At 64.9% G+C, this 57,671-nt stretch carries 40 protein-coding genes and 11 pseudogenes (1 of these 51 cut by a window edge); 32 read left to right on the top strand and 19 right to left on the bottom strand.

Features of this window, described 5'->3' with window-relative positions; all coding sequences use genetic code 11:
* Positions 1-320 precede the first annotated feature (320 nt).
* Both CKW46_RS03780 and CKW46_RS03775 read left to right on the top strand, forming a co-directional pair.
* Complete coding sequence (locus CKW46_RS03780) at positions 321-554, top strand: hypothetical protein (protein ID WP_252872514.1); 234 nt, start codon at positions 321-323, stop codon at positions 552-554.
* Between the two features lie 468 nt (positions 555-1,022).
* Positions 1,023-5,885, top strand: a complete 4,863-nt coding sequence (locus tag CKW46_RS03775; RefSeq protein ID WP_482052839.1) for a cation-translocating P-type ATPase — start codon at positions 1,023-1,025, stop codon at positions 5,883-5,885.
* On the opposite strand, the gene CKW46_RS03770 is transcribed toward CKW46_RS03775, so the two are convergent.
* From CKW46_RS03770 to mrf, 4 genes are all read right to left on the bottom strand, one after another.
* Complete coding sequence (locus CKW46_RS03770; protein ID WP_012392283.1) at positions 5,858-7,444, bottom strand: AMP-binding protein; 1,587 nt, start codon at positions 7,442-7,444, stop codon at positions 5,858-5,860. The two genes, CKW46_RS03775 and CKW46_RS03770, sit on opposite strands and share 28 nt — an antisense overlap.
* Before the next feature lie 2 nt (positions 7,445-7,446).
* Positions 7,447-8,346, bottom strand: coding sequence for an SDR family NAD(P)-dependent oxidoreductase (locus CKW46_RS03765; protein WP_011742326.1), 900 nt, complete (start codon positions 8,344-8,346; stop codon positions 7,447-7,449).
* 169 nt (positions 8,347-8,515) lie between these two features.
* Positions 8,516-8,788: a type B 50S ribosomal protein L31 gene (locus CKW46_RS03760; RefSeq protein ID WP_015354090.1), complete on the bottom strand. Its 273-nt coding sequence runs from the start codon at positions 8,786-8,788 to the stop codon at positions 8,516-8,518.
* Positions 8,789-8,830: 42 nt separating this feature from the next.
* Entirely contained in the window at positions 8,831-9,973 is a 1,143-nt protein-coding gene (gene mrf / locus CKW46_RS03755) for a ribosome hibernation factor-recruiting GTPase MRF (RefSeq protein WP_166436203.1), read from the bottom strand.
* Between the two features lie 129 nt (positions 9,974-10,102).
* Here mrf and rpmB point away from each other — a divergent pair, with 129 nt between their 5' ends.
* The 4 genes and pseudogenes from rpmB (at position 10,103) to rpsR (ending at position 11,078) form a co-directional block, all read left to right on the top strand.
* Entirely contained in the window at positions 10,103-10,339 is a 237-nt protein-coding gene (rpmB, locus tag CKW46_RS03750; RefSeq protein WP_011742329.1) for a 50S ribosomal protein L28, read from the top strand.
* On the top strand, positions 10,339-10,503 hold the full coding sequence (gene rpmG / locus CKW46_RS03745; RefSeq protein WP_011742330.1) for a 50S ribosomal protein L33: 165 nt from the start codon (positions 10,339-10,341) through the stop codon (positions 10,501-10,503). The genes rpmB and rpmG overlap by 1 nt, the downstream gene beginning before the upstream one ends.
* On the top strand, positions 10,504-10,809 hold the full coding sequence (gene rpsN, locus CKW46_RS03740) for a 30S ribosomal protein S14 (protein ID WP_011742331.1): 306 nt from the start codon (positions 10,504-10,506) through the stop codon (positions 10,807-10,809).
* A 38-nt stretch (positions 10,810-10,847) separates the two neighbouring features.
* Positions 10,848-11,078, top strand: a pseudogene (gene rpsR / locus CKW46_RS03735) (30S ribosomal protein S18).
* 20 nt (positions 11,079-11,098) lie between these two features.
* On the opposite strand, the gene CKW46_RS03730 reads toward rpsR, so the two are convergent.
* A complete protein-coding gene (locus CKW46_RS03730) occupies positions 11,099-12,049 on the bottom strand; it encodes an oxygenase MpaB family protein (RefSeq protein WP_015354087.1) in 951 nt (316 codons plus the stop codon).
* A gap of 187 nt (positions 12,050-12,236) precedes the next feature.
* Here CKW46_RS03730 and CKW46_RS03725 point away from each other — a divergent pair, with 187 nt between their 5' ends.
* Both CKW46_RS03725 and lipJ read left to right on the top strand, forming a co-directional pair.
* On the top strand, positions 12,237-12,842 hold the full coding sequence (locus CKW46_RS03725) for a TetR/AcrR family transcriptional regulator (RefSeq protein ID WP_482052838.1): 606 nt from the start codon (positions 12,237-12,239) through the stop codon (positions 12,840-12,842).
* A gap of 2 nt (positions 12,843-12,844) precedes the next feature.
* On the top strand, positions 12,845-14,221 hold the full coding sequence (gene lipJ, locus CKW46_RS03720) for a bifunctional lipase/adenylate cyclase LipJ (RefSeq protein WP_482052837.1): 1,377 nt from the start codon (positions 12,845-12,847) through the stop codon (positions 14,219-14,221).
* A 69-nt stretch (positions 14,222-14,290) separates the two neighbouring features.
* Here lipJ and CKW46_RS03715 read toward each other — a convergent pair whose 3' ends face one another.
* The 9 genes and pseudogenes from CKW46_RS03715 to CKW46_RS03675 form a co-directional block, all read right to left on the bottom strand.
* Positions 14,291-15,808, bottom strand: a complete 1,518-nt coding sequence (locus tag CKW46_RS03715) for a cyclic nucleotide-binding domain-containing protein (RefSeq protein ID WP_041298639.1) — start codon at positions 15,806-15,808, stop codon at positions 14,291-14,293.
* 153 nt (positions 15,809-15,961) lie between these two features.
* A pseudogene (locus tag CKW46_RS03710) lies at positions 15,962-16,405 on the bottom strand (alkaline phosphatase family protein); the annotation flags it as partial.
* A 3-nt stretch (positions 16,406-16,408) separates the two neighbouring features.
* A pseudogene (locus tag CKW46_RS03705) lies at positions 16,409-17,612 on the bottom strand (ISAs1-like element IS2404/ISMul1 family transposase).
* Between the two features lie 184 nt (positions 17,613-17,796).
* Positions 17,797-19,000 (bottom strand): annotated as a pseudogene (locus CKW46_RS03700) (ISAs1-like element IS2404/ISMul1 family transposase).
* Between the two features lie 178 nt (positions 19,001-19,178).
* Positions 19,179-19,871, bottom strand: coding sequence for an alkaline phosphatase family protein (locus CKW46_RS03695; RefSeq protein WP_252872456.1), 693 nt, complete (start codon positions 19,869-19,871; stop codon positions 19,179-19,181).
* A 127-nt stretch (positions 19,872-19,998) separates the two neighbouring features.
* Positions 19,999-20,067, bottom strand: a pseudogene (locus CKW46_RS03690) (alkaline phosphatase family protein); the annotation flags it as partial.
* Positions 20,068-20,475: 408 nt separating this feature from the next.
* Entirely contained in the window at positions 20,476-20,742 is a 267-nt protein-coding gene (locus CKW46_RS03685; RefSeq protein WP_252872455.1) for a cytochrome P450, read from the bottom strand.
* A gap of 64 nt (positions 20,743-20,806) precedes the next feature.
* Positions 20,807-22,009 (bottom strand): annotated as a pseudogene (locus CKW46_RS03680) (ISAs1-like element IS2404/ISMul1 family transposase).
* 61 nt (positions 22,010-22,070) lie between these two features.
* A pseudogene (locus CKW46_RS03675) lies at positions 22,071-23,206 on the bottom strand (cytochrome P450).
* Positions 23,207-24,069: 863 nt separating this feature from the next.
* Between CKW46_RS03675 and idsB the strand changes: the two are divergent.
* The 12 genes and pseudogenes from idsB (at position 24,070) to CKW46_RS03615 (ending at position 37,301) form a co-directional block, all read left to right on the top strand.
* Positions 24,070-25,104 (top strand): geranylgeranyl diphosphate synthase IdsB, encoded by a 1,035-nt coding sequence (idsB, locus tag CKW46_RS03670; protein ID WP_482052834.1) that lies wholly within the window; start codon positions 24,070-24,072, stop codon positions 25,102-25,104.
* Positions 25,105-25,116: 12 nt separating this feature from the next.
* Entirely contained in the window at positions 25,117-26,505 is a 1,389-nt protein-coding gene (locus CKW46_RS03665) for a cytochrome P450 (RefSeq protein ID WP_015354081.1), read from the top strand.
* Between the two features lie 13 nt (positions 26,506-26,518).
* Positions 26,519-27,508 (top strand): terpene synthase family protein, encoded by a 990-nt coding sequence (locus tag CKW46_RS03660; protein ID WP_117435963.1) that lies wholly within the window; start codon positions 26,519-26,521, stop codon positions 27,506-27,508.
* Between the two features lie 57 nt (positions 27,509-27,565).
* On the top strand, positions 27,566-28,309 hold the full coding sequence (locus CKW46_RS03655) for a hypothetical protein (protein ID WP_015354079.1): 744 nt from the start codon (positions 27,566-27,568) through the stop codon (positions 28,307-28,309).
* Between the two features lie 61 nt (positions 28,310-28,370).
* Positions 28,371-28,997: a hypothetical protein gene (locus CKW46_RS03650; RefSeq protein WP_041299880.1), complete on the top strand. Its 627-nt coding sequence runs from the start codon at positions 28,371-28,373 to the stop codon at positions 28,995-28,997.
* Between the two features lie 119 nt (positions 28,998-29,116).
* Positions 29,117-30,311: pseudogene (locus tag CKW46_RS03645) on the top strand (ISAs1 family transposase).
* A gap of 39 nt (positions 30,312-30,350) precedes the next feature.
* Positions 30,351-30,755 carry a hypothetical protein gene (locus tag CKW46_RS03640; protein ID WP_238559487.1) on the top strand — a complete coding sequence of 135 codons (405 nt, stop codon included), beginning with the start codon at positions 30,351-30,353 and terminating at the stop codon, positions 30,753-30,755.
* Complete coding sequence (gene ispH, locus CKW46_RS03635) at positions 30,752-31,753, top strand: 4-hydroxy-3-methylbut-2-enyl diphosphate reductase (protein ID WP_252872696.1); 1,002 nt, start codon at positions 30,752-30,754, stop codon at positions 31,751-31,753. Before CKW46_RS03640 ends, ispH begins: the two co-directional genes overlap by 4 nt.
* Before the next feature lie 29 nt (positions 31,754-31,782).
* On the top strand, positions 31,783-33,603 hold the full coding sequence (locus tag CKW46_RS03630) for a 1-deoxy-D-xylulose-5-phosphate synthase (protein WP_482053356.1): 1,821 nt from the start codon (positions 31,783-31,785) through the stop codon (positions 33,601-33,603).
* Entirely contained in the window at positions 33,600-34,763 is a 1,164-nt protein-coding gene (gene ispG / locus CKW46_RS03625) for a flavodoxin-dependent (E)-4-hydroxy-3-methylbut-2-enyl-diphosphate synthase (protein ID WP_117437885.1), read from the top strand. Before CKW46_RS03630 ends, ispG begins: the two co-directional genes overlap by 4 nt.
* 554 nt (positions 34,764-35,317) lie before the next feature.
* Positions 35,318-35,803 (top strand): annotated as a pseudogene (locus CKW46_RS03620) (cytochrome P450); the annotation flags it as partial.
* A 243-nt stretch (positions 35,804-36,046) separates the two neighbouring features.
* A pseudogene (locus tag CKW46_RS03615) lies at positions 36,047-37,301 on the top strand (amidohydrolase family protein).
* Between the two features lie 71 nt (positions 37,302-37,372).
* Here the strand turns inward: CKW46_RS03615 and CKW46_RS03610 are convergent.
* Positions 37,373-37,660 (bottom strand): hypothetical protein, encoded by a 288-nt coding sequence (locus CKW46_RS03610; RefSeq protein WP_142925528.1) that lies wholly within the window; start codon positions 37,658-37,660, stop codon positions 37,373-37,375.
* 183 nt (positions 37,661-37,843) lie between these two features.
* Here CKW46_RS03610 and CKW46_RS03605 point away from each other — a divergent pair, with 183 nt between their 5' ends.
* The 4 genes from CKW46_RS03605 to CKW46_RS03590 all read left to right on the top strand — a co-directional run bounded on the left by CKW46_RS03605 (position 37,844) and on the right by CKW46_RS03590 (position 42,632).
* The gene (locus CKW46_RS03605; protein ID WP_482052831.1) at positions 37,844-39,004 is read left to right on the top strand and encodes a cytochrome P450; all 1,161 of its coding nucleotides are present in this window, start codon (positions 37,844-37,846) and stop codon (positions 39,002-39,004) included.
* Positions 39,005-39,096: 92 nt separating this feature from the next.
* Complete coding sequence (locus CKW46_RS03600; protein ID WP_482052830.1) at positions 39,097-39,903, top strand: SDR family NAD(P)-dependent oxidoreductase; 807 nt, start codon at positions 39,097-39,099, stop codon at positions 39,901-39,903.
* A 244-nt stretch (positions 39,904-40,147) separates the two neighbouring features.
* Entirely contained in the window at positions 40,148-42,421 is a 2,274-nt protein-coding gene (locus CKW46_RS03595) for a heavy metal translocating P-type ATPase (protein ID WP_482052829.1), read from the top strand.
* A complete protein-coding gene (locus CKW46_RS03590; protein WP_012392261.1) occupies positions 42,414-42,632 on the top strand; it encodes a heavy-metal-associated domain-containing protein in 219 nt (72 codons plus the stop codon). Before CKW46_RS03595 ends, CKW46_RS03590 begins: the two co-directional genes overlap by 8 nt.
* A 16-nt stretch (positions 42,633-42,648) precedes the next feature.
* Here the strand turns inward: CKW46_RS03590 and CKW46_RS03585 are convergent, their stop codons facing one another.
* Positions 42,649-44,625, bottom strand: coding sequence for a cytochrome c oxidase assembly protein (locus CKW46_RS03585; RefSeq protein ID WP_117437891.1), 1,977 nt, complete (start codon positions 44,623-44,625; stop codon positions 42,649-42,651).
* A gap of 434 nt (positions 44,626-45,059) precedes the next feature.
* On the opposite strand from CKW46_RS03585, the gene CKW46_RS03580 reads away from it, so the two are divergent.
* Positions 45,060-45,542, top strand: coding sequence for a DUF5134 domain-containing protein (locus CKW46_RS03580; protein WP_231991674.1), 483 nt, complete (start codon positions 45,060-45,062; stop codon positions 45,540-45,542).
* Between the two features lie 35 nt (positions 45,543-45,577).
* Here CKW46_RS03580 and sigC read toward each other — a convergent pair whose 3' ends face one another.
* Entirely contained in the window at positions 45,578-46,132 is a 555-nt protein-coding gene (sigC, locus tag CKW46_RS03575; protein WP_482052827.1) for an RNA polymerase sigma factor SigC, read from the bottom strand.
* A gap of 124 nt (positions 46,133-46,256) precedes the next feature.
* On the opposite strand from sigC, the gene CKW46_RS03570 reads away from it, so the two are divergent.
* Positions 46,257-48,548 (top strand): heavy metal translocating P-type ATPase, encoded by a 2,292-nt coding sequence (locus CKW46_RS03570; protein WP_482052826.1) that lies wholly within the window; start codon positions 46,257-46,259, stop codon positions 48,546-48,548.
* A 20-nt stretch (positions 48,549-48,568) separates the two neighbouring features.
* Here the strand turns inward: CKW46_RS03570 and CKW46_RS03565 are convergent, their stop codons facing one another.
* Complete coding sequence (locus tag CKW46_RS03565) at positions 48,569-49,282, bottom strand: zf-HC2 domain-containing protein (protein WP_036426171.1); 714 nt, start codon at positions 49,280-49,282, stop codon at positions 48,569-48,571.
* An 81-nt stretch (positions 49,283-49,363) separates the two neighbouring features.
* Complete coding sequence (locus tag CKW46_RS03560) at positions 49,364-50,173, bottom strand: class I SAM-dependent methyltransferase (protein WP_015354066.1); 810 nt, start codon at positions 50,171-50,173, stop codon at positions 49,364-49,366.
* A 327-nt stretch (positions 50,174-50,500) separates the two neighbouring features.
* Here CKW46_RS03560 and CKW46_RS03555 point away from each other — a divergent pair, with 327 nt between their 5' ends.
* From CKW46_RS03555 to CKW46_RS03530, 6 genes and pseudogenes are all read left to right on the top strand, one after another.
* Positions 50,501-51,919 carry a PPE family protein gene (locus tag CKW46_RS03555; protein ID WP_020785663.1) on the top strand — a complete coding sequence of 473 codons (1,419 nt, stop codon included), beginning with the start codon at positions 50,501-50,503 and terminating at the stop codon, positions 51,917-51,919.
* A gap of 193 nt (positions 51,920-52,112) precedes the next feature.
* Positions 52,113-52,982: a (3R)-3-[(carboxymethyl)amino]fatty acid oxygenase/decarboxylase gene (gene scoE, locus CKW46_RS03550; protein WP_012392254.1), complete on the top strand. Its 870-nt coding sequence runs from the start codon at positions 52,113-52,115 to the stop codon at positions 52,980-52,982.
* Positions 52,979-53,533 (top strand): FcoT family thioesterase, encoded by a 555-nt coding sequence (locus tag CKW46_RS03545; RefSeq protein WP_015354063.1) that lies wholly within the window; start codon positions 52,979-52,981, stop codon positions 53,531-53,533. Before scoE ends, CKW46_RS03545 begins: the two co-directional genes overlap by 4 nt.
* A gap of 28 nt (positions 53,534-53,561) precedes the next feature.
* Positions 53,562-55,157 (top strand): fatty acid--CoA ligase FadD10, encoded by a 1,596-nt coding sequence (fadD10, locus tag CKW46_RS03540; protein WP_482052825.1) that lies wholly within the window; start codon positions 53,562-53,564, stop codon positions 55,155-55,157.
* Between the two features lie 4 nt (positions 55,158-55,161).
* Complete coding sequence (gene mmaB / locus CKW46_RS03535; protein ID WP_041299872.1) at positions 55,162-55,401, top strand: acyl carrier protein MmaB; 240 nt, start codon at positions 55,162-55,164, stop codon at positions 55,399-55,401.
* Positions 55,398-57,671 (top strand): annotated as a pseudogene (locus tag CKW46_RS03530) (AMP-binding protein); it runs 1,976 nt beyond the window's last position. Before mmaB ends, CKW46_RS03530 begins: the two are co-directional and overlap by 4 nt.

Below are 57,671 nucleotides of genomic sequence, written 5' to 3'. Positions count from 1 at the left end.
TCCCACACAACATTGGCGGTGCTCCGGTAATAAGCGTAAGACCGTTTCCGGGGTATCACTGACAGCAATTTTGACGGTGCCGATAGTGAGCATTCGATTTGTGCGCTATCGCTTGCGTGGCAGGCATTCCCGAGTCGTCGCCCCTGGGGCCGGAGGCCGGCGAAGCGCCTCCTATCGGCGCACCGCCGCCGCACCGGCGCCGGCTCGACCGGCGAATGTGTCGCCAATTGTCGCCAGGACTCGCCGCGCCTCGCTGATCGGCAAGTTTGTTCCCGCGCGGGGTGTTCCCTGGTCGGCAGGATTGCCCTACTGTATTTCGCGTGGAGTCACACGGAACCCCTGAATTGGTGGCCGTCGAGAATTTGCACTCTGGTGACCCGATCACCGATGTCAACGGTGGCGGTCAAAGGTACATCGTTTTGGAGTCGAAGGCCGTTGGCGACGGCTGCGTCGTCCTCGAACTCGAGTCCAGAGTGGACCATCAGCTGCAGGTCATCGAAAAGTCCTTCCCGACCGGTTACCACGTCGGCAGGGCCAACCGCCGAATTCTGTAAGCCCGGTTTTCCACCCGAAAATCGCGGTGCGGCACCCTTGCGCGGCGATGCGCGTATCGCATTTTTGGGGTACCCAACCACCACCCGGTGATTGACGATGTGCGTGCCCGGCGGCGCAGATTCCGTGGACGTGACGAACTCGCCCGCAACAGCCCCGAACCGTGGATGCGGACCACTGAGCCGCCTTGGGCCCCAGCCTGCGGTTTCCGGCAAATCTGGGTAAACGGCTGTTGATTTGCGGCCCGCGGTCGCACCGGCGCGGCACTATTGATCCGGAGTGCCAGGCGGGCCGAAGCGAACACCGGGTCGGTTCCATCGGCTCCCGCCGCCCCCAAGGTGGTGGCACCGGACCCACGGGGATCGATGCGCGGGCGCCTCACCAGAGGCCCACACACCCGGGGGTCCGTGTGGACAGGTTGGTAAGACGCCAGGAGGATTGGCGCGGTACACGTTATTGAAGGGTGGCGCATGAAGATTCCGGGTGTGGTCAACCCAGTGGCCAATCTGGTCGCTGGGGTGACCGGCGGAGCGGCACAGGTGGTGCGGGCCGGCGTGCAGACTGCCGCCGATGCTGCCGGTGTTTTGCAGACGCTAGCCAGCCCAGTGGTGGAGCTGGCAGGTCCGGTAGTGCAATCGGTGGCCCAGACGACCAACCGGGCGATCGGGCGAAACGGTGCTGCCGACGGGGCCCCGGACGGCGTCACTCCGCCGCTGCGCTGGCACAGCGGTCGCCGGGTGCATTTCGACCTGGATCCGTTGCTGCCATTCCCGCGCTGGCATGAGCAAGCGGCGGTGGTCGAGGAGCCGGTCCGCCGCATCCCGGGTGTGGCCAAGGCGCACGTCGAGGGGGCGTTGGGTCGGCTGGTGGTCGAGCTCGAGGACGGCGCCGACAGCGACACCGTGCTCGACGAAGTGTGCGACACCGCCGCCACCGTGGCCGCCGACATCTTCCTGTCCGGATCGCTATCTTCGCCCAACTCGGCGCCCTTCGCCGACCCGGGCAACCCGTTGGCGGTGCTGGTCCCACTCACCGCCGCGGCGCTGGATCTGGCCGCCCTGGGTGCCGCGGTGACCGGCTGGGTGATCCGGCTGCCCGCCGCACCGCAGACCACCCGCGCCGCCGCCGCCCTGGTCAATCACCAGCCACGCATGGTGTCGCTGCTGGAATCCCGGCTGGGCCGGGTGGGTACCGACATTGCGCTGGCCGCCACGACCGCCGCCGCCAACGGGCTGACCCAGGCGGTCGGCACCCCGCTGCTGGATCTGGTGCAGCGTGGCCTGCAGATCTCGGAGGCGACGGCACACCGGCGGGTATGGCGAGACCGCGAACCCGCGCTGGCCTCCCCCGGGCGGCCGCAAGCACCGGTGGTTCCGGTCATCTCGTCGGCCGGCGTGCAAGCGCAGGAACCCCGGCACAGCTGGGCGGCGGCCGCTGCCGGCGAGGCATCACACGTCATGGTCGGCGGGTCCATCGATGCCGCCATCGACACGGCGAAGGGGTCGATGGCCGGCCCGGTGGAGAGCTACGTCAATTCCGCGGCCAACGGCGCGTTGATCGCCGCGGCGAGTGCGCTGGTGGCCGGCGGCGGCACCGAGGACGCGGCCGGCGCCATCTTGGCCGGCGTGCCACGGGCGGCGCACATGGGCCGGCAAGCGTTCGCGGCGGTCCTGGGCCGCGGGCTCGCCAGCGAAGGTCAATTGGTGCTTGACCCCGGCGCGCTGCGCCGGCTGGATCGGGTGCAGGTGGTCGTCATCGACGGCGCCGCGCTGCGCGGTGACCACCGCGCCGTCCTCCGCGCCCAGGGCGACGAACCCGGCTGGGATGACGACCGGGTCTACGAGGTCGCCGACGCGCTGCTGCACGGTGAAGAGGCTCCCGAACCCGACCCCGACGAGCTGCCGGCGACCGGCGCGCGGCTGCGCTGGGTTCCGCTGCGCGGTCCCTCGGCCACACCCGCCCAGGGGCTCGAACACGCCGATCTGGTGGTCGATGGCCAGACGGTAGGCAACGTCGACGTGGGGTGGGAGGTCGACCCCTATGCGATCCCGCTGCTGCAGACGGCGCATCGGACCGGCGCCCGGGTCGTGCTACGCCATGTCGCCGGCACCGAAGACCTGTCCGCTAGTGTCGGATCCACCCATCCGCCCGGCACGCCGCTGCTGAACCTGGTGCGTGAGCTGCGCACCGATCGCGGACCCGTCTTGCTGATCACCGCGCTGCACCGCGATTTCGCCTCGACCGATACGTTGGCCGCGCTGGCGATCGCCGACATCGGGGTCGCCCTGGACGATCCGCGCGCGGCGACCCCGTGGACTGCCGACATCATTACCGGTACCGACCTCGCCGCGGCGGTCCGGATTCTGTCCGCGATTCCGGTGGCCCGCGCCTCCAGCGTGTCGTCGGTGCACCTCGCCCAGGGCGGCACCACATTGGCGGGGCTGCTGCTGGTCACCGGCGAGCAGGCCAGAACCACCAACCCCGCCAGCTTCCGGCGCTGGCTCAACCCGGTCAACACCGCCGCCGCCACTGCCCTGCTATCGGGAAGCTGGTCGGCCGCCACCGTGCTGCGGCTCCCCGATCCCACGCCCCAACCGCTGACCGCCTGGCACGCCCTGGACCCCGAGATCGTCTATGCGCGACTGGCCGGTGGTGCACGCCCCATGGCCGTGGACCCTGGAACGCCGACCTGGCGTCGTCTCCTGGACGACCTCTCCTATGAACCGCTGGTCTCCCCGCTGCGTGGCCCGGCACACACGCTGGCCCAGCTGGCGGCGGCGACGCGGCATGAGCTCGCCGACCCGCTGACTCCGATCCTGGCGGTGGGCGCCGCGGCCTCGGCGATCGTCGGCAGCAACGTGGACGCGCTGCTGGTGGCCAGCGTGATGACGGTCAACGCGATCACCGGTGGGGTGCAGCGGCTGCGCGCCGAGGCGGCCGCGGCGGAGCTGTTCGCCGAACAAGACCAAATGGTGCGCCGGGTCGTCGTGCCGGCGGTCGCGACCACGCGGCGCCGGCTGGAGGCCGCCCGGCATACCACCCGCACCGCCACCGTATCGGCCAAGTCGCTGCGCGTTGGTGATGTCATCGACCTGGCCGCCCCGGAGGTGGTACCCGCCGACGCTCGGCTCCTGGTGGCCGAGGACCTCGAAGTCGACGAGTCGCTACTGACCGGTGAGTCGCTGCCGGTGGACAAGCAGGTCGACCCCGTCGCCGTCAACGATGCCGACCGGGCCAGCATGCTGTTCGAGGGCAGCACCATCGTGGCCGGGGGGGCGCGGGCCATCGTGGTGGCCACCGGCGCCGGCACCGCGGCGCATCGGGCGATCTCGGCGGTCGCCGACGTCGAGACCTCGGCCGGGGTGCAGGCCCGGCTGCGCGAGCTGACCAGCAAGGTGCTCCCCCTCACCTTGGCCGGTGGCGCCTCGGTCAGCGTCTTGGCCCTGATGCGGCGTGCCACGCTGCGTCAAGCGGTGGCCGACGGCGTTGCCATCGCGGTCGCCGCCGTGCCGGAGGGGCTGCCGCTGGTGGCCACCCTCTCGCAGCTGGCCGCCGCACAGCGCTTGACCGCGCACGGAGCGCTGGTGCGCGCGCCGCGCACCATCGAGGCGCTGGGCCGCGTCGACACCGTGTGTTTCGACAAGACCGGCACGCTCACCGAGAACCGGCTGCGTGTCGTGTGCGCCATTCCCAGCTCGACCAGTCCGCTGGATCCGTTCATCGACAGCGCCGACCCCCGCTCCACCGAGGTGCTGCGGGCCGCCGCCCGGGCCACCACCCAGCCCCACGATGGACAGGGGCACGCCCACGCGACCGATGAGGCAATCATCGTCGCGGCGAATTCTCTGGAAGGCCTGGATGATTCGGCCTGGACCGTGATCGCCGAAGTCCCATTCGAATCCAGCCGCGGCTACGCCGCCTCGATAGGCACGACCGGGACCAGCAACGGCCATCCGACACTCATGCTCAAGGGCGCCCCCGAGACGATCCTGCCCCGCTGCCGGTTCGCGGACCCCGACGCCGACCTCGAACATGCGGAAGCCTTGGTGCACAGCCTCGCCGAACGCGGGTTGCGGGTACTGGCGGTCGCCAAGCGCCCCTGGGAACATGACACGGCCGACGATGACGACACCGACGCCGACGCAGTCGATGCGGCGGCCCACGACCTGGAATTGCTCGGCTATGTCGGCCTGGCCGACACCGCGCGCCCGTCGGCGCGACCATTGATCGAGGCGCTGGTGGATGCGCAGCGCAACGTGGTGCTGATCACCGGCGACCATCCCATCACCGCGCGGGCAATCGCCCGCCAGCTCGGCTTGCCCGAGGATGTCCGGGTGGTCACCGGAGCCGAACTGATCGGTCTCGATGAGGACGCGTGCGCCAAACTCGCCGCCGACGTGCAGGTGTTCGCCCGGGTGAGCCCGGAGCAGAAGGTTCAGATCGTGGCCGCGCTGCAGCGTTGTGGACGGGTGACCGCGATGGTCGGCGACGGCGCCAATGATGCCGCCGCCATCCGGATGGCCGACGTCGGCATCGGAGTGAGCGGTCGCGGTTCGTCGGCCGCCAGGGGCGCCGCCGACATCGTCTTGACCGACGACGATCTGGGTGTGTTGCTCGACGCGCTGGTCGAAGGCCGCAGCATGTGGGCCGGCGTGCGCGATGCGGTGACGATCCTCGTCGGCGGCAATGTGGGTGAGGTGCTGTTCACCATCATCGGCACGGCTTTCGGTGCCGGGCGCGCCCCGGTGGGAACCCGACAACTGCTGCTGGTCAACCTGCTTACCGACATGTTCCCAGCGCTTGCGGTCGCCATCACGTCGCAATACGACGATCCCGAGGACGACAGCGATCTCAGCGATGAAGAGATCGAGGAGGCACGGCGCAGGCGCCAGCGGGCGGTACTGACCGCTCCGACCCCCTCCCTGGACGCGCCGCTGATGCGCCAGATCGCCAACCGGGGCGTCGTCACCGCCGCGGGCGCGACCGCCGCCTGGGCCATCGGCCGCTGGACCCCGGGTACCGAACGCCGCACGGCGACAATGGGATTGACCGCGCTTGTGACCACTCAGCTGGCACAAACCCTGCTGACCCGAAGCCACAGCCCACTCGTTTTGGCTACCGCGTTCGGTAGCGCCGGCGTCCTGATCGGCATCATCCAGACCCCGGTGGTCAGCCACTTTTTCGGATGCACACCGCTGGGACCGGTTGCCTGGACCGGGGTGTTCAGTGCCACCGCCGGGGCAACCGCGGTCTCGGTGCTCGCGCCCAAGTGGCTGGCCAAGACCGTTGACGTGGCCCTAGAACATCAGGACTGGGCTTCGGGTTCGGCGTAGCTCGCCAGCTGTTTGCGCAGCACCTTGCCGGCCGGATTGCGCGGAATGCTGCTGACCAGGTGGATGTCTCTGGGCTGTTCGAACCGCGACACCCGGCCCTTGAGGTAATCGCGGATCGCGTCCGCGTCGATGTCGCAGCCTGGGCGGGCGACGACGAATGCGGCCAGCCGTTGGCCGAACTGCTCGTCGGCAACGCCGATGACCGCGTTCTCGGCAACGTCGGGGTGGCTGGCCAGCGCGTTCTCCAGTGACCGCGGATAGACGTTCTCGCCGCCGGAGACGATCATGTCGTCTTCACGTCCGACGATGTAGAGCCGGCCCGATTCGTCGAGATAGCCCATGTCTCCGGTGCTGGCCATGCCGTCGATGACGGCTTTGCCGCCACCGCCGGAATAGCCGTCGGAATTCAGTTCGCCGCCAACGAAGATCCGCCCGGTTACCCGCGGCCCGACGGGCCGTCCGTTCCGGTCGAAAATCCGCACCGGGCACCCGGCGACGGGTCTGCCCACCGTCTCGGGCCAGTCGCGCAGCTCGGCCGGTGTGGCCAGTGCGCCGATGCCCACTTCGGTGGAGCCGTACAGGTTGTACAGAACGTCGCCGTAGGCCTCCATGAAGCGGCGCGCCAGGCTGGGATCGAGTCGATCGCCGCTGGATATCACCACCCGCAAGCACGGCAGCGGATTTCGCGCCCGCACCTGATCGGGCAGATCGAGGATGCGCGCCAACATGATCGGAACCACGCTCAAACCGTCGGCGCGATGCAGCGATGTCTGGGCCAGCGTTGCTTCGGCATCAAAGTGCCGACGGGTCAGCACCGTTCCGCCCAGGCTGATGGTCAGCACCAGCATGCCAAATCCCAGACCGTGAAACATGGGCGTGGCCAGCGTCATTCGCGAACCGACACGCAGCCTGGTTCGCTCCAGCAGCGTCACGCTAACCCCGATCCCAGAACTCACCTTGGGCTTGCGCGGCACCCCCTTCGGGACCCCGGTGGTGCCCGAAGTCAACAACACGATTCGTCCGGAGGGGGCGACCTTGGGCCGCGCGCAGTCCCGGGCGGTGACGGTGCTCGGATCGATGACCAACACCGATTCGCCAGTTCCGGCCACCTGGTCGACAAACTCGTCGTCGCACAACATCACCCGCATCTGGTGTGCTTCCAGCGCGGCGGCGAGCGCGGTGGCGCGGAACTCCGTGTTCACCAGCACGACGTCGGCACCGACCAACCCGGCGGCAAACGCCGCCGCGACAAAGTTGCGGCCATTGCGGCACATGACGCCCACGGCTTGCCCGGGCCCGATGCCGGCAAGGGTGAGCTCCCCGGCGACCGATTCGGTCATCGTTTGAATCTCGCGGTAGCTCAGCGCACCGTCGTCGTCGACGATTGCGGTCCGCTCCGGCCACCGTGCCGCCGCGATAGCGAGCGGGGTGTAGAGGTTCGTACCGCCCCGGTACAGCTCGCGGACCAGCCGCAGCGCGGCGGCCGGGCTGGACGGGCTGAGCAGCCCCGATCCCAGTAACGCCCGCGCCGCGGTTGTGACCACGCCTGCAGCCATCATTGTCAGCTCTTTCCTGCCTCGGCGGTTGGGGCGAAGAACCGGCGGTGCCACACCCGCGCCGCCTGCTCGGCGGGCCCGGCCAGCAATACCGAGGCCAGTTCGGCCGGCCACAGCCAGGGCGGCTCGTTGGTGCGAGGCCGTTCGACGATCGCTTTCGCCACAGCGTCGGCGGCCTGATCGGGCTCGAGGCCGGGAAGCCGGCCCAGCATCGGCGTCGGTTCGATCATCCGGGTACGGACCAGGGCGAAGTAGACGGACGTCACGTCCACACCGTCGCCGTGTAGCTCCGGCGCCACGCTGCGCAGCCAGCGATCGAACGCCCCTTTGGAGGCCTGATAGGCGCCCCATTGCGGGCCCGGGACCAGGCGTACGCCGACACTGGAAACGTTCACCACATGGCCTCGGCCGCTCTCACGCATCGCCGGCAGCAATCCGAGCAACAGCCAAATCGGACCCAGGTAGTTGATGTCGATGGTGCGCTGGAAATCGTGCGGACGGTCGTATTGGTCATGCAGCGACCGGCGCAACGACTTGCCCGCGTTGCTGACCACGATGTCCAGCGGTCCGTGATTCTGATTGACTTGCTTGGTCAGTACCCCGACGGCAGCCTCGTCGGTGAGATCGGTCGGGTAGGCGACCGCCGCTCCACCGCCCGCGGCGATGGCCGACACGAGGTCCTCAAGGCGCTCCGCTGATCGCGCCACCATCAGCACGGTGGCTCCGGCGGCGGCCAGTTTCCGCGCGGTTGCCTCGCCGATCCCGTAGGACGCACCGGTAACCAACGCGGTCTTGCCCGTAACTGCGCCGCGTAGCCGGTCGGGATCGGCCAGCGTCGCCGGGTTCGCCAGTCCGTTGCTGGCTCGTTCGAAGGCCTTCGCTAAGGCCTGCGTCGCCAGATTCATAGGAGCGGTTCCCCCGTTGCGGACTACTGTTTTGCCTATTGTGACCCATGGTCACTCTGGCATTTGCGGGTCCGGGGTGTGGGGGTTTGGCGACATCCGAGTCCCCGCCAGCGACCCGTGGCCGCGCCGCCGCGGCCACAATCAGCTCAGCCGCCCAGATTCGGGCAGGTCAGCCCGTTGCGGGCCGATCAGCCCGTCCATATCGTCGGTAAAACTTCTCGACGCGTCCCGCGGTATCGAGCGTGCGGCGGGTACCGGTCCAGAACGGATGCGAATCGGCGGACACCTCCACGACCACCAACGGGTAGTTGTGCACCCCCGAGGGGGTCTTCCAGTCAATGCTGCGAGAGCTGGTCAAGGTGGATCGCGTGAGAAAGCGGGTGCCGGTGGTCGCGTCCTCGAAGACCACCGGGTGGTAGTCGGGGTGAGTGTCGGATTTCATTCCAGTTCTCCTTTGTTGAGGTGCCCGGAGAACTGCCCGGATTCATTCGTGGCACGGGTCTTCATGCCAGTCGCCGAACGGGTCGTCGTAGGCCGGCCAATCCTGTGGCCGGGCCATCCCCCGGTCGGTGAGCAGCGCCCCGGTCAGCACCCGGGTGATCTCTGCCCGGTCGGCGCCGCAGGCCAGAACCGTCATCGCGGTGTGCCGGTCGCCGAAGCGGTATTCCCACATCAGCTCGGCAAACAGGCGTCGCTCCGGGTCGGCGTGGTCCACCTCGGCGGGTGACATCGCCGCCAGCCACTTGCCCGCCGAGGCGACCCGCAGGCCTCCACCCGCCGATTCGAGCCACATGACCTGATCGGGCCGATTGGCCAACCACAGGCGTCCACGGGTACGAATCACGCCATCGAGCAAGTGGTCGACGGCGTCATGCAGGCGCTCCGGCCGAAACGGGCGGCGGGCGTTGAACTCCACGATGCCGACCCCACCGTCGGTGCCCAACGGAGGCCGCCCGCCCAACAGCGAAGCGTGCGGATGGTCGCTGCGCCCCCTGCGTGAGTAGTCGTCGAGGTTGGCCAGCGCCAACTCGACCCGGTCGAGCCCGACGGTGATCCTCGCCCGCGGCGCCAGGCGCGGCAACACGGCCAGCGTGACCGGGTCGGGGCGGTTGAGCACCAGCACGTCGGCGAATTCGGCCTGACCAACTGTCACCTGAGCGAACGTCCGTCCGTCGGCTAGTTCCTCGTCGCCGAGAGACTGCGCCAGCCAGTTCGCCGAGTCCACACACGTCACCACCGCGCCGATCCGAACGTCGCGGCCGGCCGGAGCGTCCGGATAGCCGGGCCCGACCCGGACCCGCACGTGATTGATTGCCCAGCAGATGGGTTCGGGCTCCAGCCAGAGCGCCAGGTGCACCACGATCCGGTCCACGCCGTCTCGGCGGTGCAGCCTGCGCAGCAGAATCAGCAGATCGTTGCGAATGGTGCAGGAGACGCATCCATGCGCCAACTCCAGCGCCTCTTCGGCAGTGCTCAGTTCTCCGCGGCGAAAGGTGATGATGTTGCGCCTCACCACGTGCCCATCAAACCGATGCTCGACAACGACCGTTCCGGGCCGGCGCAGCAGTAGGCCGGTCACGTCGTCGGTATCGCCCTGCCCCGCCACCAGCACAACGGGAGTCCGCATCACCACTCCTTCCCGAGCTCTCCCGATCGTTATTGAAAACGATTTTTATTAAGACCGGACTCACGATACAGTGCGTCACACGGGGTTGTCGAAAATGATTTTCAATAAGCGTGCACTGAGGAGGCGCCCATGTCCGCACGATGCCAAGTCACCGGTCGCACGGTGAGTTTCGGCAATACGGTGTCGCATTCGCACCGCCGGAGCCGACGACGGTGGTCACCGAACATTCAGCTCAAGACCTATTACCTGCCGTCGGAGAACCGTCGCATCAAGCTGCGGGTCAGCGCCAAGGGCATCAAGGTCATCGACCGCGACGGCATCGAGGCCACGGTCGCGCGGCTCCGGCGGGCCGGTGAACAGATCTAATGGCGCGCAACGAGATTCGCCCGGCAGTCAAGCTTCGCTCCACCGCGGGAACCGGATACACCTACATCACCCGCAAGAACCGCCGCAACGACCCCGACCGGCTCATTCTGAGCAAGTACGACCCGGTGATTCGCAAGCACGTCCCATTCCGGGAGGAACGCTGAATGGCCAAGAAATCCAAGATCGTCAAGAACAACAAGCGCCGAGACATCGTCGCGCGCTACGCCCAGCGGCGCGCTGAACTCAAGCAGATCATCCAATCTCCCACCAGCAGCTACGAGCAGCGGCTCGACGCACAACGCGCCCTGAGCCGTCAGCCGCGTGACGCGAGTGCGGTACGGCTGCGCAATCGCGACGCCATCGACGGCCGTCCGCGCGGCCACCTGCGCAAGTTCGGATTGTCGCGGGTGCGAGTGCGCGAGTTGGCCCATGCGGGTCAGCTACCGGGTGTTCGCAAGGCGAGCTGGTAGCCGCAGATGAAAAGAAACCCAGACGCACTCGGCGCCCCATCGCAGCCCCGGCAACACCCGCCAAGAAGAACCTGCTGGATTCGCTCGGGGTCAGCGAGGTCGACTACAAGGACATCTCGCCGTTGCGCACGTTCATCTCCGATCGCGGCAAGATCCGCTCTCGTCGGGTCACCGGTCTCACCGTGCAACAACAACGGTAGATCGCCACCGCGATCAAGAACGCCCGCGAAATGGCGCTGCTGCCGTATCCAGCCTCCCGGCCCCAGTAGGGCCGTCCTCGCGGCGACCGTTATGTCGAGACGGCGCGGCGGTGGAGCCTGCGCGGGTCAACCCCCGAGCGGGTCCACGCCTGCGCCGCCCATGGCAAGTAGATCAACCTGACCGGCAGCCGCCCCAGCACCGGATTCAGCCCTCGTATGAGGGCGGCGGAACGCTGAAATCGCCTTTCCTTCTTGGCGTTCCAATCGAGGTCACACACCTCGCGCATCTGCGGCGGCAGGGTTCCGACAATCACCAACCGGGCGTAGGCGTTCAGGGGCGCAGACAGGATCCTCCAGATCAGCGCAGGCAGCTTGCGGGGGCCAGGGATCCCTTTGCGTAGATAGCCGGTCCCGTAGAGCACGGTCTTGTGCGGGACGAACCGGTCGAGCATGCCGTCCCAGTAGGCCACGAACTCGTCATAGGTTTGCGGCTGACTTCGATCGCTGACGCCGTAAAGGCCGTACCAGATCTTGCTCTCCTCGAAGATCTGCTCCTTTTCCGCGCGGGACAGCCTCCGGATGAACGTGTCGGTGTTGTAGAGGATTTGGTCGACGAACGTGGCGTGGGCCCAGTAGAACAACTCCGGATTCAACGCGTGGTACCGAGAGCCATCACCGATGGTGCCCTTGATCGGCTTGTGGAAATCCCGCACCGTGCGACCCCACCCATGGGGGTCCTCGGAATACACGGTCCGCATCAAGGGCGGTCCGGTGCGCTTGGCCCGGCCCAGGGTGTCGCTGAAGACCACCGAATGATCGAGGACTCCCTGACCGAGCTGTTCGATGCAGTTTTCGGTGCCGGCCGCGCGCTGGAATCCGAAGAGTTGAGTACGCACGTCTCCATAGAATTTCCAGATCAGCGAAGTCGGGCCCAGCCGCTGCGCGACGATCTCGTCGTCGACGGGCCGGTCGATCGGCATGGGTAGGGCCTCCCGGACACCGGTGTCGAAATCCACGCCCGCGGTCAGCTCCGTTGCCATCCGCCCTCCTTGACGAATCCATGTGTCGTTAGTGAACCACTGATACAAGTTCGTCTCTTTGTGTCACCCTAGCCACCGCGGCGGGCGGCCGCAAATGAGCGGTGCCCCGCGTCAGGCTCCAGATCAGGGGCAGTGATCTGGGAAAACGCGGCATTCGGGGGAATCCGCAAGGCGGAGCCGATCTATCATGCAGTCAAAAATGGGCACCGAGACCAGCACCGACGGAGTCGAGTCGATCACCGATCTCGACCGCACCATCCTGGACACCGCACGCGCGGTTTTCGAGACCTACGGTGTCCGGCGGGCGAACATCGAAGACGTCGCCACCCGGGCCGGTGTCAGCCGCAGCACCATCAACCGACGCTTTCCCACCAAGGACGAGCTGTTCGAACGGGTCGTGCGGCGCGAGGCGGAGTTGTTCTTCGCCGCCCTGAACCAGGCCACCAACGGCCACAACCCGCGTGAGGCGGTGATCGAGGCGTTCACCCTCGGGGTCCGACTCATCCAGGATTCCCCGCTGTACTCGCGGATAGCCGAAAGCGAGCCGGAGCTATTCGGCATGTTTTCCCGCTCCCACGTCTTCCCGAACGGCCAATTCGCCGACGGCATCGCCCACACGCTGCGGCGCTGCGGCGCCGATGCTCCCGACGCCGACCTCGCCAACATCGCCGACATCCTGCTGCGTGTTGCCGTTGGCATCATCATGTTTCCCACCGAGCGTCTCGATACCTCGGATGACGCCGCGGTCCGCAAGTACGCCGCCCGCTATCTGATTCCGATCATTACGTTGTAGCCGTGTCGCAGGCGCCCCGAACTCCCCGGACTCGTTACGCCAGGTGCGGCGACCTGGACATCGCCTACCAGGTGATCGGGGATCATCCGATCGACCTGCTCGTCATACCGGGGGCCTCGATTCCGGTCGACACCATCGATTCCGAACCGTCGATGTACCGCTTTCACCGCCGTCTGGCGTCGTTTTCCCGCCTGATCCGGTTCGACCATCGCGGCGTCGGCCTGTCATCGCGGGTTTCGTCGCCGGATGCGCTCGGCCCGAGGTTCTGGGCCGAGGATGCGATTGCGGTGATGGACACGGCCGGATGCCAGCAAGCCACGATTCTTGCCTCCGGGTTCACCGCGACGACCGCCCTGGTGCTGGCCGCCGACTATCCCGAGCGGGTGCGCAGCCTGGTGCTCATCAACGCCTCCGCGCGGACACTGCATGCGCCCGACTACGAACTGGGCATCAGGTCCAACACCGCCGAACCATTCCTCACCCTCGGAACCGATCCCGACGCGGTCGAGCAGGGGTTCGACGTGCTGCGCATCATGGCGCCCAGCGTGGCCCATGACGACGCGTTCCGCGACTGGTGGGATCTGGCCGGAAACCGGGCGGCCTCGCCCAGCACGGCGCGCGCCTTCATCAACGCGGTTCAAGCCTCGGATGCGCGCGACTCGCTGCCCCACATCACCGCGCCGACGCTGATCCTGCATCGGGTGGGCACCAAGTTCGTTCCGGTCGAGCACGGCCGCTATCTGGCCGAGCACATTGCCGGGTCGCGCTTGGTCGAGCTTCCCGGTTCCGATTCCTTGTATTGGGTCGGCGACACCGCCGCGTTGCTCGACGAGGTCGAGGAGTTCATCACCGGCGTCCGGGGCGGCTTCGTCACCGAGCGGGTACTGACCACGGTCATGTTCACCGACATCGTCGGCTCGACCCAGCGCGCGGCCACCGTGGGTGACCTGCGCGGGCGCGACCTGCTCGATAACCACGACAACCTGGTCCGCCACGAGATCCAGCGGTACGGTGGGCGCGAGGTCAATACCGCGGGCGACGGGTTCGTCGCGACGTTCAGCAGCCCGAGTGCGGCAATCAACTGCGCGGACGCCGTCGTCGACGCCGTCGCGGTGCTCGGCATCGAGGTCCGGGTGGGGATTCATGCCGGCGAGGTCGAGGTGCGGGGGGCCGACGTCGCCGGCCTGGCCGTACACATCGGTACCCGGGTCTGTGCGCTGGCCGGCTCCAGTGAGGTGCTGGTGTCCTCGACGGTGCGTGACATCGTCACCGGCTCGAGCCACAGATTCGCCGAGCGCGGCGAACACGAACTCAAGGGCGTGCCGGGCCGATGGCGGCTTTGTGCGCTGGTCCGGGAGCACCTCACGGGCCAGCGGTAGAGATCTGATCGGCAGCGGTTCGGGGACGGGCTTCGGGCTGGCGATCGACGCCAAAGGGCCGCGGGTCTGCTAGACGCGCGATGACTTGGGTGCGCCGACCACGCGGCTGACCCGTGAATGAATGGCCTGGTGCGCAAGCTCGCGCATCGTGGCGTCCACTCTGAGGACCTCGCTGAAGGCCGCGGCGTCCAGCGACCACAGCACTGAGGGCTGGCTCGCCCGCACCGTGGCCGCCCGCCGCCAGCCGCTGAGCAGAGCGATTTCGCCGAAGTGATCGCCGGCGACCAGCCGCAGCACCAGCTGGCCGTCGACAAACGCTTCGAGTTCACCGGATTCGACGACGTAGAAGTGTGAGGCCGGCTCCCCTTGACGGAACACGATGTCGCCGGACCGCAGCTCGATGCGACGGTACCCGCCGACCGAGAGCAACGGCAGCCTGCCGAGAGCCTGCAGCGGGACATCGATGTTCAGAAACGACTGCACGATGTCGCCCTGGTCGGTCAGCCCGAGATGCGGATGATCGCAGTCGATATCGGCGGCTTCCGCGCTGGCCGCGTAGAGCACCGCCGCCGCCAGCAACGCCATGGTCAGCGACATGGACTCGTCACCGCACATTGCCGAGCCGTCGAAGTTGACCGGAAATCCCGAGTTCAGCAATGTCGCATCGAGCTTGCCGTCGGCGATGCGCAGGTCGGCATGGCAGTTGGGATCCGGAATCGCAAGCCGGCGCAACGCGGCGCCCGAGAACTCGCGATCAGACGATGACGCCGACATCAACACCACGCCGGGGCGCAGTAGATCGTGCAACTCGGTGGGCACGCTGGTCGCTCCGGTGGCACCGATGATCACATCGTAGTCACCGATCGCCTGGGTCAGATCGATCGGGCCCGGGTGGCCCACGCGGGTGTCGTACACATCCACCCGCTCATGACGGGGACGCAGCTGGTCGGCCAGCGCGCTGCCGATCGCTCCCGCACCGGTGATCAGGATGGCGTCACCGCGGTCGAGGCCCTCGATGCGATCGAAGGCGCATCGTGTCACGTTGCCCGCGATTATCGGCGACTCGTAGAGGAGCTTGGCCGACGAGCGGGCGATGTTGACGACGGGAAACCCGAGCGCGCAGTTGGCGATCTTGGCGTAGCCCGCCGACGTCTGCTCGATCCCGACGATGTTGGCCGTGCCGTCGAGTGCGGCACCAGCGGCGGCCAGCAACGAGCCACCGTCGTCGAGCAGCACGACTCGGCCGGCTCGGCCAGCCGCAAGCCGATCCCAGGATTGGGCGAAGAACCGTTCCACATGTCGCGTGTACTCGGTGTCGAAGGATTCGTGGGGCGCGTAGGCGGCGCTGAACTCATCGACGTGAACACCGTCGGCTCGCATGGCATCGGCGACTCCGAGATGAGTCGAGTAACACTTGCCGATCACCGCGACGTTGCGGGGGTCGAGCCCGACCCGAAACAACGAGCGCAGCATCGCATGCGTCGTCTCCAGCAGATGCTGTGCGGCGATGACGACAACGCCGTCCAGGCTGCCACCCCGACGCGACACGATCGCGTCGACTAGCGGAAAAGTAGTGACCTGCGTCACCTTTGGTAAGTTAGCACGCACTTTCGGCCCGCGACGGCGAATCCGGAGCACCGCCATGCCGGCACACACCCGACCGCGACGACTCCCGCCGGTAGTGCCCAGGGCGCCGATTACCGCAACAACCCGCCGGGTGGCCGGTGACGCCTTCGGCCGTTAGCAGGGACCGCTGGGCGTTCCGCGGGCGGACGTGGTCTCCTGCGTGGGCGGCACCTGCGGGTAAGGCACCCGATACGGGTTGGCCACCGCCGCTCCCCCCAAGGATCCCAATACCGCGTTGGGGACGCATTGGGGCAGCCTGGGCAGCGCGTTGAGCAGCGGAGGATCCAACTTGAGTCGCGATGGGTTCGGCGGGACAGCAAAGTTGAACGCCGAGGTCATATCCTCGGTGACACTGCGTCGCCAAGGGGTCAGGTTGGGCACCGGCACCCCGAACCGTGTCTCGATCAATCGCAACTGCGAGGTGTGGTCGAAGGTGTCGGAGACCACCAGCGGCCCACGGCTATAGGGCGAAATGACGATGCACGGCACGCGATAGCCCAGACCGATCGGCCCCCGGATGCCGCCGGAGCCGGACACCGCGCAGGGCTCCGGCGTTGTTGATTAGCAGGCTTGTGAGCTGGGGAATTGTGGATTGAGGAGGTCTAGGCGGCGGTTGGCGGTCAAAGCGGTGATCCGGCAGGCTTCGGCGATGTTGTCGGCGCCGTTGAGGCGGTGCAGATTGATCGCGGTGTTGCGTAGCGTTGCTAGGACCTGTGCGCCGTTTCCGGTATGTGCCCTTTGACGGTCTTCGTCGAAGGTGACGTCGCGTATCCAGTGCAGGCTGTTCTCGATTCCCCAGTGTTGACGCATCCAGGTCATGATCGCGGTAGGGCGGGCGTGCTCGAACGGCAGGCTGCAGATGGCATAGACCACCTCCACGCTGCGCTGGTCGGTGGCGGTGATCAAGCGTTCACGAGTGATCCGGATGATTTGTTTTGCGTAGGAGAAGCCGATTCCTCGTGCAGCGGTGATGATTTGCAAGGTGCGGGTCTCGACACGGCCGTGGCCGCGGGAGTCATCGGTAGCGGCTGCGGGCACCTCGGCCCAGGGCAGCGCGGTGATACGCGCAAGTATTTTGGCTTGGTTGGACTTGACGATCATCAGGTAGTGCAACTTCAAGGTGGCGCAGATCAACTTCGCGGTGACGACCTGGGTATGCATCGCATCCACGGTGACCAGCCACCGCAAGCTACCCGGCAGCAGCGTGAGCAGGGCACGTACGCAGGGAATTTCATTGCTTTTCTCGGCGACAGCGAGTTGACCGAGCACCAATCGGGCACGGTGGGCGAACACCGACACGAGATGCGTGGCTGTCGCTTTGGCGCGTAAAGGCACCACGCAGCATCTTGCCGTCCAACGCGATCGGCACCAATCCACTGGGGTCGCTGCTGGCCACGTGTGCAGTGAAATAACTGCCCATCCTGGCGTTGAGGTCGGCGGGGTCTAGCCGAGACAAAACAGCGCGGAAGGTCTTCTCACTGGGCCGCCGGAACCGGACCCCTAATTAGGCCAACACATCATCGGGAGCGGTGGCCGCCCATGTGGCAAAACCAGCATAGCCGCGCATCCCCGCGGCAGTGGCCAGAACCCCGATCGCCAACAAAGCCATCAGCGAATACCTCCGACCGCGTGGGTCCCTCGGGTCTGGCACCGAGGCCAACACATCGAGAAACTCCGATCCGATGAGCTCGCTGCGCTCACCAGGACTCCAGCGGTCGAACACCTCTGGAACCGACGACACAGGCAATACTGAAACGGTAGGCACGGGCAACTCCAGACCAACGACGAACAGTAACCAACTCGATCGTTCTCCAGATAGCCCGTGCCTACACTCCGGCCCCAATAGCGCGGCACCAAAGATCATCAACCCAGCTCACAAGCCTGCTAATCAACAACGCCGGAGCCCTGGGTGTGACGTGATCGAAGAACCAGGGCTCCGGCGTTGTTGATTAGCAGGCTTGTGAGCTGGGGAATTGTGGATTGAGGAGGTCTAGGCGGCGGTTGGCGGTCAAAGCGGTGATCCGGCAGGCTTCGGCGATGTTGTCGGCGCCGTTGAGGCGGTGCAGATTGATCGTGGTGTTGCGTAGCGTTGCTAGGACCTGTGCGCCGTTTCCGGTATGTGCCCTTTGACGGTCTTCGTCGAAGGTGACGTCGGGTATCCAGTGCAGGCTGTTCTCGATTCCCCAGTGTTGACGCATCCAGGTCATGATCGCGGTAGGGTGGGCGTGCTCGAACGGCAGGCTGCAGATGGCATAGACCACCTCCACGCTGCGCTGGTCGGTGGCGGTGATCAAGCGTTCACGAGTGATCCGGATGATTTGTTTTGCGTAGGGGAAGCCGATTCCTCGTGCAGCGGTGATGATTTGCAGGGTGCGGGTCTCGACACGGCCGTGGCCGCGGGAGTCGTCGGTAGCGGCTGCGGGCACCTCGGCCCAGGGCAGCGCGGTGATACGCGCAAGTATTTTGGCTTGGTTGGACTTGACGATCATCAGGTAGTGCGACTTCAAGGTGGCGCAGATCAACTTCGCGGTGACGACCTGGGTATGCATCGCATCCACGGTGACCAGCCACCGCAAGCTACCCGGCAGCAGCGTGAGCAGGGCACGTACGCAGGGAATTTCATTGCTTTTCTCGGCGACAGCGAGTTGACCGAGCACCAATCGGGCACGGTGGGCGAACACCGACACGAGATGCGTGGCTGTCGCTTTGGCGCGTAAAGGCACCACGCAGCATCTTGCCGTCCAACGCGATCGGCACCAATCCACTGGGGTCGCTGCTGGCCACGTGTGCAGTGAAGTAACTGCCCATCCTGGCGTTGAGGTCGGCGGGGTCTAGCCGAGACAAAACAGCGCGGAAGGTCTTCTCACTGGGCCGCCGGAACCGGACCCCTAATTGGGCCAACACATCATCGGGAGCGGTGGCCGCCCATGTGGCAAAACCAGCATAGCCGCGCATCCCCGCGGCAGTGGCCAGAACCGCGATCGCCAACAAAGCCATCAGCGAATACCTCCGACCGCGTGGGTCCCTCGGGTCTGGCACCGAGGCCAACACATCGAGAAACTCCGATCCGATGAGCTCGCTGCGCTCACCAGGACTCCAGCGGTCGAACACCTCTGGAACCGACGACACAGGCAATACTGAAACGGTAGGCACGGGCAACTCCAGACCAACGACGAACAGTAACCAACTCGATCGTTCTCCAGATAGCCCGTGCCTACACTCCGGCCCCAATAGCGCGGCACCAAAGATCATCAACCCAGCTCACAAGCCTGCTAATCAACAACGCCGGAGCCCTGATCGAAGAACGAACCGCATTCGTCATAGCTGATGATCAACGCGGTCTTTTCCGGGTCTTTTCCCACACCGCGGGATTGGACAGCAAATTCCGCAATATGTTCACAATCGCAACCGCACCGACGTTCACCGGCAGTGCCGGATGCTCGGATTGGATGATGTTGGGGACCACCCAGGAAACCTTCGGCAGCCTGTTGGCTTTCACGTCGAGAACGAAATCCTGAGGGTAGGTGGGGGCGATGCCGAATCGAGCGAGATTCGACCTTGGATCGGCGGTTTGCTTGAAAGCCTGAACCAGGCCGTTGTCGCTGATAGGCGAATTGATGTAGTGCCCGAAAAACTTGTTCTGGTACACCTTCCAACTAATGCCGGCATCCTCGAGATTCTCCGGCATGATGCGCCAGCTAAACGGCTGCAGCGGCAGGAAATTCGGCTCGTTCAGCAGCGGCCCACCGTTGGTACCGTCCGGGTCGATCCAGGCGCTCAACCAGTACAGGCGGTTGGGCGCGGTCCCGGTCAACATCGAGCAGTAGTAGTCATCGCAGATCGTGAAAGTGTCGGCCAGCATGTAGTGGATCGGGAGGTCCGCTCGGGTGTAGTAGCCCATGCAGGCCGGGATGTTGCCCTGGCGTATCTGCGAGTACTGCGACGGCAGCCAGGTGTCGTTGGCCCCGTTGTTCCAGGCGGTGTGCATCGCGACCCACCCCTCGACCCCCCTCGACCGGGTCATTGACGCACTCACCGTTGAGCAGGGGGCCCCGAGTGGTGTCGAAACGGAATGGCGACGTGATGCCGGCCGGGTCGATCGACTGCGTCCGGGGGTCCCAGCCCTTTTGGTCGAATATCGCCGGATCGGTGGTGTCGTCGAACCCGCGCACGCCGGAGAGCGTGCCGAAGTAGTGGTCGAATGAGCGATTCTCCTGCATCAACAACACAATTTGCTCGATGTCGGTCAAATGGCCGGAACAAGGCCCTGCCCCATAAGCCTTTTCAATCACCGGGCCGGCCAAAGACATCAGAGCGCCGGCGCTGCTCGCCGCCGCGAGTTTTGGCCATGAACTGTCGGCGCGACATTCCATCGACCGAGCCATTGCTCAACCCATAGCCTCCCTGAGCATTGGGCTCGGAGTATACGTATTCCGCCAGTTGAAACGGCGCGCCAACTCGCGTGTCGCGCTTATTCTTTGAATTTGTTCGCAGGAACTTAAATTCAATCCCCAAGGGGCCATTGCCATTTCCCCACTGGACGGCTGCCGCGATGAACCCCCAGGCCACTCGGTCCCCCGTCGCGCGCCCTCACCGCATCCGACGAGTTTCCTGGGTGAAAAATCCGATCACCGGCGCGGGAACGGGATCATGCGCAGCCCGTGTGGTTGCACACTAGCCCAGGGTCGTTCACGGACGTGTGCGTTCGGCGCAAGCGACAGGCGCCAGTCACGCAAAACCGTCGCAGCTGTCACGTGCATTTCCGTGATGGCAAACGAGTCGCCAATGCATTTGTGCTTGCCCATGCCGAAGGGAATGAACATATGCCGCGGCACATGCGCCGAGTTCTCCGATAGCCAGCGGTCCCGTTTGAACGAGAGGGGATCGTCATACACCGTGGGATCTCGGTGAATTGCGGTGGGACTGAAGGCCACCTCCGCAGGGCTCCGGCGTTGTTGATTAGCAGGCTTGTGAGCTGGGGAATTGTGGATTGAGGAGGTCTAGGCGGCGGTTGGCGGTCAAAGCGGTGATCCGGCAGGCTTCGGCGATGTTGTCGGCGCCGTTGAGGCGGTGCAGATTGATCGCGGTGTTGCGTAGCGTTGCTAGGACCTGTGCGCCGTTTCCGGTATGTGCCCTTTGACGGTCTTCGTCGAAGGTGACGTCGCGTATCCAGTGCAGGCTGTTCTCGATTCCCCAGTGTTGACGCATCCAGGTCATGATCGCGGTAGGGCGGGCGTGCTCGAACGGCAGGCTGCAGATGGCATAGACCACCTCCACGCTGCGCTGGTCGGTGGCGGTGATCAAGCGTTCACGAGTGATCCGGATGATTTGTTTTGCGTAGGGGAAGCCGATTCCTCGTACAGCGGTGATGATTTGCAGGGTGCGGGTCTCGACACGGCCGTGGCCGCGGGAGTCGTCGGTAGCGGCTGCGGGCACCTCGGCCCAGGGCAGCGCGGTGATACGCGCAAGTATTTTGGCTTGGTTGGACTTGACGATCATCAGGTAGTGCGACTTCAAGGTAGCGCAGATCAACTTCGCGGTGACGACCTGGGTATGCATCGCATCCACGGTGACCAGCCACCACAAGCTACCCGGCAGCAGCGTGAGCAGGGCACGTACGCAGGGAATTTCATTGCTTTTCTCGGCGACAGCGAGTTGACCGAGCACCAATCGGGCACGGTGGGCGAACACCGACACGAAATGCGTGGCTGTCGCTTTGGCGCGTAAAGCACCACGCAGCATCTTGCCGTCCAACGCGATCGGCACCAATCCACTGGGGTCGCTGCTGGCCACGTGTGCAGTGAAGTAACTGCCCATCCTGGCGTTGAGGTCGGCGGGGTCTAGCCGAGACAAAACAGCGCGGAAGGTCTTCTCACTGGGCCGCCGGAACCGGACCCCTAATTAGGCCAACACATCATCGGGAGCGGTGGCCGCCCATGTGGCAAAACCAGCATAGCCGCACATCCCCGCGGCAGTGGCCAGAACCGCGATCGCCAACAAAGCCATCAGCGAATACCTCCGACCGCGTGGGTCCCTCGGGTCTAGCACCGAGGCCAACACATCGAGAAACTCCGATCCGATGAGCTCGCTACGCTCACCAGGACTCCAGCGGTCGAACACCTCTGGAACCGACGACACAGGCAATACTGAAACGGTAGGCACGGGCAACTCCAGACCAACGACGAACAGTAACCAACTCGATCGTTCTCCAGATAGCCCGTGCCTACACTCCGGCCCCAATAGCGCGGCACCAAAGATCATCAACCCAGCTCACAAGCCTGCTAATCAACAACGCCGGAGCCCTGGCCACCTCCGCCCCGGCCGGAATCCGGAACTGTCCGAGTTGAACCTCCCGGACAGCCCGACGCGTCAGGATCGAGTTCGGCGTGTGCAGACGCAACGTCTCATCGACCACCCGTTTCATCAGATCCAGGTCGCGGAGGTTGTCGTGGGTGATGGACTGGTTTGCCAGCTTGTCATCGAGCTCGCGGGCGACCCCGCGCTCGATCTCCGGGTGCCGGTCCAGCTCATAGAAGAGCCAAGACAATGTGGTGGAAGACGTCTCGGTGGCCGCCAGCAAGAGCGTGAGCACTTCGTCTCGCACCTGATCGTCACTCATCGGCCGCCCCGTCTCCTCGTCGCGGGCTTGTAGCAGCATCGCCAGCACACCCTCACGGCCTTCGCCGGTGGTTCGACAAGCGGAAATGAGTTGAGTGAGAAGGTCGCGGACATCAGTGATCGCACTCCGGAACCGGCGGTTGACCGGAATGGGCAACCGCGCGAGCCAGTCGAACGGGTACAACGTCTGCCAGATGACCCCTTGGTTGATACCGGTCAGCGCCCGCTCGACCCGTGACACCGCAGATCCGCCGAGATCGGTGTGAAACAAGCCCCGACAGACCACCGCCAGTGCCATCGTGTGTATTTCGTGGGTCACCTCGATCGGCACACCTGGCCGCCACGCCCGCGACAATGTCTGCGCGGCATCGGCCATGACCTCTGCATATCGGGGGTTTGCCGATGGTGGAAGGCGGGCTGAAGTAACCGTCGCGGACAGCGGTGGAACTCTCCGTCGGAGACGAGCAACCCTTGCCCAAGTGCCTTGCCGGCGCGCTCGAATACCGCGCCGCGCGTGAAGCACTCGGACTGGGAGACCAGCATGTCTCGTACCAGATCGTGGGAGGTGACCAGATAGGAAGGACGTGGGCCCAGATAGATGGTGACGACATCGGCCACTGAGCGCAGCCGTGCCAAGTACCCCAGCGGGTCACGAGCCAACGCACCCAGATGCCCCAGGCCCGGCAGCCGCCCCGGGGCAACGGGGGGTGTGCGCAGAGTTGGCGAACCGGCAACCGTCATCTCGGTCCTCCGCGGGAAAACAGCGCACCCACGCGCGTGCCATCTCCAGCCATCGACGCCAGGCGCTGGGCACCCCAAAGCCCTTCTGGCAGTTGAGCAAACGATCGGCTCATGGAGCCCGACGCTAACATGGGGACTCGGGAATTTTAAGTGTCTCGATGCAGCTCCCCACAAAATTGAGTCATTTGACTCAACCCGCTGTCAGACCAGCTAGCCCCGCCGCCGATCCACCAAACCCACCCCGCGGTCAAATCCTTCCCGTCCCCAGACGCCTTGTCCGACGGACTACCGGATCCGCCGTCGCCGCCCGCGCTGGTCCATGCGGTAAGCGGCCTGCCCCCAGCCCACCGGAGCCGTCGGGCCGTCGATGTGGCCGCAGGGGGTTACCCGGGTTCGCGATGTCTTCGATGCTGCGCCCGACACGTTTGAGTCATCTGACTGATCCCGCTAGGTCGGCTAGGTGCGACTCTTGGCATGTCTTAGCTATCAGGGGGGACCACGGGGGCAAGGAGCAGTAAATGGAAAATGCCCGGGCACCAGTGATGTTCATCCGTGGGCTTTGGCCGGCCGAGTCTGTGGCTCGACGAGGCTTCCCGCCTGCACCCCCTTCCCCGCCACCGGCGGACGACCCGACACATTCGGCCCTAGGGAGCGCCGTTCCCTAGTCGGTGCGGCGAGGGAACTGGCGGGTAGCACGCTTCACGCATCGCGTTCTGGTGGATGGCCGGTTGGCGCTACAGCTCGGAAACCCAGCTGTTGCTGCCAAAAGTGCCGTTGACAAATAACTTTCAGTTGATCTCTCAGCGCTCAATACATGCTGAGGCTGTGTGGGCCTAGCGACATGCGATGCCAGGAGGCCGTGGATGTCGGTCGATACAACACACGTTGGCGAGGCACCTCGCGCTGGAATGGCCGTCTTGAGACGTGCTCAGCGTGAGTGTGAACCGTTCCTGCGGAATATAATTGGGTCGTTGGCCGAGCCGTTGGCCACGATGGCCGGATACCACTTCGGTTGGTGGGATGCCAACGGGCGCGACGCGGCAGGTGCCTCGGGTAAGTCGCTGCGGGCCGCTCTTGCCTTCGGGGCGGCCCGGGCCTGCGGAGATGCTCGCGAAGCCGCCCCCGCGGCGGCAGCCGTGGAGCTGATTCACAACTTCACGCTGCTTCACGACGATGTGATGGACGGTGATTCGACCCGCAGGGGCAGGGCAACTGTATGGCGGGTATGGGGAGTGAATAACGCGATCCTGCTGGGAGATGCGCTACATGCCCTGGCGATCCGGACGCTTACCGACTCGCTTGGGCAGGGGGTGGCCGTGAACGCGATCACCCGTCTGGAGCAAACGTGCCTCGACCTGTGTGTGGGCCAGCACCAGGATTGCTCATTTGAGCGATGCACGACCGTAACAGTGCCGGATTACTTGCGGATGGCGGCCGGAAAGACCGCCGTGTTGATGGCGTGTGCGTGCGCATTGGGTGCGGTAAGCGCCCGCGCGGACGCGGCGACCGTAGCCGCGGTGGAACGGTTTGGTTACGAGCTCGGCCTGGCGTTTCAGATAGTGGACGATCTGATTGGCATCTGGGGGGACCCTGCCCGGACCGGAAAGCCGGTCGGCAGTGATCTGGCCAGTCGCAAGGCGACCTTACCGATCGTTGTAGCGCTTAGCTCTGACTGCGAAGCGGCCCTCGAACTGGCAAGGCTGTACAGGTCCGACCACGCCATGACCCACCGTGAGGTTGTTCATGCTGCCGAACTCGTAGAGACCGCGGGCGGCAGGCAGGCCGCGCAGCACTTTGCCGATGAACGGATGCGCGCCGCGATCGCGGCGCTACCCGAATCAATGAGATGCAGTGAGCTCGTGGCATTGGCGCAGCTGGTGATCGATCGGGACAAGTGAGGTGTGTCGACGATGCCTACCTCGATTCCCACCGCGCCCGCCGCGTTGCCACTACTCGGCCATACCTTGCCGCTGCTGCGTAACCCGTTGTCGTTCTTGCTGTCGTTGCCCGCCCGAGGCGACCTGGTGCGCATCCGAATCGGGCCGGCCACCGCCGTGGTGGCGTGCACGGCGGAACTCACCCACGAAATCCTCTGTGATGACCGAATTTTCGACAAGGGCGGCATCTTCTTTGACCGGTTCCGAGAGATGCTGGGCGATGGTCTGGGCACCTGCCCCCGTAGCCAGCACCGGCGGCAGCGGCGCCTTCTGCAACCGGCCTTCCATACGCAGCGGTTGCCTGGTTATGCGCAGACCATGACCACTCAGGTGGCCGCGACCGTCGGGCGCTGGCAGAACGGCCAGATCATCGATGTACCCGCGGAGATGATGGCGATCACCGGCCGGACCCTGCTCACCACGATGTTCTCGAATAGCCTCCCTAGCCCGGCATTGCGCCAGGCACTCGATGACCTGACCGCCATTTTCGCGGTCCTGTACTGGCGGATGCTGACGCCGCCACCGCTGGATCGGCTGCCCACCGTCGACAACCGTCGCTATCATCGCGCCAGCGCTCGGCTACGCCATACCATCGGTTCGGCGGTTGCCGGCCGCCGAGCAGCCGGCGTCGACCGTGGCGACCTTCTCTCGGCGATCCTGGCCTCGCATGAAGTCGACAGCAGCACAGTAGCTTTCACCGATACCGAGGTCATCGACCAGATCGTGTCGTTTTTCATTGCGGGGACCGAGACCACTGCCCTTACGGTGGCCTGGGCGCTGTACTTACTGGCCGAACATCCCGCCATCGAGCAACGCGTGCACGCCGAGATCGATCCGGTCCTGGCGGGCAGGGCGGCTACCCACGCCGACCTGCCTCGGCTAGGGCTGGTCAACAGGATCGTCACCGAGACCCTGCGCCTTTATCCGCCCGGGTGGATCATCAGCCGCGTGGCCACCGCCGATGTCTACCTCGGTGGGCATCGGATACCGGCCGGGGCGACGGTCATCTTCAGCCCGTACCTGATCCACCATCGTCCCGATCTCTATGCCGAGCCCGACCGCTTCGACCCGGACCGATGGCTACCCGAGCGTGCCCGGGCTATCGGCCGCAACACCTATATCCCATTCGGCGGCGGGGCCCGCAAGTGCATCGGCGACAACTTCGGCACCACAGAGGCGGCACTCGCCCTGGCGACCATTGCCGCCAACTGGCGGATGCAGCGCCTTCCCGGCCTGCCGGTCCGCCCGGCCGTGGCGGCGTCACTGCGCCCACGCAATCTCGCTTTGCGTGTCACCGCACGTACGGCCGACCGAACTCCTGGCGAACCCGGCCGGCGTCTAACAAGCCACGAAATCGGTTGAGCCGGAGGTGTCCGTGACCGCCATTTGCGAATTCGTCTTACCCGATATCTACTGTCCTTTTCCCGCCGCCTTTGCTCACTCTCGTCATCCGGCAGCGACCGAAGTAGAGCTGGCCATGACGAGCGCGCTACCCGAAGACGGCAACACTCTGATTCGGCGCTCCGTCTCAGGCATTCATCTCGTGGATCATGCCGGGCGCCTGTATCCCGACGTGACCACAGCGGGGTTGCACACCGTCACCTGGTACTTTCTGCTCTTCTCCGTGCTTGATGAGTACTCCGAACAGCAAGACGGTGGCGGGCAGACTTTCAACCCCGAGACGCTACGTCACATTCACCGCACGGCCCTTCGGCTGCTGGACCAACCCGACGCGTCCAGCGACGATGATCTCGATATCACTCGAATTGTTCGGCCGTTGAGGCGATTTCTGAACGCCCTGGGCGATCGGAATGCGCGCAAGAACTTTCGCAACGCGTTCGAAAGGTCCCTGCAAGCGCGGATATGGGAACTCGATCACCTCCGAACCGCCAGTATTCCCTCCCTGGCGGTGTATCCCCGGTTGCGGCGGCAGAGCTCGATGGCTGTTCCTTTGCTCGAGCTTCATCCGGTGCTTTTCGGGCTGGCCGGCTCTGTCCGTTCGCTGGACCATCCCGCAATCCGACAACTCCGCACGATGCTGCTCAACTGTGTGTTGTGGAGCAATGACCTGCTTTCGCTCGCAAAGGAGCTGCGCGACGGGTCTTGCATGAATCTGGCCCTGGTCTTGCAGAAAGACCGCGGGTGCGCACTACAGCAAGCCGATGACGAGGTTGCATGGCTGATCGAGCGAGAAACCCTTGCCTATCTTGACCTCAAAGGGCAACTCCCTCGGATAGGCATTGGTTCATCGCAAGAATTGGCCTCCGTCACAGCGCTTCTCGATCGCGAAGAACGCTGGCACGCCGACTCCATCGAATGGCATAGCTGCCCGCGCTATCAAGCCGGCCCGTCGCAGCGGCGATAGCACGGCGGCGCGACATCAGTTGATCGGTCAAATACCCACCACGATTGGAGACCAACGATGACGATCGGCATCCGGGACACGACCGAAGCCCGCGACATCCGAGCCGCGGGGTGGGCAGCCATCATGGCAATCATCCCCGGAATCGTGGTGAACTTCCTGACTGGCACCCCGCTGGAACCTTATCCAAGTTGGGCCTGGACCGACGAGCGGATCGCCGGCTATTTCGCCGGTCAGCAGTCGGCCATCGCCGCACAGATCTTTCTCACCAATGCCGGGTTTGTACTACTGCTATGGGCAGTCGCCGGGGTGAAACGAGCGGTGCTCACCGATACCCGTCCATCGCTATACACCGACCTGATCATCCCGTCCGCCGCCATGGCGACCGTCGCGCTGCTGGCCGGCAATGGCCTGTACTGGACCGCCGGCCTGCGCGGCCTCTCGCCGGAGTTCACAAGACTCGCTTGCGATTTACTCATTCCCTTCGGCTACATCGGATCCCTGGTCAGTGTGGCGATCACACTGTTCTGCGCGGGCATTGCGATGCGTCGCAGCGCCGTTTTTCCCAAGTGGCTGGCGGTCGCCACACCCTGGACGGCCATCCCGCTGGCCAGCGCCCAATTCTTCTTGTTGGCCGATACCGGACCGGCGGCGCCCATCAGCCTGATCAGCTTGATACCGTACCTCTTGCTGTACCTCTGGCTGGCGACCACCGGCATCGTCATGTTGCGCCGCAGCGTCCCGATCACGCCCGGCACCGATCTCCGGGCCGACGTGGCAGCAATAGGCAAACAGGGCGGCTGACGCAGTCCCGGCAGATCTCAGACTCCCCGAAAACCCCAACACCGGCACTTTGGAGAATGACATGGCGACGCACATTCAGCGAGCAATAGGGTATCTCACCGAACAGCACGCATTGGGTTATCCAAACGCCGTACACAAGATGGGGTCCTATTCCACGGCGAAGTTTGTTCAACTCGCCGCCGATCATCTTGACCTCACCGCGGATCAGGTGCACAGATTCTCCACATTCACGTGTGAGAACAAGGCGTTCCACGTGGCAATGATCACCGATGCCCTGCAAGATGCTCTCGACGCCGGCCACTCGGAATGCCAAGCCATGGTGGACGAGAACATCGACTACCTACTCGGCTGCCGGGATGAAATTTCTTGGCGCTATTTCCCCGGCTTCGAGCCATTGCCCTACGACGCCGACAGCCTTGGGCAAATGACGCAAGTGCTCGTTCGAGCAGGCAAAGCGACGCCCGAAACCTTAGCGGACGCGTTCAAGCTTGCAGCCCTCAACGCATGGGAGGACGGCCCGATAAGCACCTTTTTCGCGACCGACCCCGAAGACAGAATCGTCATCAACAAGATATGGGGGCGTGGGCGCGACGACACCGGACGTGACGCGGAAGTCGTCGCCAACCTCCTCTACGGCGCGACGCTGTATCAAGACCAGGTAGGCCAGGGCTCCGGCGTTGTTGATTAGCAGGCTTGTGAGCTGGGTTGATGATCTTTGGTGCCGCGCTATTGGGGCCGGAGTGTAGGCACGGGCTATCTGGAGAACGATCGAGTTGGTTACTGTTCGTCGTTGGTCTGGAGTTGCCCGTGCCTACCGTTTCAGTATTGCCTGTGTCGTCGGTTCCAGAGGTGTTCGACCGCTGGAGTCCTGGTGAGCGCAGCGAGCTCATCGGATCGGAGTTTCTCGATGTGTTGGCCTCGGTGCCAGACCCGAGGGACCCACGCGGTCGGAGGTATTCGCTGATGGCTTTGTTGGCGATCGCGGTTCTGGCCACTGCCGCGGGGATGCGCGGCTATGCTGGCAAGGGCGGCCACCGCTCCCGATGATGTGTTGGCCTAATTAGGGGTCCGGTTCCGGCGGCCCAGTGAGAAGACCTTCCGCGCTGTTTTGTCTCGGCTAGACCCCGCCGACCTCAACGCCAGGATGGGCAGTTACTTCACTGCACACGTGGCCAGCAGCGACCCCAGTGGATTGGTGCCGATCGCGTTGGACGGCAAGATGCTGCGTGGTGCTTTACGCGCCAAAGCGACAGCCACGCATCTCGTGTCGGTGTTCGCCCACCGTGCCCGATTGGTGCTCAGTCAACTCGCTGTCGCCGAGAAAAGCAATGAAATTCCCTGCGTACGTGCCCTGCTCACGCTGCTGCCGGGTAGCTTGCGGTGACTGGTCACCGTGGATGCGATGCATACCCAGGTCGTCACCGCGAAGTTGATCTGCGCCACCTTGAAGTCGCACTACCTGATGATCGTCAAGTCCAACCAAGCCAAAATACTTGCGCGTATCACCGCGCTGCCCTGGGCCGAGGTGCCCACAGCCGCTACCGACGACTCCCGCGGCCACGGCCGTGTCGAGACCCGCACCCTGCAAATCATCACCGCTGCACGAGGAATCGGCTTCCCCTACGCAAAACAAATCATCCGGATCACTCGTGAACGCTTGATCACCGCCACCGACCAGCGCAGCGTGGAGGTGGTCTATGCCATCTACAGCCTGCCGTTCGAGCACGCCCGCCCTACCGCGATCATGACCTGGATGCGTCAACACTGGGGAATCGAGAACAGCCTGCACTGGATACGCGACGTCACCTTCGACGAAGACCATCAAAGGGCACATACCGGAAACGGCGCACAGGTCCTAGCAACGCTACGCAACACCGCGATCAATCTGCACCGCCTCAACGGCGCCGACAACATCGCCGAAGCCTGCCGGATCACCGCTTTGACCGCCAACCGCCGCCTAGACCTCCTCAATCCACAATTCCCCAGCTCACAAGCCTGCTAATCAACAACGCCGGAGCCCTGCCAGGTAGGCGACTCGCCATTGACCCCACTGCTGGAAATCGCAACCAAATGGTTGACAGTTCAGCAACAACCCATGGGGTTCTGGCGCGCGGCATGGTATGTCGGAACCTCGTACAGCACCTACGTCGTAGTGCGCCAGCTGGTGGCCGCGGGCGGCCACCAGTCATCAGTTGATCGTGCCGTCCGATTTCTCCGGCAGGCGCCGGCGCCCGATCCGCTCAATCGTGCGCTGGCAATGCTGGCGATCACCGCGGCAAACTGCGCACCCGACCGCCACGACGCGTCGCTCCTGCACGACACCCAGTTTCACGACGGCTCCTGGGAAGCCATCCCCCTACTCGATAACCACGCACGGATCTGGGGAAGCCGAGCGGTCAGCACCGCCATCTGCCTCAAGGCATTGCTGCGGCAGGAGTCTCAATGACCACCGTCAACCCCTCATCGCGTTCGCGACCGCGCCCGCTCGCAGACGAGTCGGCAGCCACCACCGTTCTGTTGGCCTCGCCACGTTCGTTCTGCGCCGGCGTACACCGGGCGATAGAAGCGGTCGAGCGTGTGCTCGACCGTGCTACCGGGCCGGTGTACGTACGCAAGCAGATCGTGCACAACCGCACGGTGGTCGCCGAACTACAAGACCGCGGAGCAATTTTCGTTGACGAGCTCGATGAGATTCCCGATCCTCCCGCACCGGGTGCCGTCGTGGTCTTCTCCGCACATGGCGTCTCCCCGGCAGTACGCGCGGCCGCCAACGGGCGCGGACTCGAGGTCGTTGACGCCACCTGCCCGCTGGTCACAAAGGTTCATGCGGAAGCCGCGCGGTTCGCCGGGCGCGGCGATACCGTGCTATTGATCGGCCACCTTGGACATGAAGAGACCGACGGAACCCTTGGAGTTGCCCCGAATTCAATGTTGTTGGTGCAGAATGCCGATGACGTGACGGAACTGGATCTTCCCGAAGACGCCCAAGTGTCTTACCTAACTCAGACGACGCTGGCGGTGGACGAAACCACCGACGTCATTGACGCGCTGCGCAAACGGTTCCCAAAACTTGCAGAACCGCCTACAGAAGATATCTGCTACGCGACAACGAATCGGCAGCGGGCGGTTGAGGCTATTGTCCGGCGGTGCGATGCGCTGTTGGTGGTTGGGTCACAGAACTCGTCGAACTCGCAGCGGTTGGTCGAACTGGCGCGGCGCCGAGGCACCCCCGCATACCTCATCGACGGCCCCACCGATATCGACCCGCACTGGTTGGACTCGACGGCCACGATCGGCATCACGGCCGGCGCTTCGGCTCCACCCCGGCTGGTTGAGCAAGTGATCGATGCGCTGCGCTTGCGCGGGCCGATCAATGTGGTCGAAAGCCCGGTCACAATCGAATCGGTGCGCTTCGCCCTGCCGCCAAAAGTACGAGTCCCGTGAGCATCACCATGCGTGCCGATCGAGCCGACCTGCTTTCACTCATCAATGGTCCGCAGGATGTCCAGGCACTGCCCGCCGACCAATTACCGTTGTTGGCCGCGCAGATCCGTCGACGCATGATCGAGACGGTGGCCAGCACCGGGGGCCACCTCGGCGCGGGACTGGGTACCGTCGAGTTGATCATCGCCCTGCACCGGGTGTTTTCCTCGCCGCGTGACATCGTGGTGTTCGATACCGGACATCAAACATACCCGCACAAACTGCTCACCGGTCGCGGCGACCAGTTTGTCACCCTGCGCCAACCCGGTGGCTTATCGGGATATCCCAGCCGCAGCGAATCCCACCATGATTGGGTCGAAAATTCGCATGCATCGGTGAGTTTGGCGTGGGTGGACGGCATTGCCAAAGCCTTGGCCCTGCAGGGGCGAGGTGATCGCCGTGTCGTGAGCGTGATTGGCGACGGCGCTCTTACCGGTGGAGTGGCATGGGAGGGCCTGAACAATCTGGGCGGCGCCGACCGCGCCGTGATCATTGTGCTCAACGACAACGGGCGCTCATACGATCCCACGACCGGCGCGGTAGCCACTCACCTGCAGGCGCTGCGCCATGGCGTCAGCTCAGGGCCCAATCTGTTCGAAACATTGGGCTTTACCTACATCGGCCCCACGGACGGGCACGACGTCGAATCGATTTGTTCGGCGCCGCGGCAAGCGGCCGCACTGGACAAGCCCGTTGTCGTCCACACTGTCACCGCGAAGGGACGCGGCTACCCACCGGCCGAAGCGGATGAGAGCGACCGCATGCATGCCTGCGGTGTCATCGAGGTAGCCACCGGCCGGCCGGCCAAACCCACTGCAGCAAGCTGGACCGACGTATTCGAGCAAGAGCTCGTCCGAATCGCCGACGAACGGACCGATGTCGTCGGTATGACCGCGGCGATGCGGCTGCCGGCCGGCCTCGGCGCGTTGTCACGCAAATACCCCGACCGGGTTTTCGACTCCGGCATCGCCGAACAACACCTCTTGGCGTGTGCCGCGGGCCTGGCCAGCGCGGGCGCACATCCCGTCGTGGCACTGTATTCCACGTTCTTACATCGAGCCTTCGACCAGTTGCTATTCGACGTCGGACTGTACCAGCTCCCCGTGACCTTGGTCCTCGACAGAGCCGGGATAACCGGACCCGATGGCGCCAGCCATCACGGGATGTGGGACTTGGCGCTGCTGACGAATGTGCCCGGCTTGCGTGTCGCCTGCCCCCGTGACGCAGTAAGGCTGCGCCAGCAGCTGCGTGTCGCGATCGACGACACGTCACCGAACGCGCTGCGATACCCAAAAGGATTGCCCGACAACGATATCCCTGCGGTGGGCCAGATTGACGGGGTCGATGTCCTTTTCGCCGGCGGGAAACCCGATCGCGACGTGTTGCTGATCGCCGTGGGTGTCATGGCGCACCCCTGTGTCGACGCCGCAGAGCGCCTTGCTGCGGCCGGGGTCGGGGTCAGCGTTGTCGATCCTGGCTGGGTGTGGCCGCTGAACCCGGCGCTCACCGAGCTTGCCCGCCAACACCGCATCACCGTATGTGTCGAGGACGGGGTCGCCGACGCAGGGATCGGCTCACGCCTCAACCACCAGATCGGGTGGCTGAGCCCCCGGACCCGCACCCTTGTCCTGGGGCTGCCGCGCGACTACATCGCGCACGCGGGCCGCGACCAGATCCTTACTGAATGTGGGTTGTCCGGTTCCGCAATCAGCGCGGCATGCCAGTCGGCGCTGGCCGCGGACTCACCCGGCAGCCATGACAGATCCGAACCGCTGGATCCATTGGCGCCCTCCCCTCTGGAGACACCATGACCATTGGTCTGGGCATCCCCGCACCGCCCGCGCCTCGGCTAGCGCCGCGACGCGTGACTCGCCAACTGATGGTAGGCAATGTCGGTATCGGGAGCGACTATCCCGTTGCGGTGCAGTCGATGACGACCACCAAGACTCACGATGTCAACGCAACTCTGCAGCAGATCGCAGAGCTGACCGCCGCCGGCTGCAACATTGTGCGGGTAGCGTGCCCACGACAAGAAGACGCCGATGCCTTACCGCAGATCGTCAAGCACAGTCACATTCCGGTCATCGCGGACATCCATTTCCAGCCGAAATACATCTTCGCCACGATCGACGCCGGCTGCGCCGCGGTGCGGGTAAACCCGGGCAACATCAAGGAATTCGATAGCCGGGTAAAAGAAGTGGCCAAGGCTGCGGCGGACACCGGCATCCCGATCCGCATCGGCGTCAACGCCGGCTCGCTGGGCGAGCGAATCATCCAGAGGTACGGCAAAGCGACCCCCGAGGCGCTGGTCGAGAGCGCGCTGTGGGAGGCATCGCTGTTTGAGGAGCACGGCTTCGGTGATATCAAGATCAGCGTCAAGCACCATGACCCGGTCGTTATGGTGGCCGCGTACCAGCTTTTGGCGACGCAGTGCGACTATCCACTTCACCTCGGGGTCACCGAGGCCGGGCCTGCGTTCCAGGGCACGATCAAGTCGGCGGTCGCGTTCGGCGCCCTGCTCTCCAGCGGCATCGGCGACACCATCCGGGTTTCGCTGTCGGCCCCACCTATCGAAGAGGTCAAGGTCGGCACCCAAATCCTCGAGTCACTGAACCTGCGCCCGCGATCGCTGGAGATCGTCTCGTGCCCGTCCTGTGGGCGCGCGCAGGTTGACGTCTACAGACTGGCAAATGAAGTCAGCGCGGGCCTAGACGGTCTTGGCGCTCCGCTGCGCGTGGCGGTGATGGGTTGTGTAGTCAACGGTCCCGGTGAGGCACGCGAGGCGGACCTGGGCGTGGCCTCCGGAAACGGCAAGGGGCAGATATTCGTCAAGGGCGAGGTGATCAAGACCGTGCCGGAGTCGCAGATCGTTGAGACGTTGATTGAGCAGGCATTGCGAATCGCCGAAGAGCGGGCCTCCGAGACCGAATGCACCGATCTCGTCGGTACACCGGTCGTGAGTGAGGTCTGAATGGAGGGCAATGAGCGGTTCGTTCCCCGGCTGGCGCCGTTGACCTTGGCGGTGAAAAGCCTTGCCAACCCACAGATTATTTACAACGCGAAAGCACAAGGTGTGCGTGCCGAACGCACCGAAGCGGGAGTGGTGACACTGTACCGTCGCGATGACCTGATGCGGATCAACCGTCATCCGGCGGTACTGGGCCCGGGTGGTCGCGGGGGGAATTTCGGTAACGACAATCCCCTGATCCCGTTGGAGATAGATGGTGAGGAACACAAGAAGTGGCGACGGCTGTTAGATCCGCTCTTCGCGCCCAAGCAGATGGCACGGTTGGAAGCCGCTGTTCGCAACCGTGCCGCGCAACTGGTCGACGGCTTTGCCGGCCCCAGACTAGCGCCGAACTGTATCAGGCCTACTGCGCGCCGCTGCCATGCTTTACGTTTCTGGAGCTCCTCGGCGCTCCGCTCGAAGACATTGAGTTCTTCACGGCATTCAAAAACGGCGTGTTGCATCCGCAAGGGGAGACCCGCGAGGAGATCCAGGCCAACCAGGCCGCTGCCGGGGCCATGCTGCTGGAGTACTTCACCAGGCTCGTGGCCCGACAACGTGCCGAAGGAGCTCAGGGCGAGGAAGTGCTCGCGGTGTTGTTGCGCTCACGGATCGACGGCCAACCGTTGACCGATGCGGAACTGTTCAACATCATCCATCTGCTGATATTCGCTGGCTTGGACACGGTCACCGCGTCCATGTCGTGCATCCTGGCCTGGCTGGGTCAACACCCGCACGAGCGCCGTCGCCTGGTCGAGGACACCGCACGGATCCCGGCTGCGATCGAGGAGCTGATGCGCTACGAATCGCCGGCGCCCAGCGGCATCCGCTACGCCACAGCCGACATCGACCTCGGCGACGGGCTGACAATCCGGGCGGGAGAAGCGATCCACGTCAGCTGGGCGGCTGCCAACGTAGATCCCACCGCCCATCCGGATCCCCTGCACGTGGACTTCGACCGCGCCCGGTTCCACCACCTCGCCTTCGGCAGCGGCATCCACCGCTGTCTCGGATCGCATCTGGCGCGACTCGAATTACGGTTCGCTCTAGAAGAATTCTTGGCTCGCATTCCCGACTACGCGGTGGACACGGCCGGGCTGGTCTACGACAACGTGTCGGTGCGCACCGTGCAGCATCTGCGCATCACCTTCAACGCCAACACCCCATCGCCAGTTGATCCATCTCAACGCCATGCCTTCATGGCTCCGCTGACGGGCAGCGGGACAGCGTCTTGGAAAGGAACGGCCATGAACACCGATGACATGATCTTGATCAGCGTCGATGACCACATCGTCGAGCCGCCCGATATGTTCGATAACCATCTGCCCGCGAAGTATCTGCGGGACGCGCCGCGGCTGGTGCGTAATCCAGACGGCTCCGACGTATGGAAGTTCCGTGACAGCGTGATCCCCAATCCGGCGCTCAACGCGGTAGCCGGGCGGCCGAAGGAGGAATACGGCCTGGAGCCGCAGGGTCTGGACGAGATTCGGCCCGGTTGCTATCAGGTGGACGAACGGGTCAAGGATATGAATGCCGGGGGCATCCTGGCCTCGATTTGTTTTCCCTCCTTCTCAGGATTTGCCGGCCGGCGGTTCGCGACCGACGATCCGGATTTTTCGTTGGCATTGATACAGGCCTATAACGACTGGCATATCGACCAATGGTGCGGGGCATATCCGGCACGGTTCATCCCCATGGCGTTGCCGGTCATCTGGGATGCGCAGGCGTGCGCGACAGAGGTGCGGCTGGTCTCGAAGAAGGGCGTGCACGCGCTGACGTTCACCGAGAATCCCGCGACGATGGGTTACCCCAGCTTTCACAACGACTACTGGAATCCACTATGGAAAGCGCTGTGCGACACCAACACCGTGATGAACATCCACTTCGGATCCTCCGGCAACCTGGTGACGACAGCACCCGACGCACCGATAGATGTGTTAATGACTCTAGGGCCGATGAACATTGTGCAGGCGGCCGCGGATCTGTTGTGGTCCAGACCGATCAAGGACTACCCGGACCTCAAGATCGGGTTGTCCGAGGGCGGCACGGGCTGGATCCCCTACTTTCTGGAGCGGGCGGACCGCGTGTTTGAAATGCATTCGACGTGGACCCACCAGGACTTCGGCGGCAAGGTCCCGTCCGAGGTGTTCCGGGAACATTTCCTGGCATGCTTCATCAGCGATCCGGTGGGTGTCAAGCTGCGCAACATGATCGGCATCGACAACATCGCCTGGGAAGCCGACTACCCACACAGCGATTCGATGTGGCCGGGTGCGCCCGAGGAGCTTGGGGAGGTTTTGACCGCAAACAGCGTGCCTGACCTCGAAGTGGACAAGATGACTCACCTCAACGCGATGCGCTGGTACTCGTTTGACCCGTTTAGCCGCATCCCTCGCGAGCAGGCAACGGTCGGCGCGTTGCGCAAAGCCGCAGCCGGCCATGATGCGGCCACGTAGCCAACACAAGAGCGGTGAGCGGACCAGCATACTGGTCGAACCGTGATGTCTTGGGCAGCAAACGAATCAGCCTGCGGGACGTAATCGCGCGGACTAACCAGCCTCGAGAGCCGCGCGTCATCGCGCATCGCCGAACTCGGCGAGATGCGGCAGCGACCTCGGCCAGTCCGTGCGCGCGCGGATATTCCGACTCAATGCCGTTGCAATCCAGTTGATCTCGACAAACACGGCGAGATCGGATTCGGCATCTTTAGGTTGGGCACGCGAGCAATTTGGCACCCGCGGGCAGCGCACCTTCGAGGCGGCGGGAGCGGAATTCGTTTGCGGTGACGGGGCTTTCGCGGGAGTCAGGTGGGGATCGCTTCGACTAGCTTTAATACCTTTTGCCCCAACAGGTTCAGTCAAATGACTCAATTTTGCGCAATGCAGTATCGCAGGCCTTAAAACGGCCGGGCCGCCGTGTTAGCGTCGAAACTTATGAGCCCATCGGTTGCCGAGTTATCACAAGAACTCGGGGAAGCCTTCCGCCTGTCAAGCATGGATGACCCCTACCCGATGCTCGCAGAACGCCGACGTGAGACACCGGTTATGAAGGGCGACATCATGGTTGCTCTTGGCGCGCCTTCATACATGGGTCAGCACGCCGGCGAAACGCACACGGTCTTTCGCCATGATGACGTGATGGCCATCCTGCGCAACCATGAGACCTTCTCCAGCAGCATCTGGGAAATCTCGCAAGGACCTTTGATCGGCCGATCGATCCTCGCGATGGACGGCGCGGAGCACCGCCAGTGGCGCGGCTATCTCCAGTCCGTTTTTGGCGGCAAGTTGTTGAGCTCCTGGGACGAGAGCATCTTCCGGCCACTTGCCGCAAAGTACGTCGCGGACCTGGCGTCCAAGCGGGGCGCCGACCTCATTGCGATGGCGCTCGAGTACCCGTTGCGCGCGATCTACGAAATCCTGGGCTTAGAGGACTTCAAAGAAAACTACGAAGAGTTCCATGCTGACGTCCTGACCATCCTGCTCGCGTTGTGGTCCACCCCGGATCCGGCACAAGCAGACCAATTTCTGCTCAGGTTTCAAAAGGCGACCGAGGCGTCGGCCCGCAGCTGGGACCGGCTGCTTCCGATTGTTCAGCGCAAACGGGCGGCCGGCGCTTCGAGAAACGACCTCATTAGTTCACTCATCCGAGCCGAGTATGAAGGCGGCGTTCTTGATGACGAGCAGATCACTTCGTTTCTACGTTCGCTGCTGCTAGCAACAACCGACACCACCACTCGACAGTTCTTGAACACGCTCACCCTCCTACTGCAACGGCCGGACGAACTGGACCGCATCCGGCGGGACCGCAGCCGCCTGCGGTTGGCGCTCGCCGAGGGTGAGCGCCTGGAACCGCCATCGCTCTTCATCCCTCGCATGATCACCCGCGATGTGGTCATTCGAGGCACGGAACTCACCACCGGAACACCGCTGCTGCTAGCCATCGGGTCAGCCAACCGGGATCCGGAAGCATATCCGCCCGATCCTGACGAGTTCCGAATCGACCGCACGGGACCACATCACGCGACCTTCGGTTTCGGCACCCATATCTGCTCCGGCATGAACACCACGCGCCGCGAGATTGCCGCATTGATCGACGCGATGCTCGACGGACTTCCCGGTCTGCGTGTTGACCCCGACGCGCCGGCGCCGCTGATTAGCGGCATCCACTTCCGTGGACCGTCCGCACTTCCAGTGGTTTGGGACTAGCCAGCCGGTTCACCACGATCCGGAGGGCCCGCACCCGGCCGGGTTTGCATCGATCACGGCCGCGGTTACGCCGGGGGGAACGGGAGTGAGGCATGACGGCAGAACTCGAAAACAAAGTCGCGATCATCACGGGCGCGTGCGGTGGCATCGGACTCGAGACGTCGCGAGTGCTGGCGTGCGCGGGCGCACGAGTCGTTTTGGCGGACCTGCCCGAGACGGACCTCGCCGGTGCGGCTGCCTCCGTCGGTCGGGGAGCCGTCCACCATGTCGTCGACCTCACCAACGAGGTATCGGTGCGGGCCCTGATCGACTTCGCGATCGACACATTCGGTCGGCTCGACATCGTGGACAACAACGCCGCGCATTCCGACCCCGCAGACATGCTGGTCTCCCAGATGACTGTCGATGTTTGGGACGACACCTTCACCGTCAACGCGCGCGGGACGATGCTCATGTGCAAGTACGCGATTCCCCGGCTCATCAGTGCCGGCGGCGGCGCGATCGTCAATATCTCTTCCGCAACCGCACACGCCGCCTACGACATGTCAACCGCGTACGCCTGCACAAAGGCCGCGATCGAAACGCTCACCCGGTACGTGGCAACGCAATACGGGCGTCACGGCGTGCGGTGCAACGCGATCGCCCCCGGCCTGGTCCGTACCCCGCGGCTCGAGGTCGGGCTGCCCCAGCCGATCGTCGATATTTTTGCCACTCACCACCTTGCCGGTCGCATCGGCGAACCACATGAAATCGCCGAGCTCGTCTGCTTCCTGGCCTCGGACCGAGCCGCCTTCATCACCGGACAGGTGATCGCGGCTGACAGTGGCCTGCTCGCGCATTTGCCCGGCCTGCCGCAAATCCGAGCGTCAGTCGCGGAACTTCAGAGTCAACCGTCGTAGCGGCGAAAAGTCGCTTGGCCCCAGCAGCGGGCCACCGCCGGGCCACTGTCGGCGGCTGGCAGTGGAGTGCCCGCCGGGCATAGTGACCACCGTCATATTCGATGCTGCCGTAACCACCCCAACCTGCGGCGATGACCCCACCGCGGCGACGGTGTCCGAGCACACCCGTTCCGAACGGAACTGACTGCGGCCCAGCTACGACTTGTAGTCTGACAGGGAGAAATGTGCTGATCTGAGGAGGGCCGTGGCGGCTCCGATTACGGGAGACCTCGATCTTGGCTCCGCGCGGCGTATCCAGCTCGATGTTTCGGGTATGTCATGCGCGGCGTGCGCGAGCCGCGTCGAAACGAAACTCAACAAAGTCCCCGGCGTACGCGCCTCGGTGAACTTCGCCACCCGGGTGGCCACCATCGACGCCGTCGACGTCGCCGCCGATGAGCTCTGCGAGCTGGTCGAGAAGGCGGGCTACCAGGCTGTTCCGCACGCCGAGTCGGCCGCCGACGACCGCGATCCAGATGCTGAGCACGCTCGCACACTGCTGCGCCGGCTACTGGTGGCGGCGGTCCTGTTCGTGCCGCTGGCCGATCTGTCGACCATGTTCGCCCTGGTGCCCAGCACCAGGTTCCCCGGCTGGGGATACCTCTTGACCGCCCTGGCCGCCCCGATCGTGACCTGGGCCGCCTGGCCCTTCCACTCGGTGGCGATCCGCAACGCCCGCCATCGCACCGCATCCATGGAAACGCTGATCTCGGTGGGCATCACGGCCGCTACCGTCTGGTCGCTATCCACAGTCTTCGTTGACCGGCAACCACGCCAGAGCCGGGGGATCTGGCAGACGATACTCAACAGCGACTCGATCTATCTCGAGGTCGCCGCCGGCGTGACGGTTTTCGTACTTGCCGGCCGCTACTTCGAAGCACGCGCCAAGTCCAAGGCCGGCGGCGCACTGCGCGCCCTGGCGGCGTTAGGCGCCAAGGACGTCACGGTTTTGCTGCCCGACGGCGCCGAGCTGGTGATACCGGCCGCCGAACTCAAAAAGCGGCAGCGATTTGTGACCCGTCCCGGGCAGACCATCGCCGCCGACGGCGTCGTGATCGACGGCACCGCGGCAATCGACATGAGCGCGATGACCGGTGAGTCCAAACCGGTGCGCGCCACTGCGGACGCGCCCGTCATCGGCGGCACCATCGTCCTGGACGGGCGTCTGGTCATCGAGGCCACCGCGGTGGGCGCCGACACCCAATTCGCGGCCATGGTTCGCCTCGTCGAGGAGGCACAAGCTCAGAAGGCGCGCGCACAGCGCCTGGCGGATCGGATCTCCGCGGTGTTCGTGCCGGTCGTCTTTGCGATCGCCGGACTCGCCGGCGTGGCCTGGCTGCTCAGTGGCGCCGGCGCCGACCGGGCTTTCTCGGTAACGCTGGGTGTGCTGGTGATTGCCTGCCCCTGCGCGCTCGGACTGGCCACCCCGACGGCAATGATGGTCGCCTCCGGACGCGGGGCGCAGTTGGGGATTTTCATCAAGGGCTATCAGGCGCTGGAAACCATTCACGGTATCGACGCCGTGGTATTCGACAAGACGGGCACGCTGACGGTGGGGAAGCTGACCGTCAACACGGTGACCACCACCGGCGGGCGGGTGCGCGAGGAAGTTCTGGCTCTTGCATCCGCGGTCGAGGCGGCTTCTGAGCACGCTGTCGCGACAGCGATCGTCGCGGCCTCACCACATCCGGCACCGGTCACCGACTTTGTCGCGGTGGCCGGCTGCGGCGTGTCGAGGATCGTCGACGGCCACCGCATCGAGGTCGGTAAGCCGTCCTGGATTACCCGCAACACAGCAGCCGACGAGGTACTGGACACCGCTCGTGCGCAAGGCGAATCTCGCGGCGAGACAATAGTCTTCGTATCGGTGGACGGTGAGGTCTGCGCCGCTGTAACGATTTCCGACACGGTCAAGGACTCCGCGGCCGACGCGATCGCCGCACTGCGCAGCCGGGGCTTGCGAACCATCTTGCTCACCGGCGACAATCAGGCCGTGGCCGATTCGGTGGCCACCCAGCTGGGCATCGATACCGCCATCGCCGATGTACTTCCGGACGGCAAAGTCAACGTGATTCGACAGCTCCGCGACCAAGGCCATACGGTCGCGATGGTCGGGGACGGGATCAATGACGGTCCCGCCCTGGTATCTGCCGACCTGGGATTGGCGATCGGTCGCGGCACCGACGTTGCGATCGGGGCGGCCGACATCATCCTGGTGCGCGACGATCTGCACATCGTTGGGCAGGCGCTCGATCTGGCGCGAGCCACAATGCGCACGATCCGAACGAACATGATCTGGGCGTTCGGCTACAACGTCGCCGCGATTCCGATCGCTGCCGCTGGCCTGCTCAACCCGCTCATCGCCGGCGCCGCGATGGCGTTCTCGTCGTTCTTCGTAGTGTCAAATAGCCTGCGGCTACGCAACTTTGGACCACCTACCGCGCGCATTGTCGCGTCCAATGGAGAAATAGATGACTGAACAGACATTCGCCGTTACCGGTCTGCGTTGCGAGGGATGCGTGGAGACCATCACCAACGCCTTGAGCGCGCTGCCGTCGGTCCGGACCGTCGAAGTAGAGCTGGACGCCGCCGGCGCGTCGGCGGTGCGAGTTTGCACCGACACCGAGCTCACCCGCGAACAGGTCCAGGCAACGCTGGCCGACAACGGCGATTTCGCCGTGGTCGGCTAGTGATCCGTCCCCGCCTTCACTCCCGCATCCGCGCCAATTCGCGCAGCATCGCGTTGTAGGCCTCCAGGTCGTCGTCCGCGTAGCTGCTGTCGGCATGGCGATCCTGGCGGGCAGCCACCTGACGGTCCTGGCGCGCCCACTGGGCCACCAACGCCACGATCACGATGATGATCGGTAGCTCGGTTGCGCCCCAGGCGATTCCACCACCAAGGTGTTGATCGGATTCGATGCTGGCCAGCCAGGGCAGATTGACCGAACGGTAGAACGTGTCGCCGATCGCCGAATTCATTGTCATCAGCGCGATGCCGAAGAACGCGTGAAACGGCATCACCGCAAAGAGCAGCCCGATACGTCCGGGATAGGGGAGCCGCCGGGGCCCCGGGTCGATACCGATGATGGCCCAGTAGAAGAGGTACCCGACGATCAGAAAGTGCACGGCCATGAACTCGTGGCCCCAGTGATACCGGACGAGGGTATCGAAAAGCGGCGTGAAATAGACGATGTACGGCGAGGCCACAAAGAGGATGAACGCGATGATCGGGTGTGAGAAGAAGGCCGTCACCCGCGAATGCAGCAGCCATGTCAGCCATTCGCGGGGCCCGGGCGGCTGTCCCTCACCGGCGGCGGGCAATGCCCGTAGCGCCAGCGTGACGGGCCCACCCAGCACCAGCAGCACGGGAATGAACATGTTCAGCGTCATGTGTTCGGCCATATGGACGCTGAACATCGCCGACCCGTAGGTCCGCACGCCCGAGCTACTCGTGATCACCAATACGGCACAACCGATCAGCCAGGACACCAGCCTGCTGACGGGCCAAGCATGGCCCCGCCTACGCAGCCGGACGAAGCCGGCCACATATCCGGCGGCCAGCACCACCCCGGCAACCCCGACCAAACTGTCGAACCGCCACAGGGTGATCAACCTGCCCACATCGGGCGGTTGCGGCAGTTCATATCCCAAAAAGACGTCCCACGCAGTGAATTGATGGGCAACGAACCGTGGTGCGGTCTGAACGGCCATCGCGCCGATCGCCGCCAGCACCGCCATCATCGCCAGTGCGGCCGCGGTGGCGCCGCGCGTCGATCGTGGCGGCCGGACGAAGAGCTGCCAGCAGTCGAACACCCACACCAGCACCAGCAAGAGCCCGGCCAGTAGACCGATTCGGGCGAACTCGGAACCGAAGTCCCAGCCGGGAACGAACAGGTAGAGCAGCACCGCACCGTAGGACACCGCAAGCGCACCGCAAACCACCTGCATCAGTTGGACGGCGCGGGTCGGCGTCGCCCCGGTCAGCGCCGTCGCGGCCTTCAGACCGGTCAACGTGGCAGCCGCCAACGCAAAGACGATCGCCGCGCTGGTCGCAAAGTCGTGGTCGGGCCCCTGTCCCGCATTGCCGGTCACGGCCGTCGCGATCACCGCAATCACGGTGGGGATGAGCAGCACGACATGAGCGACCCAACGGGTGTTGAGGCGCAACGCCACCGCGACCACCAGGGCACAAATGGTGACGACAATCCAGGCGCGCGCGATCTCCGAGGTTGCGATGGCGTCGCGCACCGCCCCGCTGGCCAGCAGCCTGATCGGCGACACTCCGGAGTCGTGGGCGCCCTGGACCACCACCATCGACGCAGCCAGAACCAGCCACGCAACTGAAACCCGTTCTGTTACAAGGTGAATTCGGAATGCACCCGCATCGATCAGGCCGTCGTGCTCGGGCCGCGACATCATGACGACATAGATCAAACCGCCAAGACAGACAGCGCCGGACAAAGACGCGAGAAAGTAGCCGGTCGGCTCGGCGGCACTCAGAAACCAACCGGGGTAGGGATTGCCCACCGTGGCATAGCGCCGCACGCCGGAAACCACCCCGTAGCTCGCCAGTACTGCCGAGATGGCGAGCAGGCCCAGCAGCAGCCAGACCGACGTCAGCGAGCCGGACCGGGACGGCGGCGCAGCAGAAGACGCAACCACACCAGGCCCGTCAGTATCCATCCCTCGAGCTTACGACTGGATGTCGTAGCACACAGGTTTGGCCGGGAACCTCGGATCGGCCGGTAGCGACCTATAGAGCATGGACCGCATATCCTGCGGTGGCCATCGCCGCCGAGCCCGAGAGCGACACCGTGACCGCCCCACACCCCGGCAAGTGAGTCCACATGATCAATGACCTGCTGATTCGTTGGTTGGCCACCGGACTGTTCGTGTTCAGCGGTGCCGACTATGCCCTTTCAGCCCTTTCAGCCCTTTCAGCCCTTTCAGCGCTTCCGGCGCTTCCGGCGCTTCCGGCGCTTCCGGCGCTTTCGACATTTTCAGCCCTTCCAGCCTCTTCAGCCTTCTCCGGAGCCCCGACGGTCACCCAACAGCGGGCGTGGACCTCGGTCGTCAGCAATGGGTTGCACTTGGTGATGGCGATTGCGATGGTCGTAATGCTCTGGCCCGTGGGAGCGGCGTTGCCGACGACCGGTCCCGCGGTGTTCTTTCTGCTGGCAGCCGGCTGGTTCGCCACGCTCACCGCGCTTCGGGCCAAGACCATCACCGCGCTCGTGGGATGCAGCTACCACGCATTGATGATGCTGGCCATGGCCTGGATGTACGTCGCGATGAGCGACCAGCTCCTGGCCTGCCCGGCCGCGCATCAAACGATGGCGCCCGGCACCTCGATGCCCGGTATGCACATGTCGGGGACCGACATGGCCGCCGGTGCCACCGCGCCGGGCTGGGTCAGCGCCGTCAATTGGTTTTGGTTGTTGGCGTTTGCCATCGCCGCGATCATTTGGGCGGTCATGTCGGTGCGTGCGCGGCCACGCGCCGGGACGGAGTCCTGGCGCAGCTGCCTGACCCACGCCGGACGGGCGATGATGGCGGCGGGAATGGCGATCGCTTTCGCCGCCATGGTGTTCGGCATCTAGGACCGCCCCGACGGCCGGCCAGCGAACGCCTCGAACTATCCAGCCCGCTCGCCCTCTCGGGCAGCCCGCAACAGATCGTCGCGGGCCCGTGCCACGCGAGAGCGGATGGTGCCGATGGGCGAACCACAAATCTGCGCCGCTTCGGCGTATGAGAGGCCCAAGGCCTGCGTAAAGATCAGTGCTTCGCGGCGCTTCTCGTCAAGCCCGTCGAGCAGGAGCCGAATCTCAACGATGTCCTCGAACCGGCTGCCGCGACGAGCTTGCCCAAGCGCTTCGCCGAGGTCGGCGACATACGCCGGGCGGGGCCGGCGCGTCTTGTAGCGGATCTGATCGACAACCACGCGACGGGCGATCGAAAACAGCCAAGTGCGAGCGTTAGACCGACCGGCGAAGCGCGGCAGGGCACCGATCGCCCGCAGAAACGTTTCTTGCGTCAGGTCATCGGCGCAGGCCGGATCGCTGAGATAGGCGACCAGCCGCCACACATCGCGCTGTGTGGCCTCGATGAATTCCGCAAGCGCGGCCCGATCACCACGTCCGGCGGCCATGGCCAGGACAGTGATTTGCTCATCAGCGCCGCCGGTGACCACGATCGTTGAGCGTAGGCCATAGATTCGCGCAACGGCCGGGGAACTCCTGGGCTAGCGACAACGACCTGTGTGGGGAGAAGCTTGCATCGGCAAGCCACAGATCAGCAGGAGGTCAAGCCCCACGATGTCAACGACGATCGTGACGACCGACAAGCACTTGGAGCGCGACCAACAGGTCCAGCGGTTCCAACTCGGGATTACCGGCATGTCCTGCTTCGCATGCGCCCGCAAGGTCCAGTCGACGCTCAACAAGGTGCCGGGGGTTCGGGCATCGGTGAACTTCGGTACCCGCACGGCGACCGTGGAGGCCGGCGAGGACATCGACGCCGCTGCGCTGTGCGAGGTGATCCAGCAGGCCGGTTACCAGGCCGAGGTGCAGCCGGACGACGGTCAGGGCGCGGGCGATCCCGATGCTGAGCATGCTCGCCACCTGCTGATCCGGCCAGCCGTCGCGGCCGTGCTGTTCGTGCCGCTGGCCGATCTCTCGGTGATGTTCGCGGTGGTGCCCAGCACTCGTTTCACCGGCTGGGAGTGGGTGCTCACAGCGCTGGCTCTGCCGGTCGTGACATGGGCGGCGTGGCCGTTTCACCGCATCGCGCTACGCAACGCGCGCCACCACGGCGCGTCCATGGAGACGCTGATCTCGGTGGGCATCACCGCCGCCACGATCTGGTCGCTGTACACCGTGTTCGGTAGCCACCAGCTCGCCGACCGCAAGGGCATCTGGCAGGCGCTGTTGGGCAGCGACGCCATCTATTTTGAGGTCGCCGCGGGCGTCACGGTGTTCGTGCTGGCCGGAAGGTATTTCGAGGCCCGCGCCAAGTCGAAGGCGGGCAGCGCGCTGCGGGCGTTGGCGGCGCTAAGCGCCAAGGAGGTTGCCGTCCTGCAGCCGGATGGGTCAGAGCTGGTGGTCCCCGCCGACGAACTCCAAGAGCAGGATCGCTTCGTGGTGCGCCCCGGACAGACCATCGCCGCCGACGGCCTCGTCCTGGACGGTTCGGCCGCGGTCGACATGAGCACGATGACCGGCGAGGCCAAACCCACCCGGGTGCGTCCCGGCGGCCAGGTCATCGGCGGCACCGTGGTGCTTGACGGCCGGTTGATCGTGGAGGCCGCGGCGGTGGGCGCCGACACCCGATTCGCCGGAATGGTCCGGCTGGTCGAGCAGGCGCAAGCGCAAAAGGCCGACGCACAGCGCCTGGCCGATCAGATCGCCTCGGTGTTCGTTCCGTGCGTGTTTGTCATCGCCGCACTGACCGCGGCCGGGTGGCTACTGGCCGGCGGTTCACCCGACCGCGCCTTTTCCGCCGCCATTGCCGTCCTGGTCATCGCCTGCCCGTGCGCCCTGGGCCTGGCGACGCCGACGGCGATGATGGTCGCCTCTGGCCGCGGTGCCCGACTCGGCATCTTCCTGAAGGGCTATCAATCCCTGGAAGCCACCCGATCCATCGACACCGTCGTCTTCGACAAGACCGGAACACTGACCTCGGGGCAGCTCAAAGTCAGTGCGGTGGTGGCCGCACCGGGCTGGGACGCAGACGAGGTGCTCGCCATCGCCGCCACGGTGGAGGCGGCGTCCGAGCACTCGGTGGCCCTGGCAATCGCCGCGGCGACCACCCAGCACGACACCGTCACCGAATTCCGCGCCATACCCGGGCGCGGCGTCAGCGGTACCGTGTCCGGGCGCTCGGTGCGGGTGGGTAAGCCGTCCTGGATCGGTTCCTCCTCGAGTGACACGGCCTTGCGCGCCGCTCGGCGCAACGCCGAGTCCCTGGGTGAGACGGCTGTATTCGTCGAGATCGACGGTGCACCGTGCGGGGTCATCGCGGTGGCCGACGCCGTCAAGGACTCGGCGGCCGATGCGGTAGCCGCGCTGCGCGAACGCGGGCTCCGGACCATGCTTTTGACCGGTGACAACCCGGCATCGGCGGCCGCCGTGGCCGACCGGGTCGGCATCGACGAGGTGATCGCCAACATTCTGCCCGAAGGCAAAGTCGACGTAATCGAACAACTGCGTGACCGCGGCCATGTCGTCGCCATGGTCGGTGACGGCATCAACGACGGTCCCGCACTGGCCAGCGCCGATCTGGGAATGGCCATGGGGCGTGGCACCGACGTTGCGATCGGCGCCGCTGACATCATCCTGGTTCGCGACAACCTCGACGTCGTGCCCCTGGCGCTCGGCCTTGCCGCCGCGACCATGCGCACCGTCAAACTCAACCTGGCCTGGGCATTCGGCTACAACATCGCGGCCATCCCCATCGCCGCGGCCGGTGTGCTCAACCCAGTTGTCGCCGGCGCCGCGATGGCGTTCTCATCGTTCTTTGTCGTCTCAAACAGCCTGCAGCTGCGCAACTTCGGTGCCGCCACCAGCCAGACGACAACGTCCACAACCGAACCCGGCGCCACCGAGTGATCCTGCGCCGCAGCGCCTGATCAGGCCGCCGATCCGTCGGTGGGCCACAGGTGGCCGTGGCGACGTCCGCGAGATGCGTTCTGCGGCAGAACGATATCGGGCTCGTCTGCCAACACGTCCGGCGCCGGCCGAGGAGCACCGCGGCTTCGCCACACCATGATTGCCAGGACGGTGCCCAACAGCACCGGCAGATGGGTCAGGACCCGCGAAGTCGTCACGGCACCGGACAGCGCATCCACAACCACATAGACGCTCAAAACCGCCACGAAGACCATCAGCACACCGGCGAGTCCCTCGGCGGCGCCCGGCCATATCGCCGCGACCACCATGGCCACACCCAGCGCGATCGTCCACGCCGTGGACTCGTTGAGCAGATGGTTGCCCGACCCGATCACATAGTGGTGGCCCAGGCCGAGGCTGAAGCCCAGTCCTTGCACGATTCCCACGGCGACCTGCGCGATCCCCACGCACAACAGTGCCCAGCGCTGCCAGCTCATTCGTTTGCGTTCCCGCGGCTGCGGCGTCGGCCGAATCCCGGCCAGATCAACCGCCCCGATGACCGGCCGGGATTCGATCAGGCGCTGCAGACGGCTAGCTTGGCCGGCCACCTGTTCGAACCAGAGACCACAGGCACCGCACTCATCCAGGTGCTCGTCGACTCTCGCCGAGGGCACCGGTTCTCGCTCGCCGTCGAGTCGGGCCGACAACGCTTCGCGCGCCACCTCGCAATCCATGACCTAATAGTCGCGTATTGCCGACGAATTGTTCCAGGGTGTTCGTTTCGCGGCGGCTCGGCGCGAACTTGCGCTGCCGAGTCAGCCGAATTCGACCAGCGTCACCGGGGCCCGCAACCGGCCCAACCCGGGCAGCCGGTACGCCACCGGAAGTGCCCAGCGCAAGAACCTTCCGCGGCCCGCCGGCGCCGGCAACTCACGGACCGCGCGAACACCGGGGATGGCGCGCAGTTCGTCATAGTGGTCGGCGGTGAACCAAAACGGCATCGGGGGCGCCGTGTAGTGCTCACTGAGCTTGAACCCGCGCCGGCGCGAATACACGCTCAACAGCCAAGGGATGCTGTCGAAAACCAGCTGGCCATGGGGAAATCGTTTGGCGCAGGCCGCGATCAGCTCGAACACCACATCACGGCGCAGGTACTGGAACAGCCCCTCGGCGGTGATCAGCACGCCGTTGGTGTCGTCCACCTGCTCCATCCACGAGTAGTCGAACGCGGACTGAGCGCAGTAGCGAAGTCGGTCGCAGGCGGGAAGCAGCTGCTCACGCAGCCGCACGATCGGCGCCAGGTCTACCGAAAGCCAGTTCAGCTCACCATTGTCGAGACGCCAGAAACTGGTCTGCAGCCCCTCCGCCAGTGCGACCACGGTGGCGCCGGGGCGGGTCCGCAGAAAATCCCGGGTGCTGTTGTCAAATGCCAAGGCACGCAGGGCGGTAGCTTGGTGAGTACGGCCGAAGTGGTGGTAGGGGTAGTCGATGTCATTGCGCAGGGCGATGGCCATCGGGTCGTCGATGATGGCATCGGGCCGGGCGGCCTCGGTCGCGCGCTGATGCAGGGTCAGCAACGCAGTTTCGGATATGCCGTCGAGATGACGGGCGTCAATGACTGGCATGGCTGCACAATATAGGGCACCAAGGTGCGGCAGCGCCCTCCCCGCAACGGGTGACGACGGGTGACGACGGCTGATTCCGAACCCGCTGCCGACCAGATGGATTCACCTGACCTCGCGAAATGACCGGCTTGCCCCGCCCAACCAGGGTGCGCCGCGCTCCTCCGGCAAGACCTGCCCAACCCGGATTCAGAACCACGGCCGCCACGGTGGGAACTTTTTGCTCACTCGCCCCGACTAACCCTGGTAAAGCCAACCAGCGTCAGCCCGCCCACGGCGCGCGCACCACGCTTACGCAGGAGAGGGTAAGCCCTGACCGCCCCGATATGGATGGCCATACCTCCCGAGGTGCACTCGGCCCTGTTGAGCGCGGGCCAAGGCCCGGGACCGCTGCTTGCTGCCGCCGCACAGTGGCAAGAGCTGAGCGCGCAATACAGCGCTGCCGTTGTCGAGTTGACCCAGCTACTGGCCGAGGTTCAAGCCACCAGTTGGCAGGGATACGCCGCCCACCAGTGGTTGGCCGCGCATGGCCCCTACCTGATCTGGCTGGAGCAGGCCGCGATCGATAGCTCGGTAACCGCCGCGCAGCACAGGATCGCGGCCGCCGGCTACAGCAGCGCCGTAGCCGCCATGCCCACGCTCGCAGAGCTGGCCGCTAACCACGCCATCCACGGCGTGCTGGTGGTGACCAACTTCTTCGGCATCAACGCCATCCCCATCGCGCTCAACGAGGCCGACTACGTCCGCATGTGGGTTCAAGCCGCCGAGACCATGACCACCTATCAGGCAGTCAGTGAGGTCGCGGCCGCGGCGGTACCACCCACGCCACCGGCGCCGTCCATCCTGCGGCCCGGCGGCGAGAGCCAGGCCGCCGCGTCGGGCATCGGGAGTTGGATCGGTCAGCTGTTGAGGGACATCCTGAGTTTCCTTGCCGATCCGTACAAGTATTTCCTGGAGTTTTTCCAGCGGATGGGCTTCAGCCCGGCGGTCGCGGTCATCCTCGCCATCATCGCTTTGCAGCTATACGACTTTCTTTGGTACCCGTACTACGCCTCGTACGGGTTGCTACTGCTTCCCTTCTTCACTCCCGCGCTCAGCGCGTTGAGCGCCTTGAGTGCGCTGGCCTACCTGGCGAACAGAACGCCGATAACGGCACCCGTTGCCGCTCCCGCGGAGCGCAGTGTGGCCGACCTGGCCGGCCCGCAACCGGTCGTTGGTCTGACGCCGGCGGCGTCGGCGTTCGCCCCGCCAAGCCCACAAGCCACCAGCCCCGCACCCAGCGCCCCCTCCCCCGCCCCCACCGGCAGCCCGCCCAGTTCACCCGCGATCAGCTACGCGGTGTTGGGCCCCGCACCCCCGGGGGTGAGCTCGGGCCCCGGGGCCACCAGCGGCGCGGCCGCCACCGCCACCGACACCACCCGCGCCGCCGCTCCAGCCGCGCTGAGCAGCAGCCGAGCCAGTCGCAGAAAGCGCAGCAAGAACAGGGTGGGGGTGCGCGGCTACCGCGACGAATTCCTGCAAGAACCGGCCACCATGGATTCGCCCATCGATGCTCCCGGCACCGCCGAGCCCGCCCCCAGCCCGAGCAGCCAGGGCGCCGGTCCGCTCGGCCTTACCGGCACCGCGGCGTCGCACGACGGTGCCGCCGCGGGAATGGTCCGGCTGTCGTCGCACGGCACCAGCACTGCTGTCCCGTTGCTGCCCGCCACCTGGACCAACGACTCCGAAGGAAGACCGGAAGGCGAATAGGGGGAACTTTTCATCACCGCATCCGACTCCTCCTGTAGCCGCACTCATCGCAGCGCCCAATCAGGAGGTACCACCGGATCGCCACCACCAGGGACGCCGAAGACCCGTTTGCGTGCGGCAGCCGACGCCGGCTTGGCGCAGTCCCAGAAATTTGTCCGAAGCAGCAGCGAAATGAACGAGGAGAAGACGGCCGATGACGCTCAACGTGAAAGGCGAGGGACTCGGTGCACAAATCACAGGGGTCGACCCAAAAAACCTGGACGACATAACCACTGACGAGATCCGTGACATCGTTTATGCGAACAAGCTGGTCATCCTGAAGGACGTCAACCCGTCGCCCGAGGAATTCCTAAAGCTCGGCAAGATCGTCGGACAGATCGTTCCTTACTACGAACCCATGTACCACCACGAGGATCACCCGGAGATCTTTGTCTCCTCCACCGAGGAGGGCCAAGGGGTTCCGAAGACCGGCGCGTTCTGGCACATCGACTACATGTTCATGCCGGAACCGTTCGCGTTTTCCATGGTGTTGCCGCTTGCGGTGCCCGGCCACGACCGCGGAACCTATTTCATCGACCTGGCCAAGGTTTGGCAGTCACTCCCGGCCGCCCAGCAGGCCCCGGCCCGCGGAACCCTCAGCACCCACGATCCCCGGCGGCACATCAAGATCCGCCCGAGCGACGTCTACCGGCCTATCGGAGAAGTCTGGGATGAAATCAGCCGCGCCACTCCCCCGATAAAGTGGCCGACAGTCATCAGGCACCCCAAGACCGGCGAAGAGATTCTCTACATCTGCGCGACGGGCACCACCAAGATCGAGGACAAGGACGGCAACCTGGTTGATCCGGCCGTGCTGGCCGAACTCTTGGCCGCGACCGGACAGCTCGATCCCGAATACAACTCGCCGTTCATCCACACCCAGCACTATGAAGTCGGCGACATCATCTTGTGGGACAACCGAGTTCTCATGCACCGGGCAAAGCACGGGACGGCCTCGGGCACCCTCACGACCTACCGCCTGACCATGCTGGATGGTCTCGAGACGCCGGGCTATCCGGCATGAGCACCACCGATTTGACCTCGCCCGCTCACGCCGCTGTCGAGTCCGCCGGCACCACTGCGATCGCCGTGGATCTGCTCGCCCGGGTTCTCGAGCCCTACTCCTACAAGGGGTGTCGCTACCTGCTCGACGCCCGGTACCACGCCGACGACGATTCGGTGCTGGCCTATGGGAATTTCACAATCAGCGAGTCCGCCTATATCCGCAGCACCGGTCACTTCAATGCGGTTGAACTGATTCTCTGCTTCAACCAACTCGCATACAGCGCCTTCGCCCCCGCCGTTGCCAACGAGGAGATTCCGCAACTGCGGGGCTGGTCGCTGGAGGACTACTTCCAGCATCAACTCGCCAGCATGTTCATCAGGAACTCGTCATCACGTTTCAACCGGCCCATCAACCCCGCGAAATTCTCCGCACGGCTGCAATGCCGGAATCTGCAGGTTGTCCAACGGACGTGGCGCTATCTCCTGGTACCGTGCGCCATCGAGTTTTGGGACGAGGATGGTGGAGCCGCCTCCGGCGAGGTCGAACTGGCGGCCCTGAACATCCCCTAGATCGCCGGAAGGAAAGCGCTTTAGAGCTATGTCCGACTTACCCGCTACCGTGCTGGAACGGATCATCGAGCAGGCTCAGCGGCGGCCCGAGGCGATCGCCTTACGCCGCTGCGATGGCACGAGTGCGCTGCCATATGGCGAGCTGGCCGCCGAAGTGGATCGCTACGCCGGCGCGCTCCGTGCGCAGTCGGCATCGCGAGGATCACGGGTACTGGTTATCTCGGACAATGGACCCGAGACCTACCTAGCGGTGCTGGCCTGCGCGAAGCTTGGTGCCATCGCCGTGATGGCCGACGGCAATCTTCCGCCGGCAACCATCGATCGGTTCTGTCAGATCACCGACCCCGTCGCGGTTCTGATCGCGCCCGGGAGCAAGGTCGGGTCCTCGTCGCTACCCGAAGGCCTCGCCGCGATACCCGCTATCCGGGTCGACATCGGCTCTGGCACCGGGGAGTTCGCCCATTCGCCGGATACGGATCGTCCGGCGACCGAGCCCGGGCTTGGCGCCGACGATCCGCTGGCGATGATCTTCACCAGCGGCACCACCGGCGAACCAAAGGCGGTGCTGCTGGCCAACCGCACCTTCTTCGCCGTACCGGACATCTTGCGCAACGAGGGGCTCAACTGGGTCACCTGGGTCGACGGCGAAACCACCTACTCCCCGCTGCCGGCAACCCACATCGGTGGGTTGTGGTGGATACTTACCTGTTTGATGCGTGGAGGGTTGTGCATCACCGGTGGTGAGAACACCCCTTCGCTGATGCAGATTCTGAACTCCAACGCCGTCAACACCACATGCCTGGTGCCGACCCTGCTTTCGAAACTGGTTTCGGAGTTGAAGTCCGCGGCTACAACGGTTCCATCGCTGCGGCTACTCGGGTACGGCGGTTCGCGGGCGATCGCCGCCGATGTGCGGTTCATCGAAGCCACCGGTGTTCGCACCGCACAGGTCTACGGGCTGAGCGAAACAGGCTGCACAGCTTTATGTTTGCCGACAGACGATGGCTCGATTGCCAAGATCGAGGCGGGCGCGGTGGGCCGCCCCTACCCCGGCGTGGAGGTCTATCTGGCGGCCGACGACGAAGCGGACGGCGCCGGCCCCAACGCCCCGGGCGCCGGCCCTTCCGCGTCATTCGGCACGCTGTGGATCAAGTCGCCGGCAAACATGTTGGGGTATTGGAGCAATCCTCAACGTACCCAAGAGGTCCTGATCGACGGCTGGGTGAACACCGACGATCTGTTGGAGCGCCACGAGGATGGTTTCTTCTACATCAAGGGGCGGTCCTCGGAGATGATCATCTCGGGCGGCGTGAACATCGCCCCCGACGAGGTCGATCGCATTGCGGAGGGCGTTCCGGGCGTCCGCGAGGCCGCTTGCTTCGAGATCCCCGATCCGGAATTCGGGGCGCTGGTGGGCCTGGCCGTGGTAGCTGCCACCGACGTGGACGCGTCAGCGGCCCGCAAACTCAAGCACACGATTGCGGCTCACTATCGCCGCGAGTCCGAATCGGTGGCGCGGCCGTCGACAATCGTGATCGTCAGCGAGATTCCGCGAACACAGTCGGGCAAGGTGATGCGCACGTCGCTGGCGGCGGCGGCGAATCAGGTCCAAACCGGTGGCTGACCCGGTGCGCGAACGGATCCTGCTCGCCGTCTGTGACGTGCTCTACATCGACGAAACGGATCTGATCGACGGCGACGCTACCGATCTCAGGGATCTGGGACTCGACTCCGTCAGGTTCGTGCTGCTGATGAAGCGGCTGGGCGTGGACCGAGAGTCCGAACTGCCATCCCGATTGGCCGAGAACCTCTCGATCGAGGGCTGGGTTTCGGAGCTGTCGCAGTCCGAACTGGAAAGTCCTACGTGACCGCGCCCGAAGTAGGCTGCGCGGAGGCCATTCCGCTAAGCAAATCGCAGCAGAACCTGTACAACGGGGTGCTCCAGGACAACGACCCCGCGCTGTATCTGATCGGCAAGCGCTATCGGTTTCACCCGCTGGCGCTGTCGAATTTTCTTGTCGCGCTGGAAGCATCGGTGCTCAACAACCCCGTTCAGCTGTGCGTTCTGCAGATGGCCGCGACGGGCGCGGACTACCCACAGCTGGTGCCGCGGCTGCAATTCAGCGACCTTGTGCTCGTACGCTCGGCCGCCCAGGGCCAACCGGACGGGCCGGGCGCCGATCTGGAGCACACCTGGTCTTCGGGCATCCTGGACAGGCCGCTCGTGCGCTATACCGTCTCGACCGACGAGGGCGGCAATGTTTGCGGTCTCGACGTTCACACCCACCACATCCTGCTTGACGGCGGGGCGACCGGGATCATTGAGGCCGATCTGGCGCACTTTCTGGCGGCCAGCCTCGAACCCGCCGGGGTAGGCGAAATGCCCACCCTCAGCCAAGGATTGGCCAAGCTGGCGGCCGCGCATCTTCGTGAAACGGCCAAGGTGGCCGAAGCACTACGGCGACAAGCCGACGCCGTGCAGCGCGAGCTCACCGCCGAGGCCGGCCAGGGTGGGGGTGCGCAAGGCGCCAGCGGTACCTCCGGGGCCGCGGCCAAGGGCGTCCTGCAAGAGTCGATCGCCCTCTGCGGCCCAGCCTATGACGCCCTGCGTGCCCTCTCGGAGGCTCAACAAGTACCGCTCAACGTTCTGGTGGCGGCGGCCGCGGTCGCGGTGCAGGCGGGGCTTTGGCAGAGCACCGAGAGCCTGCTGGTGCACGCCGTGGACAACCGGTTCGGCGACCCCGAACTCAATGTCGCCACGTGCCTGGTCAACTCGGTTGCGCACGCCCTCCGATTTCGGCCTTTCGCGTCGGTGCGGGAGGTGGTCCGCGACCTTGACCGCGGCTACGTCAAGGCGGTGCGACGCCGATGGATTCGTGAAGAGCATTACCGCCGAATGTATCTGGCAATCAACCGGACCTCTCATGTGCAGGCCCTGACGCTGAATTTCATCCGCGAATCATGTGCGCCCGGCCTTCGCCCGTTCCTGTCGGAAGCACCCGTTGCGACCGAGATCGGCCCGATCGAGGGCACCACCGTGGCATGCGTGCTCGACGAACAACGGCACACCCTCAACCTGGCGATCTGGGACCGAGCCGATCTGCCCGAGCGCAACACCGGCGCCGGGGTCGCCGCTCGTATCGGCGCGGCGTTGGAATCGATGGCGGCGCTGTGGGATCAGCCGATCGCCATGACCGCCAACGAGTGGTTCGAGATGGGCGCCGACGGCCTCCCCTGCCGCACCGAGACCGCGGGGCGACCGCGGCCACCGTCGGCACCTGCGTGGTTTGTCGATGCGGCACCGGGCCTGCGCCAGTTTCTGGACCGGCGTCGCCAGGTCTACCCGTGGGTCGGCTGGCTGGTGTGCCATGGGGTGGCGCCCGGTGATGTGCTGGTGTGCGCCGACGACAACACCGATAAGACCGTTGATCTGTTGTTGGCCTGTCACCTCGCGGGGTGCGGCTACAGCATGTGCGAGTCGGTCGACGATCTTTCGTTACGAGCCAAGACAATTGGTGAGCACTGTGAAGGGATTTCGGCGCACCCGGTCGACGTGGCCGCGGTCCGGCTCGGGGCGGTCCCGGATCACGCCCTGCAGGAGCGCATTGACCAGCGCCTTGACCAGGTGGCACGAGATCCCCTGCTGGCCACCAAGGCGGCGTACATCATGCCCACGTCGGGGACGACCGGGCAGCCCAAGCTGGTGCGGATATCGCATGGGTCACTCGCTGCCTTCTGTGCCGCAATCGGCCCCAGCTACGGCTGGAACAGCCAAGACACCATCCTGCAATGCGCGCCCTTGACGGCGGACATCAGCGTTGAGGAAATCTTTGGCGCCGCTGTTTGCGGGGCGGAGTTGGTCCGATCCGCGGCCATGAAGACCGGCGACTTGGGCGGTCTGGCGCGCGATATCCACGCCTTGGGGCCGACGGTCGTCGACCTGCCGACCGCGGTGTGGCACCTGCTGTGCGAGGACGGCGACGCCGTCGACGTCATCGGCCGTTCGCGGCTGCGCCAGATCGTCATCGGGGGCGAATCCATCCGCACCAGCACCGTCGACAAGTGGGTCAACTCCCCCGCCTTGGCACCGATCTCACTTGTCTCCAGCTACGGTCCGACCGAAGCAACGGTGGTCGCC

This window comes from Mycobacterium liflandii (genome assembly GCF_022354805.1).
Taxonomy (GTDB): Bacteria; Actinomycetota; Actinomycetes; order Mycobacteriales; family Mycobacteriaceae; genus Mycobacterium; species Mycobacterium marinum.
The sequence above is the reverse complement of the archived record's forward strand: the minus strand, read 5'-3'. Positions and strand labels throughout refer to the sequence as shown.

Coding starts and splice junctions, on each gene's coding strand:
- CKW46_RS03585 (WP_117437891.1), bottom strand. CDS start 44,625: ATGGATACTGACGGGCCTGGTGTGGTTGCGTCTTCTGCTGCGCCGCCG.
- CKW46_RS03765 (WP_011742326.1), bottom strand. CDS start 8,346: ATGAATCTGGCGACGCAGGCCTTAGCGAAGGCCTTCGAACGAGCCAGC.
- ispH (WP_252872696.1), top strand. CDS start 30,752: ATGACCACCGTCAACCCCTCATCGCGTTCGCGACCGCGCCCGCTCGCA.
- CKW46_RS03730 (WP_015354087.1), bottom strand. CDS start 12,049: ATGGCAACGGAGCTGACCGCGGGCGTGGATTTCGACACCGGTGTCCGG.
- CKW46_RS03580 (WP_231991674.1), top strand. CDS start 45,060: ATGCTCTGGCCCGTGGGAGCGGCGTTGCCGACGACCGGTCCCGCGGTG.
- CKW46_RS03590 (WP_012392261.1), top strand. CDS start 42,414: ATGACTGAACAGACATTCGCCGTTACCGGTCTGCGTTGCGAGGGATGC.
- CKW46_RS03665 (WP_015354081.1), top strand. CDS start 25,117: ATGCCTACCTCGATTCCCACCGCGCCCGCCGCGTTGCCACTACTCGGC.
- fadD10 (WP_482052825.1), top strand. CDS start 53,562: ATGTCCGACTTACCCGCTACCGTGCTGGAACGGATCATCGAGCAGGCT.
- CKW46_RS03760 (WP_015354090.1), bottom strand. CDS start 8,788: ATGAAATCCGACACTCACCCCGACTACCACCCGGTGGTCTTCGAGGAC.
- CKW46_RS03570 (WP_482052826.1), top strand. CDS start 46,257: ATGTCAACGACGATCGTGACGACCGACAAGCACTTGGAGCGCGACCAA.
- CKW46_RS03775 (WP_482052839.1), top strand. CDS start 1,023: ATGAAGATTCCGGGTGTGGTCAACCCAGTGGCCAATCTGGTCGCTGGG.
- CKW46_RS03650 (WP_041299880.1), top strand. CDS start 28,371: ATGGCGACGCACATTCAGCGAGCAATAGGGTATCTCACCGAACAGCAC.
- CKW46_RS03600 (WP_482052830.1), top strand. CDS start 39,097: ATGACGGCAGAACTCGAAAACAAAGTCGCGATCATCACGGGCGCGTGC.
- CKW46_RS03545 (WP_015354063.1), top strand. CDS start 52,979: ATGAGCACCACCGATTTGACCTCGCCCGCTCACGCCGCTGTCGAGTCC.
- mrf (WP_166436203.1), bottom strand. CDS start 9,973: ATGCGGACTCCCGTTGTGCTGGTGGCGGGGCAGGGCGATACCGACGAC.
- CKW46_RS03655 (WP_015354079.1), top strand. CDS start 27,566: ATGACGATCGGCATCCGGGACACGACCGAAGCCCGCGACATCCGAGCC.
- CKW46_RS03565 (WP_036426171.1), bottom strand. CDS start 49,282: ATGGATTGCGAGGTGGCGCGCGAAGCGTTGTCGGCCCGACTCGACGGC.
- CKW46_RS03560 (WP_015354066.1), bottom strand. CDS start 50,173: ATGCCAGTCATTGACGCCCGTCATCTCGACGGCATATCCGAAACTGCG.
- CKW46_RS03555 (WP_020785663.1), top strand. CDS start 50,501: ATGGCCATACCTCCCGAGGTGCACTCGGCCCTGTTGAGCGCGGGCCAA.
- idsB (WP_482052834.1), top strand. CDS start 24,070: ATGTCGGTCGATACAACACACGTTGGCGAGGCACCTCGCGCTGGAATG.
- CKW46_RS03725 (WP_482052838.1), top strand. CDS start 12,237: ATGCAGTCAAAAATGGGCACCGAGACCAGCACCGACGGAGTCGAGTCG.
- CKW46_RS03605 (WP_482052831.1), top strand. CDS start 37,844: ATGAAGGGCGACATCATGGTTGCTCTTGGCGCGCCTTCATACATGGGT.
- rpmG (WP_011742330.1), top strand. CDS start 10,339: ATGGCGCGCAACGAGATTCGCCCGGCAGTCAAGCTTCGCTCCACCGCG.
- CKW46_RS03770 (WP_012392283.1), bottom strand. CDS start 7,444: ATGATGGCTGCAGGCGTGGTCACAACCGCGGCGCGGGCGTTACTGGGA.
- ispG (WP_117437885.1), top strand. CDS start 33,600: ATGACCATTGGTCTGGGCATCCCCGCACCGCCCGCGCCTCGGCTAGCG.
- rpsN (WP_011742331.1), top strand. CDS start 10,504: ATGGCCAAGAAATCCAAGATCGTCAAGAACAACAAGCGCCGAGACATC.
- scoE (WP_012392254.1), top strand. CDS start 52,113: ATGACGCTCAACGTGAAAGGCGAGGGACTCGGTGCACAAATCACAGGG.
- rpmB (WP_011742329.1), top strand. CDS start 10,103: ATGTCCGCACGATGCCAAGTCACCGGTCGCACGGTGAGTTTCGGCAAT.
- CKW46_RS03695 (WP_252872456.1), bottom strand. CDS start 19,871: ATGACCCGGTCGAGGGGGGTCGAGGGGTGGGTCGCGATGCACACCGCC.